This window comes from Acetivibrio mesophilus, assembly GCF_004102745.1.
Taxonomy (GTDB): Bacteria; Bacillota; Clostridia; order Acetivibrionales; family Acetivibrionaceae; genus Hungateiclostridium; species Hungateiclostridium mesophilum.
This window is the reverse complement of the sequence record NZ_RLII01000003.1, coordinates 1-57,671: the sequence shown is the minus strand read 5'-3', so window position 1 is coordinate 57,671 and position 57,671 is coordinate 1. Positions and strand designations below refer to the sequence as shown.

The following is a 57,671-nucleotide window of genomic DNA, read 5'->3' as shown; positions in this document are numbered from 1 at the left end:
TGACTGTTTCCCACCACCAAATGAGTTGGTATGTATACAGGTGCCAAAGGTATTTGACCAAGTAGCACTGAGAGATTGTGTTACAAGAACAATATGCTTGAAAAAGGGTGGTGACCACTGCCATTCTGTTTACGCTTTTGAAGGCGCAACCGATTTTGATATCGTTGAAGTGAAGGTAATATCAAAGACTGACTCTTTGACAAGACCCGGTTATAAAAAGCTGAAACTATTTGTGAAGATAAGGTACAAAATACACTATTCTGACGGTTCTGAGCAGCTTTGCCAGACCGATGAAGCATCATTTAACATCACGATAAATGAAATTTACTGCCCAAGCTGTGTTGCACAGGTTGGAGTAATCAAATCAACTGAAAACTTCTGGGAAGGTTCTATGAAGACCAAGGACCCCGATGGAACTATGATAAAGGTTGAGGCTTTGGCTGAAGCTTTTAATGACATGATTAATCCTAATACCGGAGTCCTTACACTTGATATAGGGGTATTCTTTATAGTTAAATGCGAGTGTGTTGTACAGCTTCTTATTCCTGCTTACGGATATTGCCCGGTTCCTCCAGAACAGGCCAACCCGGCAGTACAGAACTGCAAGACGTTCAATGATAAGACAAAGACACCTTTCCCAACAAAGTTTTTCCCAGATCAGAAGTGGAATCCGTTGGATCAAAGAAGTGAATAAGCTATAAAACGCGCAGAACTGCATAAAGCTGCAGTTCTGTGTGTTTTTGTTAGCCTCTTGGAGTGAAATGAAAGAGGCAAAAGAAAAGGGACTCTGTGTCCCGAGCTTTTGTATTGTTGTGGAGTGATTGTATGGAATACTATTATGTTGGCCTAGAGTCAAGAACCCACGCCTTCCTTTTAGAGCACAGGATGAAGAGTGAGGGTATGAAAACCTGTGAAATAACTTACATGCCCAGAGATATAATGATAGATTTGTGCAATATAGGAGTGAGATTTAAGGAAAGTGAGCTGACTCAGGCAATAGGCTTGTTGAGACGTTTTAACCTGCAGGGGTTAAAACTATACAAAGAGGTTGCAAGTCCTGCAAAGTTTTATTATCATGAAATTCCGTATTAACTTTTAGAACCCCATTCTATAATTGGATGGGGTTCTAGAATTTTGCTATGGGATTCGGTTTTACACTTCTATATTTCTTCATCTATCTGCGTTTTCCTTATACCATAAGATAGTATCCCTTAATCCATCCTCAATCTTGAATTTGGTGTTCCAGTTCAGGTTGTTTTTTAGCTTGTAGCTGTTAAGAACACATCTTGTGTCCGGCAGAGAACTGTCACCGATTCTCTCAATTGTGCTGTCAGGCTTGCCCAGAAGGCGGAGAATCTTTTTTGCCATATCAAAGTCCGACATTTCATTGCCGGAGCTGATATTGTAGATTTCGCCTGTTTTGCCGTAAAATAATACTCTTATAAGGGCTACACAATGATCCAGCACATATATCCATTCCCGCACATTGGGGCTGTTTTGACAGACCGAAATGGGTTTATCCGAAAGTGCATTTATTATGCAGGTCGGAACGAAATTTCCAATATGCTGATAAGGTCCGTAGGTTGGGCAGCTCCGGGTTATTATAGCCGGGAAGCCGTAGGCTGATGCATAGGATTTTACCAGTATATCGGCAGCGGCTTTTGAAGCTGAGAATGGATTGTCCGGCGAGATTGGCGTATCCTCGCTGAAAAATACATCACTGTTCGGTGTGCTTCCATATACCTCATTTGTTGATACTTGAATAAAACGGTTGCCCTGGAATTTGTGTTTTCCCCAGAAATACCGGGCACTTTCAAGTAATGTCTGAGTACCGAGTACATGTGTTTGCATATAGTTTATCGGATTATTTATACAATTATCCGAATTCGATTCTGAGGCAAAATTGATTATATAGTCAGGTCTATGCCTTTTAATAACATAGTTTACAAGTTCATGGTTTGCGATACTGCCCTTTACAAAATGGTATCGAGGCGATCTTTCCAAATCCTTGAAGTTATCAAGGTTTGATGCATAGTTTAGATTATCCATGTTTACGATAATAAAATCTTTGTTTTTTCTAAGAAAGAACCGGATAAAGTTACTTCCTATAAAACCTGCCCCACCTGTGATAAGCATTACTCTCATAGAATCACTTCCCTTATCAAGAAAGTCGGATTTTTGCTTTTTGGCATCTAAAAAACTTATCTGGCTTCATTTTAAAAATCGCTTTCGGCAAAAAAATTCTCAATATCTTCTGCTATACTTTTGTCTGTTGTGTTTAGTTCTGTAGAAATATCTTCTGTGGAATTTTTTACTGTAGAATTCTTTTTTGTAATATTTTCTTCTGTCACATCATCCTGTACTTTCATCACTTTAGTAATTATCCTTGGCCCGAAGCTCTTGATTGGGTCTAGAACTTCATCGGCTACTCTCTGCCAGGTATACCTTGATAGGACAGTCTCAAAGGCTTTATGCCCAATTTCAAGAGCTGTATCGGGGTTGTTGAGAAGGTAGCATATGCATTCGGCAAAGGAGTCGGGATTATTGTAATCCTTTATTATAAGGCCATTGACATTGTGTTCAAATATCTCGGCATTTCCGCCCCGGTCGGTTGTAATAATGGGAAGGCCTGCAGCCATTGCCTCGTAGTGTACCCTTGCCAAGGGTTCATTCCATTGGGAGGCACACACAAATATGTCCCCAACATTATAATAGGCCGGGATTTCAGAGGGGGGAATAAAACCTGTAAAAACAACCGGACCGCTTAATTCTTCTGCCAGAGCCTTGCACTGTTTGGTAAAATCATCTTCTTCATTCTTACCGTACCATTTACTTCCGATTATCACCAGAGCAATGTCGTTAAAGCTTTCCATTACTTTTTTCATCGCGGAAAGAACTATATGGGTTCCTTTTTTCGGACTTAACCTGGTGACGTGGAGGATTACCCGTTTATCTTCTATTCCAAGCTTCTTTTTAAGAACATCTTTATTGCGAAGAGCATCAGGTGACCAGGTGGGGCTGTATTTTTCGGGATTAACTCCGGAGTAAACCACTCTTAATTTGCTTTCTGATATGGGATAAAGCTTCTTTATACCATCAGCTATGAATTTACTCACAGTGTTTATAAATTCCACTCTGTCTATGCACTCTATTGCTTTTTCCGGCGGTATCTTATCCGGCAAAAACATTTCGTTGTGAAGACTTAGGCTGAATCTCACAGAAGGAAGATTTTTACTTAAGTCCAACACCCACTTTGGACGGTTGAACACATGCACCAGGTCAAAGCTTTCGTCCAGATGATCCAGTATATTTCTTATATACCTTGCAGGATTGCTGGCCGGTACCCGGATATATTTTACATTATCAACGATCTCATTGTTGGAAAGACCGGGATAGCTCTTGCAGAAAACGGTTATTTCATGATGTTCTTTAATATATGGCAGTATCTCGCTTATATACAACTGAACTGCGCCTCCAGCAACTGGAGGTACAGGGAGTTTCTCAGTACATACTAAGGCAATCTTCATTTTATACCCCCCTTTTTAGTTTGGTGATTTGATATCTCGAAGCTTTTCCGTCAGCAAAGGTATCTTTGAGTTCTCCAGCCTTGCTATTTTTTCAATTTTTGATGGGCTTACGCTTTTGTCGTTTTTAAATATGTTTTTGACAAGACCGAAAAACCAATGGGGATATATGAGGTCAATATATATGAGCTCCTTATCGGCGGGGGAAAGGGGATTTATTTCGCTGTACCAATCGAGGATATTTTCTATTAGGTCCAAAGACCAGGAGCCTCTGTTTTCTGCCAGCTTGCCGATTATTTTCCTTAAATCCCGTCCAGGGTGATCCCAAGTTACTCCATCGAGGTCAATAACATAAACACCATTGTCTGTAAGAAGTGCATTTCCCTTGCCATAATCCTGATGGCACAGAACAATTGCTTCCGAATCGTTGGCTGTCAATTCGGTGTATCTTGAGGCATTTAAAAGCTCTATAGCCTGATGACCGATATCAACGATATCGTCAACGTATTTAAGGAAAGCATTTAAGTATCCCGAAGCAGGTTTTTCCCGGGATACTTCTTTCCAGGAGGAAAGCTTATCTGCCATGGATTTATATTGCTCGGGCCACTTGTTGAGCTTTGAAGAGACTCGAGCATCCTCCGGTGAAACATAGCCCTTTGATGCAATATGGAATTTGGCAAGGCCCTGCAAGGCTGCTTTTAGGTCATCGGGATTGCCGAAGGCCAAATCCCTGCCGTAAAGCCATTCGTATACAACGAATAGTTGGTCGTTGTAGGAATGAATAAGATTGCCTTTTTTATCCCGGATTATCCCGGGGACATTTCCGCCACAATTATATATAAAATCCTGTGCATTTACGGAAAAGCGGGCCTTGTCTAAGGTCTGCTTCAATCTTTTGAGGCACAGTTCACGGTCCTTTGTTTTTAGTCTCCATACGGTTTTTATGCTTGCACTTTGAATCACATTGATGGTTTCGGGTTCAATTTCATACTCCTTTAATACATTACTTGCAAGCTCATAAAGATCTATATTCTGATTATTGGTAATATCGTTCAAGCAGCTCAGTCCTTCCTTTGATAAATCTCTTCATTGACAATGGACTCGAAGTTTTCCAGAATAGGTGTGATGGTCTTTTCAAAAGTGGCCATCTCAGTTATCCTTTTTTGATACTTCTCAAAGCTCCATTCCTTGTCTCTTTTGTAGTAAAATTTATTCATGGCTCCTAAAAACAGATGGGGAAACATAATGTCAAGTTTGACAACGACCCATTCGGAATAAGTCAGTGGATTCTCCGATTGGTAAAATCTTATCAATTTTTTGAAAGTCTCCAAATCCCAGCTTCCGTTCTTTTTCATAATTTTATTAAGGAGCTTTCTGATATCTCGTGCCGGGATATCTATGGTAAGGGAATCAGTGTCCAGAACAAAAATTTTGCCCGAAGGGTTTTTTAACAGATTTCCGGCTGCAAAATCCTGATGGCAAAGTCCGCCACTAGTTTCTACTTTTTTCACCCATTCTTGATACTCCTTGCCCTTTAAGCCTTCAATAGCTTGTTTTGCCCTTTCATAAAAGGCAGGGAATTCTTCAATAATTATTTTTCCTATCTTGTCGTTTTCAGTTTTATCAAGCTCTGCTTGATAGAACTTGTTCATGTCTTCCAGCTGATTTGTGTATTGTTCAATCCATTTTCCAAGATGGATTTTTGGTTTTGTATCTTCCAAAGGAGAAAATCCAACTGATGCGGCATGAAATCTGGCAAGTTCTTTAACAATTGCCTTAAATTCTTCCGGTGAATTGTACGAAGGGCTTTTGCCTTCAATTGCTTCGTACAGAACATAGCAAGTTCCGTTAATATTCACATAGTCTTTTCCATCCCTTGTTTTATATACGGCGGGAATATTCATTCCATTTTTTCTTAGGTGCTCGGCAGCACTCAATATATATTTAAAAGTATCCTCGGAATTGGATATTTTTTTTAGAATCCTGTATCCATCTGGGGTCTCTATCCACCAAACGCCCTTTTTATCCTTATAGCTCTCATTTTTTGTTGAGATGACCTTTATATCATATTGGGCAAGGACATCATCGAGAGGCTCATATTTTATAGAAGACATGTTCTTAAGCATCCTCCTTTAAAAAGAAAATAGACTCGGTTGCAAATAAAGCTCCGAGATCGATAAAATTGATGGAAAGAGGGGAAAACCCCCTTTCCAGACAAAAAGCAGGATTAATCCACATCAAGTTCTATTTCTTCTTCTTCAGTCTCAGTTCCAAAATCCCAAGAAACCTTGAGTGTGAGAGCAGCACTTTCTTCATCTTCACTGTATTTGATCTTGTAATCAACATTGCGGTCAGCAGGTATGCCTACATTTTTGCCTTCTACTGCCAATTTGCCTGAGAACAGATCAGGAACAACTTTTTTCACAAAATCAGCAAAATCACTCTTTGAACCGAAAAAATCCTCTTGATACTTCATAAAATAAGACTCCCTTCATTATTGATATATTAATTTTGCTTCTTATACATAATATTCACTTGGTAATTTTATGTTACCCACATTATTATTTTTTTGAAAATTAATGCCTTTATCGGAAGTTAATTAATGGAAGTAAAAGAAAAAGTCTTTTTAAAAGACTTTTTGAGCTGAATCACCTTTTATTGAGGTTTCTAAGATATTCTTCAGTAATTGCTGAAAATCCGGATCCGGGCATTACCGGTCTATTGCTGATTTCCCTGTTTTCTTCAGACTGCATTTTGGAGGAATCTCTTTTTAGCAGCTCCAGCTCTGTTTTAATATTTGAAAGCTCTGATTGGGAGATTCGGCTTCTGCCGGATTCTTCAGATTCAATCTGGGATTCCAGCATAAGAATTTGGTTTTCTAAGTTTTCAACCCTTTCGTTGAGTTTACTGATTGCTTGGTTGATTTCATTAATATTCTCCGTAATGCTATCGTTAATGCTTTTGAAGGTATCCAGTATCAATTTCTTGCTGTCTTTGGCATTGATATCATTTTTTGCATCACTGCTGCTTTGGACTTCCGGTGAATTATTTGTTTCGGTTTGTCTTTGAGGAGCAGGATACCTGTTTATGTACATTCTACGATTGTTGAACATCATATGGCAATACCTCCTTCCTTCATAATATTAAACAGCAAAGGAAATTGTTCCATAAATGGGCCAGAACCTAAACATATAAGAAAAAGCAGGGGCTACCCCTGCTTTTAAAGCTATAGCGATAAAAAATCAGCTGTTTCTAGAAGCTTCGGAATGAAAGGGGAGATGCAGCTTTTATTTGGATACATCAAAAGAGTAGTTGGCTCCACAGTTATTGTCCCAGTTGTTTGCACAGTCCTTGAAGCAGATGTTTAGGGTATCGGCTTCAACAACAGGTATTGTTGCTTCAAATCCCATGGAAGTCCTTATCATAGGGTAGTCATAAACATGGCTCCAACTGCTGTCGAAGCCTACGTGGGCATATACATGGGATGCACCGCTTTTGGAAAGAAGGCCGTCGTACATTATTGTTAAATTCTCTCCAACGGAAGGAGTTGACGGCTTTATTGTGATACCGTTGGACATATAATCATTATTTGCTTTAGAAGCTCTTGGCATAACTATTCCTCCATTCATAATAAACATCGTGTTTTTTGTTAATAATTTCTGACAGGTGATGTTGATAAATTCATAACCTGTAGGAGTTTTTTATTATTTGATAAATAGCACGAAAAAATACTGGTATTTAAAGTTGAAGCAACTAATGTGTAATATTTTGCGGTCTAAAGAGCATAATAAAAAGACCCATTAAATACTTGAAAATAAAAAACAAAAAATAACAAACCTGATTAAAATTAAAATGAATTAAACTTGGGGGTTTTACAAAAGCTTTAAGTATGAGACCGAGTTTTATTTATTATCAGGGATTAATATAGTTTCTAAAAGTTTACGCAAGAAATCTATGAAAGGATGAATAGAATGAAAGCAGTTATCATGGCGGGAGGGGAAGGTACCAGACTTAGACCTCTTACGTGCAATAGACCAAAACCAATGGTACCTATTGTAAACAAACCTGTTATGGAACATATTATTGAGTTGCTGAAAAACTATGAACTTAAGGATATTGCTGTTACGTTGCAGTATTTACCGGATATGATAAAGGATTATTTTGGGGATGGAAAGGATTTTGGAATAAATTTAAGATATTATGTTGAAGATAAGCCGATGGGAACAGCGGGAAGTGTAAAAAACGCCGAAGAGTTTTTGGATGATACATTCCTCGTAATAAGCGGAGATGCCCTTACGGATATCGACCTGGGAAAAGCAATAGACTATCATTACAGCAAAGGATCAGTTGCTACGCTAGTATTAAAGAAGGTGGATATACCTTTAGAATACGGCGTAGTTGTAACCGATGAGAATGGCAGAATAACAAGGTTTCTGGAAAAACCCAGTTGGGGAGAAGTATTCAGTGATACTGTAAACACCGGCATTTATATACTGTCTCCTGAGGTTTTAAAATATTTTAATAAAAATGAAATGTTTGACTTTAGCAAGGATTTGTTTCCGATACTTTTAAGGGAAAATAGACCTATGTACGGATATATAACCGATGAATACTGGTGTGACATAGGCGATCTTATGGCTTATAGTCAAGCTCATATGGACGTGTTGGACGGCAAAGTAAGAATAAACATACCGGGCAACAGGATAAGGGACAGGGTATGGGTAGGAGAAGGAAGCGTTATAGAGGAAAACGCTGTAATAGAGGAGCCCTGTGTGATTGGAGCAAATACCCGAATAAAGAAGGATTCTGTTGTAGGAAGCTATTCTGTTTTGGGGGATAATAATATTATAGGTGAGAGAAGCGGAATTAAGAGAAGCATTCTTTGGAAGAATAACATACTTGACAGTAATGCTCAGTTGAGGGGAACAGTGATTTGCAATAAGGTTAATATCAAAGAAGGAGCTTCAACCTTTGAAAATTCCGTTATCGGAGATGATACTCAAATAGGTACAAATGCGGTAATAAAGCCTAGTATAAAAATATGGCCCAATAAGATTGTGGAGGGCGGGACTGAGGTAAATTCAAACCTTGTATGGGGGTCAAAGTTCGTTCGTTCCATATTTGGCTTTAGAGGAGTTGCAGGGGAAATAAATGTGGATATCACACCGGAGTATGCTTCAAAGCTTGGTGCTGCCTATGGAGCTATTTTTAAAGGTAAGGGAAAAATTGGGGTAAGCTCTGATGACTCTAGTGCAGCGAAGATGCTTAAGATATCCTTTATGTCAGGATTGCTTTCCGCAGGACTTAAGGTTCTCGACTTTGGGGTTCTTCATTTGCCGGTTTCCAGATCTGCAGTACGGTTTTATGGAGCAGATGGAGGGATTCATATCGGTACATCAAGCAAAAATTTTGGAAGACTCAATGTAGAATTTCTGGACAAGAACGGAAGCAATATAGAAAGAGCCGTGGAGAGAAAAATTGAAAATGCTTTTCAGAGGGAAGATTTTAGCAGATGCGAGGGAGAGGCAATTGAGAATATTGAAGTAATACCGGATTATACCAGATACTATTTGAGAAATATAATAAACAACACCCGGGCAAAAGAGTTGGGATATCGTATAGCGCTGAATTCTCCATCTCAGTTTATTCTTGATACGGTAACGGATTTGCTTGAAAGCCTTGGTTGTACCGTGGAAAAAACCGATCTGGGTCTAAAGAATGCAAAAACAATGAGGAATGGGAATGACTCTCATGAGATGACCTATTTTACCAGCATGACAAGGAGTGGAAATTATGATCTGGGCGTGTCAATTGAAGATACTTCTGAAAAAATGATGCTGGTAGACAATAATGGACGGATTATATCGGATGATATGTTTACGGCCCTTATTTCATTAATTATGTTTAAAACCGTCGAGGGTGGGACTGTGGTTGTGCCGATTTCTACCAGCTCAGTTGTGGATAAATTGGCTGAGCAAAACAACGGCAAGGTAATACGAACCAAGACGTCTCCTCAAGATCTTATGAACAAGATACTGGGAAATGAAATAAAGGAAAATGTATATGAACAGTTTACCCTGCATTTTGATGCAATTGCCGGACTGGTAAAAATTCTGGATTTCATGAAATCGGAAAACTACACCCTTTCGGATCTTGTGGATATGATACCGGATTTTTATGTAAGCGAAAAAGAAGTTGAATGCTCATGGAATGCAAAAGGCAAGGTGATAAGGCAGATTATTCAGGAAAATGATAATGAAAGCATTGAAACCCTTGAAGGAGTAAAGATATTTAAGGATGGAGGCTGGGTATTGGTCCTGCCTGATGCTGAGCAGCCGATATTTAAGATTAAAAGCGAGAGCTATTCTGCTGAATTTGCGGAAGAACTTACGAATTTCTACGTGAACAAAGTAAAGGAAATAAGCCAAAGATAACTCAAAAAATCCAACAACAGTTTTTATCCAAAAAAAGTGGGGCTTTGATGCCCCTTTAAGATTAATTTCAATTCAATGTCGACGATTATCAATCCCCAAATATAGGGTCATAATCCTCTTCTACAAAAGGTTCAAAATAAAAGTCAATATACATGAGATTATCCTCTGAGTCCTTACTGGAGGAAAATGCAGCTCTGAATTCAAATTCCGGCTCATTAATCCTGTCCCTTGCATCCTTGTCAAAGGGAATATTTTTTGCAAGATAAATATTGTGTTCTTCGAGTTTATTTACTACCCAATTAAACTCATTCATATCATCAACATCCATGCATGGGATGCTGCCTTTTCTCATTTCCGCAACCATATCCTTAATTTCTCCTGTTTGGTACCTTATCTGATAGAACATAAAATCCGCCCTCCGCTTACTATATTAAAGTCTAACATTTATTATATACCACAAATAATAGTAGAGAAGCAAAAGTTAAAAAAATTTATGCACTGTGAAGTAGATTAAATTGTATCTAAAAATTAATCTCCATAGTTTGAAGAAAGGGTGTCAAAGTCAAAATTTCCGGTTGTGGCAGAAGATTCCTTGGGAATAAACGTTTTAAATCCGTCTTCGTAGTCTTTCACTGCATCGAGAAAAGCTTCATCTTTTGCTCTTTTGAGGCAGCAGAATATTATGTGATCCATGTAATCATCAAAATATGAGGTGATAAGGTAATATTTTACGCGGGTATCTGTAAGGCCTCTAAAAAAGTTTCTTGCCGGTGTTAGCCCTATGTCCATAACAAAGCTTAAGTCTTTGGCTGCGATGTCATAGTTTGCACTGGAGCGGAGTATATTCATATTTCCAGCGTCCGTACCGGGTAGCGTTTCGATTCCCAATTTTTCTAGCTCCTCCATTAATATTGCTCTGCAAAGGTAATGATTGGTACTCTCATGACTCATTTTTTTGTATTTGATCATGTATGTTTCTTCTCTAAAGTCTATATTTGTTCTGGTTAAGTATGCCTCTTCTTGCAAAAGCAGCTTATTATCTATCAGGAACTTAAGAAAGTTCACATCTCTTTCTCCTCCGCTTGAGGCCTTAGCATTATCCAGAACATTGTCGAAGGATACACTAATATCTCTAAAACTCAGCTTTTCCGCAAGCAAGCTGCAAAGCATAAAATCCACCTCCAAGATATTAAGATTGATATTTGCAATTGCTCAATCTGATTTATTTAGTATAACCAGAGTTCAATTATAATAACACCTATTTGGATTTTAGATTCAATGTTATACATAACAAGAAATTTATATATTGGTACTTGAAATAGTGTATTTTTAATGTAGAATTAGATTATCGGATATTTTTCATGAAATGTAGAATAGTTTTACTTTACTACGAAGAAAAGGAAGCTGGGTTATGAACAAAAATGATAAAAGCTATATTTTAGCAATTTTATTCATGGTTTTTGGAATACTTTTATCAGTCCAGTTTAGAAGTGTTTTGAACTCTAAGAAGAATAAGCCTTCTATTGCTTATCAGATTGAGAACCTCCAGAATGAAATAAATACTGAAAAGGTTATAGGGAGTAAACTTAGAGAAGAAATCGACCAAAACATAAAAAAGCAGGATGAATACATTAAGATGTTTATGGAAAGAAAAAATGACAACGAACTTGCCGGAGAGTGGGAAAGTTTGAAGATTGCGGCAGGACTTACTGATGTATTGGGCAATGGAGTGATTGTATATATGGCAGATGCGTCCCAGCAGATGGGGGGAAGAATTGAGAATTATGTTGTGCATGACGTTGAAATAGTGGAGGTTTTAAATGAGCTGAAGAATGCAGGAGCGCAGGCTATATCGGTTAATAATGAGAGAATAATATCTACAAGTGAAATAATTTGTGCCGGACCTACGGTGCGTATAAACAGAAACAGGTATCCGGTTCCTTACGAAATAAAGGCTATAGGCAATCCAAAAAAGTTGTACGAAGCACTGGTAAACAGCCCTATCGCCAACAATTTCCAAATGTTTGACAAAAAGTTTGAAGTTCGGATAGCCAAAGATATAGTAATACCAAAGTATAGCGGAGATATTAATAATTTAGTTGACGGTCTGGAGGTAGTTGAATAATGAGGTTTTCAAGAAATATATCTATTACCATAATATGTATTATTCTGGGTATCATGCTGTCTTGGCAGTATAAGAGCATTGAAAGCAACAAAAAGGTGTCGGCCAGTCAGACGAAAAACTTATACGATCTGCAGAAGGAACTGTTGGAAGAAAAAAAGAATAATGAGAATTTACGAGCCAGAAATCAGGAATTGGCAGCCCAGGTGTCGGAGTATATTGATGCAGCGGGAAACAATAAGAAGATTGAAGACGGTATAAGAGAGCAGCTCACAAGGGCAAGGATGCTTGCCGGTTTGGTTGATGTTGAAGGTCCCGGCATAGAGATAACTTTAGACGATGGAGACCTCGATTATGAGACTGTCTATGATATTGATTTGCTGAAGCTTATTAACGAGCTTAGGGCAGCGGAAGCACAGGCTATATCAATAAATGGCGAACGTATTGTGGCCATGACGGAAATCAGATATACAGATCCCTATATGGTTATAAACGGAAGACAGATATATCCTCCTTATATTATAAAGGCCATTGCGGAGCCCGAAAAGCTCGACTATGCGCTAAATATGCTGGGAGGAATAATAGAGATTTTTCGAGACAGCTTTGGGTACAAAATCAGCGTGAACAAAGTGGATAGGATTACAATACCAAAGGTCAGAGATGACGGATCGGTGTTAAAATACAACTTGCTTAATCCATTGTGATTTGAAAAGCCTGCCTATAAAAATTCAATAAATTTTCTTTGAAATAAAGAACAGGTTATTTTTTTAATGAATCCTATATATAAATATTGTAGGCCTTAAATTTTGTACTATATTTTCAAGTACACTATTTAAGGCCTCGACTGTTTTTATAGGGAGGCTTGTACAATGAAAAAAGGAGTAATTGCTATATCGATTGCTGCAGTTTTACTTTTGACAATTAGCTTTTTGGCAGGAAGAGGAGAGGAAAAATTGGAACTTCCGGATATGGGCGGAGTATACTCGGTGAGCCTGGATAATCTGGATTTCAGTATGGAGGTTACCGGCATGTTAAGCGACGGGCTGATAGACGAGGTACCTTATGAAGAATATGAGGATGTATTTGCAGAAGTGCTTCCTGTCAGCGGATACAACAACAAGGTTCTTCGCTGGGGTATAGCAAGAAGGGGATACGATAAAATACCGGACGCAGATCCCGGGACACCGGAGCTTTTATCAAAATATGGAGCTGCTTATCTGGGCGATACATCCCAAAAGGTGATATACCTTACTTTTGACGAAGGATATGAAAATGGATATACTCCAAAGATTCTTGATGTTTTGAGGGATAACAATGTGAAAGCTGTATTCTTCATAACAGGACCTTACCTAAATGAGCATCAGGACCTGGTGAGGAGAATGGTGGAAGAAGGTCATGTGGTAGGAAATCATACGATACATCACCCCAGTCTTCCGAGCCTTCAGGATAAAGAACTGGAGGAGGAAATCTTAGGACTTGACAGAGCCTTTCATGAAAAATTCGGTATCAATATGAAATTTTTAAGACCACCAAAAGGTGAATACAGTGAAAGAACCCTTGCCATAACGCAGAAATTGGGCTATACCAACCTATTCTGGAGTTTCGCTTATGATGATTGGCACAGGGACAAAATAAGAGGGCCGCAATATGCTTACAATAAGGTTATGGATAATCTCCACAATGGTGCTGTGTTGCTTTTGCATGCGGTGTCAAAGGATAATGCCGATGCCCTTGATATGATCATTAAAGGAGCGAGGGAGAAGGGATTTGAGTTTGGGGATGTAAATGACCTTGTGCCTAACAACTCAAATTAAATTTGAGGGATTTGGGCATCGGAATTAATACATTCCTTAAAGCATAAATTTAATACTGGTGAAAAATGTGTTTTGAAGGAGAAGATTTATGCCCGAAAAAAGAACGAAATCAGCCAAAAAACGCAAGGAAGAGGAGCAGAAAATAAATCTTAAGGAGAAAATGGCAGAATTACTGGAACTCCCGAAGGAGATTGTATTGGATCTGCCTAAAATAACAATGTTTGGCAATAAAAATCTGATTGTAGAAAACTATAAGGGAATTATTGAATATGACAATAACAGAATAAGGGTAAATACCGGGAAAGGAATTATAAGGGTTGCGGGGGATAGCTTGGTTATTAAGGAAATTACATCCGAGGATCTTATGATAGATGGAGAAATTCTTTCCTTGGAATTTTTAAAGTAGCTCGGGGGAATATAAATGTTGTTATTTAGGTTATGGAATTATATAAGAGGATATGTTATTATATTTATTGAAGGATATTTCCTAGAGAAATTTGTAAATATATGTACTAGAAGGCAAATTCTACTATGGGATATCAAAAGAAATAAGAATAGCAAAATGACACTAAAAATCAGTATCCAAGGTTTTAAAAGGCTACGGCCCATTGCAAAAAAGACAGGTTGCAGAGTAAAAATACTAAATAAAAGAGGTTTGCCTTTTTTGCTAAACAGGTACCGGCGCAGGAAAACTTTTTTACTTGGTGCAGCGGTGTTTATTGTGCTATTTTATATAATGACATCCTTTGTTTGGAGTATTGAGGTTATTGGAAATGAGAAAATTGAAACGGACATTATTCTAAAAAGCCTTACGCAGCAAGGAGTTAAGCCCGGAGTATTCAAATACAAGATAAACCCCGAGGAAATTGCAAATACTATAATTTTGGACATAGACGGGCTTTCTTATGTAAATGTGCTGCTAAAGGGGACAAAAATAAAAGTAGAAGTTGCTGAAGGTGTTAAGCGTCCTCCGATTATACCTTTGAACGAGCCTTGCGATATTGTGGCAAAAAAAGATGGTGTGATTAAGTCGATTGTTGTCAAGGCTGGTCAGGCACAAGTCAAGGAGGGAGAGACCGTTAGGAAAGGGCAGCTTCTTGTATCGGGAAGTATACCTATAAAGGGGGCGGAAGACAGCCCGAGAAAAGTGCATGCAATGGGAGAGGTGCTTGCCAGGACATGGTATGAGGGCGAGCATCCGGTGGAACTTAAAGTTGTTGAGAAAGTAAGGACTGGAAGGAAAAAGGACAATCTAACTTTAGTTCTGTTTTCGAAAGAGATTGAATTATTTCATAAAGAGGCAAGTTTTAGTGATTTTGAAAAGGTGGAAATTAAAAAAAGTCTTTCAATAGGTGAAGAACTTGTTTTGCCCTTCGGGCTCACCATTGAAAGGTATTATGAAAATGATTCGGTTGAGGCCGATGTTTCCTTTGAAGATGCAAAGGAGAATGCTGCAAACATTGCATATAAGAAAGCTGCAAGAAATATTCCGGAAGGTGCCGAGGTGGTTAATAGAAGAATTGAATTTATTGAGAATGAAAACGGCGAATTTGTAGCGGATGTTATTATAGAATGTTTGGAGGATATTGGAGTTGCAAAAGAGAATGGAGGAGAATGATTGGAAAGTCTTGTAGAAGTATCTTTGGAGTTTGACAGAATAGAACATGCTATGAACCTTTTTGGGAATTTTGACGAAAATATAAATATAATTGAGGATGCTTTTAATGTAAAGATTATTTCAAGAGATAACGAAATAAGAGTTGTTGGTTATAGTGACGGAGTGTATAAAGCTCAGACGGTTCTTCAGAGGCTTATCAGCATGGCGGCGCAGGGAGATATTATATCCAAGCAGAATGTGAGTTATTTAGTTCAGTTGGCCGATGAAAACCAGTTGGATAAGGTTAAAGGTTTTTTGGCGGATTGCATTTGCCTTACCGCAAGAGGCCGACAGATAAAATCAAAGACCCATGGACAGAAAATATATGTAGATGCAATAAAAGAAAATGATATAGTATTTGGAATAGGCCCGGCAGGTACGGGGAAGACCTTTCTTGCTGTGGCTATGGCAGTTACTGCTTTTAGAAACAAGGAAGTAAACCGGATAGTCCTTACAAGGCCGGCAGTTGAAGCGGGGGAAAAACTGGGATTTCTGCCGGGAGATTTGCAAAACAAGGTTGATCCGTATTTGCGGCCGCTCTATGACGCCCTTTATGAAATGATGGGAGCTGACACCTATCACAAATACCTTGAAAAGGGTATGATAGAGGTTGCACCCCTTGCATACATGAGAGGTAGGACGTTGGATGATTCGTTCATTATACTTGATGAGGCCCAAAATACCACCCCGGAGCAAATGAAGATGTTTCTTACACGAATAGGCTTTGGATCAAAGGCTGTTATTACCGGGGATATTACCCAGATAGACCTTCCGGGGGACAAAAAATCGGGGCTAAAAGAGGTCATGAAGGTATTAAAGGATGTAAAGGGTATCTCTTTTGTTCAATTGTCCGACAGGGATGTGGTAAGGCACGAGTTGGTTCAGAGGATTATCCAAGCATATGAAAGATATGATAAGGGCAAGAAGGAACACAATTAAAAGGATTTATGCAGCTTCTTAATTGGAGGAGAGCAATTATTATGACAAAAGACAAGAATAGAAGCAATAACGGCAGTAAAAAAATATTTTTTAAGAATAAGCGCATTCAGAGAATTTTTATTGCTGTTGTGACAATTATTCTTGCATTTCTTATGGTCTTAAACGGTGCGACTCCGAGAAAATACAGAGTTTTATTAGGAGCAGTATCGGGATATGACATCCTTTCTCCGAGAGATATAGTAAATACTATAAAGACTGAGGAGAATGCAAGAAAGGCAGCTTCGGAAGTTTTGCCGGTTATAAAGGAAATACCGAATGCACCTATAGAAGTAATAAATAGCATTGATAAGTTGTTTTTGCTGATTAATGAAGCCCAAAAGTCCTATGAGTCGGGGATTTCCTCAATTGACGCATACTCTGGCAGCCGCCGATATGAAGAACTTTCTTCAAATGTGTTTAATGAGACAAAGGCGGTATTTGTGGAGGGCATTGGTGAGCTTGGTATTAAACTTGAGGATGCCCAGATTGATTATCTTATATCAAAGGCAAATGAAGAAGATATAAAGAGTTTTGAGGTTTTGATTCGCAGTCATGTCAGTGACATAATGAGGAAGGATATAACTGAGGACAATCTCAAAGAGATGGTAAATGAGCTGAAGGACGGCATTTTTAACAGTGAAATCAAATATGAGCTGAAAAATGTTGCCCTTTCAGTTTCGGATTTTATACTAAAGCCCAATAGGGCTATTGATAATGAACTTACAAAGACAAAGAGAACTGCGGCCTATAACGATCCCGGGAATGTTGAGACAATTAAAAAGGGGCAGAGGATTTTAAGTGCCGGTGATATAGTAACAGAGGACAAGCTTAGAGTGCTGGAAGATCTGAATCTTCTTGAGACAAAGAGCAGGTTCGATTTTTCTTTTGCAGGAGGAATACTGGTTATACTCCTTCTTTTGTCCTTGCTGCTGATTTTGTATATGCACAACTTCTGCAAAAAAGTATATTACAACAGAAGCGATTTAATATTGCTGTCCGTTGTTATTCTCATGATGCTTTTTATCGCAAGATGGGTTCATGAGTATTCCCCTTTGATTATACCTATATTCATAGCTACAATGCTTATTTCTATTTTGCTTGATTTAAGGCTTGCCATCGTAGTTAATGTTGTTTTGACCATGGCAATATCCTTAATGATAAACTACGATTTTAAGTTTATCTATATGGCTCTTATATCCGGGACCTTTTCTGCCTTCATAGTATCAAAGGCAAATCAAAGAAATCGGCTCTCTCTGGCTGGAACTGTTGTTTCGGTAATTAATGTGCTTTTAGTGGCTGCCATAGATATTATATATAAGAGCGGCTGGGAAACGGTACTTAGGGAATGCACCTTGGTGTTTGTAAACGGAATAATGTCAATGGTAATTACAATTGGATTGTTACCGTTTCTTGAAAGTACGTTTAACATAATTACACCCCTAAGGCTATTAGAGTTTGCCAATCCCAATCAGCCACTATTAAAAAGGCTGCTTATGGAAGCACCGGGAACATATCATCACAGTCTTATGGTGGGCAACCTTGCGGAGGCCGGTACCGAAGCTATCGGAGGAAATGCCCTGCTTGCAAGAGTTGGAGCTTATTTTCACGATATCGGAAAGCTTAAAAGGCCCAACTTCTTTATTGAGAATCAAATGAACGGTAATCCCCATGACAAGATGACTGCAAACTTAAGTGCTCTTGTTATTACCTCGCATATCCATGATGGCAACGAAATGGCAAAAAAACACAAAATACCCCTTCCTATAAGGGATATAATTTTGCAGCATCATGGAACCACTCTTGTGGCATATTTTTATCATAAGGCAAAAATGGCTGAAAAATCCGAGAATGTTGAAGAGGAAAATTTCAGATACGATGGGATAAAACCCACAACAAAAGAGGCTGCAGTGGTTATGATGGCAGACTCTGTTGAGGCTGCTGTAAGGTCTATGACCGACAAAACGGAAGGAAAGATTGAGGGACTTATTAGAAAGATAATCAAGGACAAACTGGATGATGGACAGCTTGACCATTGTAGTCTTACACTAAAGGACCTTGATAATATAGCAAAGGCGTTTATGAAAGTCTTTAGCGGGGTCTTTCACGCGAGAGAAGAGTATCCGGAGGTTAGGAGAAAGGCAGACGCTATTGAGGACATTCATAGTGAAGATATGTCTGAACGGGAAAATCTGGCATCACAGTCTTTGGAATAAGTATTTGTAAAGAAAAATTTGGAAAGACTCTTGAAGAAAAGGTGTAAAAGAGTAGGAGAAGCTAAAGGAGAAAATATATGGAAATATTCATTGAAAATATACAGGATAAGATTGAAGTTTCAGATGAAATTCTTGAGCTTATGGAAAAGGCCGTAAAAACATGTCTTGAACATGAAAAGTTTGAACATCCCTACGAAATAAGTATAATTCTTATGGACAATGAAAAAATAAGAGAGGTCAACACTGAACAAAGAAATATTGACAAACCCACGGATGTTTTGTCTTTTCCTATTGTAGATATGTATGAAGGAGTGGTAAAATCAAGTCAGGGCGATTTTGATATGGACGAAGGACGAATTATTCTGGGAGATATATTGATTTCGCTGGAAAAGGCAAAAGAGCAATCCATAGAATATGGGCATTCCTTTGAAAGGGAGTTAATATTTCTGCTAACCCACGGTGTTTTCCACCTTTTAGGTTATGACCACGACAGAGCGGAAAGGGAGAAAAAAATGTTTGACAAGCAGGATACCATCCTTAAAATCTTAAACCTGGAGAGGCATAAATAGGCTATAAAAATAGAAATATTGTTTTGAATTTTGGTAATTAGTTTATAAGATATAGCCGATAAAATTAAAACCGGGATTAATATGAAAATCGAAATGAATATTTTAAATATATATTTTGGGGGCGGAAAAATGGATGACAGAAAGCTTCTCACTATAGCCGAAAATATTAAAGAGAACTCATATTCCCCATATTCAAATTTCAGGGTTGGTGCTGCTGTTCTTACCGAAAGCGGTAAAACTTTCGCAGGAGTGAATGTGGAAAATGCAAGCTTTGGTGCCACTATCTGTGCGGAGAGAACAGCTGTTTTTAAGGCGGTATCGGAGGGTGAACGAAAAATAATGGCTGTTGCCATATCGAGTGACAGCGATGATTACACTTTTCCTTGTGGTATATGCAGGCAGGTGCTTGCTGAATTCGGTGCTGATGATACCAGAGTAATATGCGGCAATAGAAATGGCGAATTCAAGGTATTTAGGCTTGGAGAGCTTTTGCCGAATGCTTTTTTAAAGTTTTAATTATTTTGACCGGAGGTTTTGCATATGGCTTTTAAATCAGGCTTTGTCTCCATAGTGGGCAGGCCCAATGTAGGTAAGTCGACTTTGTTGAACAAGTTTACTGGAGAAAAAATTGCAATTATGTCAGACAAGCCCCAGACAACCAGAAACTCAATAAGGGCAATAGATACAGGAGATGATTACCAAATAATATATATTGATACTCCCGGTATACATAAACCAAAAACAAAACTGGGAGATTATATGGTCAATATCGCAAAAGATTCCTTAAATGAGGTTGATCTGGTGTTGTTTTTGGTTGAAGTAACTGATACGGAGCCGGGTCCGGGAGATTTATTTATTATAGAGCAGCTTAAGAAGGTAAGGACGCCTGTATTCTGCTTGATAAATAAAATTGACCTTGTGGAAAAAGACCTTATACTACCTGCGATATCAGCCTATAAGGAACTTATGGATTTTTCTCAGATTATTCCTATTTCTGCTCTTGAAGATGAAAGTGTGGAAATTGTAAAAAAAGAAATCAAGAAGATCTTGCCGGAGGGTCCCAAATATTTTCCCGAGGATATGATAACCGACCAGCCTGAAAAAGTAATAGCTGCAGAGCTGATAAGAGAGAAGATTCTTGAGCTTTTGAGCGATGAAGTGCCTCATGGTGTAGGTGTAGAGGTTATAATGTTTAGGAAAAGGGAAGACAAGGATATTTTAGATATTCAGGCCAATATCTACTGCGAAAAGGGTAGCCATAAAGGGATCGTTATTGGCAAATCAGGAAAGATGCTAAAGAGCATAGGTAGCCTCTCAAGAATAGAGATAGAAAGACTTTTTGGTACAAAGGTATTTTTGGAGCTCTGGGTTAAAGTAAAACCGGATTGGCGAAATAATGAGTTTATGCTAAAGATGTTAGGGTATAATAAATAGACGCCTGAAACTCTTGTGTAAAACAGCCTTAAAGCTGTTACATAACTGTAGTTCCCGGGTAAAAGAGCATATGATAAATTTTCAAGTATACAATTAAATTTTTAGTGTAACCTAATTATTATTAAGAAATAATAAGGGGGAATGCATTTATGTTAAAAGAGTTTGCGTGGAAGGCTTTTGAAAGTACCGGAGATATCACAACATATATGTTTTTGAAGGAGATAGAAGCAAAAACCAAAGCTGCAAATGAGACTGAGTTAGCAAGGGATGAGGTTGCAAGTACTCATCATTAAAGGGATAGGACAGGCATGAGCTACTTAAAAACTACAGGAATAGTTATAAAAGAAGTTAATACCGGAGAAGCTGACAGGATAGTAACGATATTTTCTAAAAACAAGGGCAAGATATCTGCTTCGGCAAAAGGCGCAAGGAGACCGAAAAGTCACTTGGTTGCAGGGACGCAGTTATTGTGCTATAGCGAGTTTGTGCTTTTCAAAGGTAAGGATATGTATTCAGTTACTAGCTGTGATGTCATTGAGCCTTTCTATGACATCCGAAGCGATCTTGAGAGATTGACATATGCTGCCCACATGATGGAAATGGTAAATGATGTCATTTTTGAAAATCAGCCTGCAACCAGGTTGTTGCAGCTTTTTTTAAATTCATTGTATATGCTTACAAAGACGGATAAGTCACCGCTGCAAATCGTAAGAATATTTGAGTTCAGACTCCTTTCAATAATTGGATATGCGCCATGGGTAAGCGGGTGCACAGAGTGCGGCAGCACTCTTTTTGACAGTATGTATTTCAGCTTCTTAAAGTGTGGCTTTTTATGTGGCGGTTGTCTGGCAAAGGATAAAGGAGCAATAAGGATTTCCGAAGGTGCTGCAAAAGCACTGAACTATATAGTGTACAGTAAAATGAACAATTTATTCAGTTTTGAGGTATCGGAGAATGTACTGGATGAACTTGGCAGAGTGTCGCGAAGATATATGAGGGACAGACTGGAGAAGAATTACAACAAGTTAGATTTTATCAAGAATATTAATGGTGTAAAGTGCTAAAAAAAAGGGCGGTATAAGGAAATATTTTATGACCTATTTCCTTTAATATATTTTAAAGAGTATAAACAGAACTTTTAATGGCAGCCTGGCAATCATAGTTTTAAAACATTAGCTTAAAACGTTAGACCCAAGGCTTTGCGTCATCACCTTTCAGTGATTTTGCCCTGTTTCATAAGTCACAGTTTATATCTCCTTATACCTATTTCGGGAGGAAATATTGAATTATATATTTATTATAACACAGTAATTTAAAAAAATAAAGAGGTTACTTAGTATTTTATTATGATTTTCTTATAAAATATTACTATTAATAAAAAATTAAATAATATACTGTAATTTGAAAGTAATTAATGATATAATTAAAGCGTGTAGATTTTTCTATTAGTGTTTTTCCCAGATGTTTTGATAGTTTTGGTAAACTGTGGAGCATAACATTCTAAACGATTTTATTTCTTTAGATCAATACTTGGGGCAAGAATGGACGTAAACCGATATATATCATAAGTCTGAAATTGGAATATTTATTTTTGCATGTAGTTATTATTGATATTTGTAATTCAACTCGGAAGGAGTGGAGATATGACAAAGTATAACCTGGATGGGGGTACTGGACTATTTAATGTCTTAGGAATCGGAAATCATACAAAAGTCATTAAGCTTGGCTCTGGAGTTGACATAAAGCATTTTAAAATGTTTGAGTACATAAACGCCGAAGTTATTGAAAAAAATGACGATACCATAAAGGTGGAAGCAAAGGATAGTGTAAAGGAGACCCTTTTCTTCCCCGGCGATCACCTTGTCATAAACTATTCCAACACCAATGAGCTTTATGTGATGGACGGAAGTATTGACCATGTCTATAATATAGATCCTCTGATTATTAATGTCCGGATAAACAAAGCTGAAAAATTAAAGGATTTGAGGAAGCACGAGAGGTTTTATGTTAGTCTTATGGCAAATATCAGGGTATGCGGCTCCTCTAAGCTTGTTTTTGCAGTTGTGAAAAACATGAGCTCCGGCGGTATAAAGATTAATTGCAATGATCAGCTTACAATGGAAGATGTACTTGAGGTGGAAGTTATACTTGACAGGACGAACAAGCTTGTTTTCAGTGGAGCAGTAGTAAGGAAAAACAAGCTGGGCGACTATTATGAATACGGTGTTGAAATAAGGGGTATATCGGAGACCAATCTAAAGTGCCTTTATCACTACTTAAAATGGCTCGATTCTGATTATAGATAATTTTTTTAAGAGGAATTAGTCTTTCTGGATTTACGGAAGGACTTTTTTTATATGCAGTTTTTTTAATATTTCCTTTAAAATTGCATATTTTATTGGTTAAACTATATATTGTATGTTAGAATATTCTAAAGTGTAAGTCTTAGCTTGGCTTATGGAATACAAGTAAATAATGAGGAGACTATAAGAAAGGAATAAAAATGGATAGGGAAATTTATCTTGACAACAGTGCTACTACAAAGCCATATGATGAGGTTATTGAGTTTGTGAATCATATAAGCAGTAATGTTTACGGCAATCCCTCTTCTCTTCATATAAAAGGAATTGAAGCCGAAAGAATGGTAAAAAATGCGAGAGGGATTATTGCAAAATCTTTGGGAGTATCAAGGGATGAGATTTATTTTACATCCGGCGGAACCGAAGCCAATAATCTTGCTGTGGCAGGATACCTTTATGCAAATCCTCGCAAGGGAAAGCATATTATGACAACAAAGATCGAGCATCCCTCGGTTATGGAGGTTTTTAATAATCTATCCCAATGTGGATATGATGTTGATTTTATAGATGTTGACAAAAACGGTGTAGTGCTTGTTGATGATATAAGGGAAAAAATAAATGAAGAGACTGCTTTGATAAGCGTGATTTACATTAATAATGAGACGGGTGCAGTTCAGCCCATTAATGAGATTGCAAAGATTAAGAACAGTATAAACAGGGATATAGTACTGCATGTTGATGCAGTTCAGGCCTATGGAAAAATAAAAATTGCTCCCCAAAAAGAGGGTATTGATATTTTGACCATGAGCTCTCATAAGATTCACGGACCAAAGGGTGTTGGTGCTTTATACGCTAAACGGGACATAAAATTAAAACCGATTATCTTTGGCGGAGGGCAGGAGAGCCAACTGAGATCCGGTACCGAAAATGTTTCGGGAATCTGCGGTTTTGGGGCAGCGGTTGATATAACCTTTAGGAGCATAGAAGAAAGTGCGGTGCATTGCGAGAATTTAAAAAATATGCTTTTAGACATGCTGAAAAAAGAAGTTGAGGATGCGGTCATAATATCTCCCGAAGGGTCATCACCTTATATCCTGAATGTATCTTTTCCCAATGTCCGTGCCGAGGTACTGCTGCACCATTTGGAAACAAAGAATATATTTGTGTCGACAGGGGCGGCCTGCTCTTCTAGAAAGCAGGTTCTAAGCCATGTGCTAAGGGCAATGGGAATCAAGCCTGAAATAATTGAGGGAGCGATTAGATTCAGTTTTTCGGCCTTTAATACACAAGAGGATATAATAAGGACAGTGGAGGCTATAAAAGATATTTTGCCGAAAATAAGAATAAAGCGTGGAGGAAGAAGATGAAGAAGGTAATTTTGGTAAGATATGGAGAAATTCTTTTGAAAGGTTTGAACAGGCCAGTATTTGAGAACAAGCTTATCAGCAATATAAAAAGGGCCATTCATAAGTTGGGCAAGGTGTCTATCATCAAATCCCAAGCGAGGATATATATTGAGCCCGAGGAAGAAAATTATGATTTTGATGAGGCCCTGAGCCTGCTATCAAAGGTTTTCGGAATTGTTTCCGTAAGTCCGGTTTGGAAGATAGATTCGAGTTTTGAAAGCATAAAAGAGTATTCATTAAGAATGGTAAAGGACCTTATAAAACGAGAAGGCTATAAAACCTTTAAAGTTGAGACAAAGAGGGGAAATAAGCGATTTCCTATGGATTCACCCGAAATAAGCAGGGAATTGGGAGGACACATTTTAAGCAATGTTCCCGAACTTAGTGTTGATGTGAAAAAGCCTGATTTCATTTTGTATGTGGAAGTAAGAGAGTTCACATATATTTACTCGGAGATAATACCGGCAGTTTGTGGAATGCCCATTGGCAGCAATGGAAAGTCAATGCTTTTGCTGTCGGGAGGTATTGACAGCCCGGTGGCCGGTTGGATGATAGCAAAAAGAGGTGTAGAGATAGAGGCAGTGCATTTTTACAGCTATCCTTACACCAGTGAGAGAGCAAAGGAAAAGGTTATTGAACTGGCAAAAATTCTTGCTTCATATTGCTACAAAATTAATCTTCATATTGTTCCCTTTACTGATATTCAGCTGGAGATAAATGAGAAGTGTCCCCACGAAGAATTGACAATAATCATGAGAAGAGTGATGATGCAAATAGCAGAAATGATTGCCAAAAAAACCGGGGCTCTAGCCTTGGTTACCGGAGAGAGTGTCGGACAGGTTGCAAGCCAGACAATAGAAAGCCTTGCAGTTACAAATGCTGTGGTAAGTCTCCCGGTTTTTAGGCCCCTGATAGGTATGGATAAAAACGAGGTTATAGATATTGCTAGAAAAATCGGCACCTTTGAAACATCGATTTTGCCTTATGAAGATTGCTGCACGGTTTTTGTCGCAAAACACCCTTCCACAAAGCCAAAGCTTGACAAAATATTGCTTTCCGAAAGCAAGCTGGACATTGAAGAATTGATAAATAAAGCTGTGGAAAATACTGAGGTTTTGACAATAACCAAGGATTAAAGTATAAATTGAAAAAATAAAATTAAATATGTATGTAATATTATATTAATAAGCAACAATATCTATATAGTGGGATGGTCAATTGAGTTTAAAAATAATCAATGGACATAGAAGGTATGGATATGTTGCTTAAATTTTTATCAGAAAGCAAATATAAAGTTTTGATCATTGTGGCAAGCGTTTTATTGCTAATAATTGCAGCTGTTTCAATCCGAATTGTGATAATCTTAAACAGGGACACCTTTTACGATGGCGTTGCCATTGAAGGAATTGATGTCTCGGGGCTTAGTATTGAACAGGCAAGGGAGCTTGTAGAAGAAAGGCTTACGAAGATTGTTTATGGGAACAGTCTTTTGCTAAATCATGAAGAAATGTCATGGAAGATTCGACTTTCGGATATCTCCTATAGCTTTCTTGTGGATGAGGCAATAGAAAGAGCCTATTCAATCGGAAGAGAGGGTAGCGTTTTAAAAAGACTTGGAACTATAAGAGACTTGAAGTCTAATAAAAAGAATGTGCTTGCCGAAATCGTCTTTTCGAAATCTCGACTTGAGGAATATATTACCAGTATCAAAAAGCAAGTCGACGAAAATGAAAAGAATGCGACGGTAACATATAAAAATGGCAATATTATATTTGATAAAGAGAATATTGGCCGATTTATGGATGTTGACAAAAATGTCAATTTGTTAGAAAATAGATTATTAAGAAGAGATTTCTCATCTGTAGAACTTGAAGTCAAAAAGGTTTACCCAAAAATTATGTACAAGGATATTTCCCATATTGAGGAGGTTATTTCCTCTTTTTCTACTGTTTTCAATTCATCTAATGTTAATAGAAGTCATAATATTCGACTTGCATGCGAAAGAATCAATAATAAAATATTGCTTCCTGGAGAGGTATTTTCGATGGACGCTTCTTTGGGGACAAGAACAAAAGAAAATGGATATAAAGATGCACCTGTCATAGTTAAAGGCCGTTTGATCGAAGGGGTCGGAGGTGGTGTGTGTCAGGTTACAACGACGCTGTACGTTGCGGTACTCAAGGCAAAGCTCGATGTAGTTGAGAGGGTGAAGCATTCAATGCCCTTAGGGTATGTGGAACCCGGTCAGGATGCAACAATATCGGAAGGATATATTGACTTCAAATTCAAGAATAGCTCTGACCGTGCCTGCCTTATAAGTGCGTCGGTTGTTGGCAACAAAATAATTATTAAACTGATTGGAGCAAAAAGCATTTCAAATCATGATGTAAGGCTGAAATCTGTTGTTAAAGAGCGTATGTCTCCTCCGGCGGATGAGATAATTGTGGATAACGAGTTGCCTGCGGGAACAGTGGAAATTGAAAGAGAATCGGTGCAAGGATTGAAAGTGGAGGTCTACAGGGAAACCTATGAAAATAATAAACTAATTGAAAGTGAAAAAATATCCGAAGATATTTACAAACCGATACAAGGCCGCAAAAGAATAGGACCAAGTGACAAGAGCAATACAGAAGGCCGGGATTAAACCATATAAAAAAGAGGGATGCATTAATGCTTGATTCATTGTATAACAAAAGTGTAGTATGTCCTGTATGTCAGCAAAAAATTGAGGTTACAAAGGTAAAATCAAAGGATTGTGTTGTTGCCTCCAGGGATTCGGATTTTTGCGTTTATTACCAAAGTGTAAATCCGATTTTTTATGATGTGTGGGTCTGTGAATACTGTGGTTATGCAGCGCAGCAAGAAAGATTTGAGAATATTTCACTGATTGATGCAAAGAGAATAAAAGAAAATATTTCGAAATATTGGAAAACTAGAAGCTTCTGTGGGGAAAGGGATATTGAAAAAGCCATAGAAGCTTTTAAACTTGCCCTTTATAACCTTTGCAAGACCAGTGCAAAACCGATTGAATACGCAAAAGTATGCTTAAGAATAGCATGGCTCTATAGAATAAAAAAGGATGAGCGGGAGATAAAATTCTTAAAGCACGCTTTGAGGTACTACTGTGAAACCTATGAAAATGAACCATTTCCAGTAGGAAAGCTTGATCAATATACATGTATGTATATGATTGCAGAGCTTAACCGGCGTGTGGGTAATTATGATGATGCGATAGTCTGGTTCAGCAAGATAATAAGTTCTCCTGAGGCTAGATCAAATAAAGTGCTGATCGATAATACCAGGGAGCAGTTTCATTTGGCAAAGGAAGCAAAAGAAGGAAAGGAAAAAGCATAAGAGTTTCATTTTTGCTAAATTAATTCTTTATATTTATTTGCAACTATGATATAGTAATATAAACATACATAAATTTTTTACGTGGAATTAGCCTGGGTAAAGTGTACAACCTTTAGTACTAATATACAGGTTAACTTGGCGATGGAGTTGCAGCGGAGGTAAATATGGACATAGGTAAAGTTCCGAACAGTGTATTAACGGAGCTAATAATAAATAAGATTAAGGCAAATAGAAAAGAGATACTTATAAGGCCAAAGATAGGGGAGGATTGCTGTGCTGTAGATTTCGGCAAGGATGTTTGTGTCCTGTCCTCCGATCCTATTACAGGGGCGATTAGTGAGGTCGGCCGTCTTGCTGTGCACGTATCCTGCAATGATGTTGCTTCGTGCGGGGCCGAGCCGTTAGGTCTTCTTATGACAATTCTCGCACCGGACGGCACGAAAGAAAAGGATATTGAAAATGTGATGACCCAGATAATCAATACTGCCAATTCTTTAAATGTTGATATTATTGGGGGTCATACGGAGATAACTGCTGCCGTAAACAGGATGGTAATAATCAGTACTGCCGTAGGAAAGGTATTAAAGGACAAGCTGGTTACTACATCGGGGGCAAAGCCCGGAGACGATATTATTGTTACCAAGGCTGCGGGTATTGAAGGGACAGCTATTATAGCCCATGACAGAGAAAAAGAACTGGTGGACATAATTGGAACGGAAGTGGTGGAAAGGGCTAAAGCCTTTATCGATGATGTAAGTGTACTTAAGGAAGGAATTATAGCAGGATTATTCGGTGTAAATTCTATGCACGACGTGACCGAGGGCGGCATACTAGGAGCTGTCTGGGAGGTGACGGAGGCTTCGGAAACCGGAGCGGTGGTATATAAAAGCAAAGTCCCCGTCAAAGATGAGACGCAGAAAATCTGCAAAGTGTATGGAATTGATCCTTTGAAGCTCATATCAAGCGGCTGCATGATAATAACCTGTAAAAATGGCCGGGAACTTGTAAAAGAGCTTGAGAATAATGGCATAGAGGCAGCTATCATAGGGGAGATAACTGCTGGCTTGGAAAAAAAGCTGGTTTATGAAAATAATGAGGCTATTGATATTTGTGAACCGGGCTCAGATGAGTTGTACAAAGTTTGACTGGGTGATGCACAAAAGCAATAGAATATAATTATATAACATCTTAAAATAGTGCTTTTTGGTGAAGTAATAAAGTTGCTAAGAGATAATGAAAAATCAACTTACTATTCTCATATTATGAAAACACTATCAAATCAAATTTTTTCGTTATCTCAGAGTATGAAATTATATTCTAATCGTACCTAATTTGCCGAGAAGGCGGAAAGGAGGCATTATGAGCTATTGGGTTGGAGTTGTAAGAGAAGAAAGAACCCTAGCTAGATACTATTTTACGATTCATACACAGGAGGGACAGTTGGTTATGGAGTCAGATTCGTATAAGAGTCGTCGAAGTGCTACTAAGGGTATTTTGACTTTGAAAAGTGCTCTTGCTGACAAAAAAGGTTCGGTACTGGTATACGAGACAAATAATCGGTATTATTTTAGCGTGTATGCTCGGAATGGAATACTGCTAGCAAGTAGTGTAGGATTTGCCAGTCGTGAGCAATGCGAGGAGGAAATCGAAACGGTCAAGCAATTGTTTCAAAAAAGGGGGATCTCCCTAGATAATCGGAAATCAACAAGTGCAAAAAGTATACCACTGGATTCGAAGGTGATTGATTCACTATACAGCTTAGATGCCAATAAACGCGAATCGGATAGAAATGGCTTTAGGCAATGGGAAAACGAAGAATTCTGGTTTAATAAAAATGATGGAATTAAAAGCAATTTCTTTGCAAGACTAATGGAGTTTGACAAATAAAAAAACTTAATAAATGGGGGTGGAAATATGAAATCAAAAGGGCATATATTGTCAGCAAATCTGCTTCGAGATGAGTTGATAAAAAATAATGGGTACCTTTTACTTGAAGAGTACGAGGGTGGAAAGAAGGTAAAAAAGAGCTACAAAATACCGGATATGTTTTATAGAGCTATAAAAAATTGCCCTACATATTTTCGTGGTGGTTCAGTAGGGCCGGATTTCTTTCCCGATATTTTTGAAGGGCAGAGTTGGATACATCCGAAAAATTCCGGCAAATGGCTGTCCTATATGCAAGAGAAGCTTTTAACCTACTCCCCGGGGGATAGCGAGTTTAATGAGGCCTTGGCTTTTTATCTTGGATATATGATACATTATGCGGGCGATATGTTTACTCATGATTATGTAAATGATTATGCTGGCGGTCCTTTCCCTGAAATCTCCAACATCATAGATTCGGTTGATGATTGGAGAAAAGTCAGTCTTAATAATCCCATATTCGAAAAAATTAGAATTATCATTATACATCTTGCAATAGAAACTTATCTAGATAATTTGATAGGCTATGACAATCCTAAGGATGATTTCCGTATTGATATCCCTATAAGCTTCCTTCGTACCTGCTTTGCAACGCGTGGTGCGATAGAGGAAACAAATGTATTGAAGATGGAAAATGGTGCAAAGCTGGAAGAAATAAATAAATTCAACTTTTTAGGTCGTTTTGTATACTACTATGAGCGGTTGCTTGAAAAAAATGCAGAAGGGGGATCGGTATCTCTCAGTGATATCACTGAAAGAGAAGAATATATAGAGAAGTGGTTGAAGATTTGGGGCGAATTTACGCAGAGAATGATCGACAAAGGTCTATCAACTGCATGGTCTGACTATAAAGCGGATTTTATTAATTTGCTAGCAAATTATTTGTGCAATGCGGAAGGTGATAGAAATGCATGGGAATTTGCTTCTTCAGTGGTAGATGCAATTTCTGGTCTTGATATATCAATTCCTATCTTTGATGAGATAGGTGAATTGGTTGAAGAGTGTATCGAGGACAAAATACTTCTTCCCTACGTTCGTCCCATTGCGGCATATATAACCCGCAGAGAACCAAAATATATAGATGACTATGATGAGGCCATTGAAAGCATTAAAGACCATTTTATTCATCCTGCAAAGCTTTTCCTTTCGTTGGGTTTGAATGATCTTCAGAAAACATTGGAGAAGGAGTGGAACAAGTTCTGGAGAAAGAAGGATTGCTTTGATCAGCCGTTTCCAGTATTTAAGCGGTGCTTGAACATGGGAAAACTATGCCTTCTCGGAACTGACAACATTAACAAGATTATTGACAGGTATTATGAGGAGCGAAAGGAAGGCCAGGATGAATACAAGAAAGATGAGATTAGGCTTCAGGAACACACCTTACAGTGGTCATTACATGAGATTAAGATTGTTGCTACAACTGCAAAGACATCAGACGCAGGTACTAAAAGCAAGATATTCTTTGGTTTAAAAACAAGAAGTAATAAGACAGAAACAGCAGATAAGGGCTATGAAGTACAACTGAACAGGAGAAAGGATGGGCTGGAAAAGCCGGGTGGTTGTGAGCATGTGGATTATATTTTGCCATCGGTGGTACCTATATCAAGTATAGAGGCTTTTACGCTTCGTCTTGCAGGCAATGATCAATGGATAGCAGAGAATATATATGTAATTGATGTAAGAACCGGTATTATGCTTGCAAAAGCATCCAATATTAAACTGTCTGTTGGAAAAACCATTAAAATAGGTATATTAGGTCATCTTGAGGATGCATACTGCCAATTACAGGATGGATCTACTAGAATAAATACCATATCGGGGCTTATGGTTACTATCAGAACTAGTAGTGACTTCGGTTCGGGAACGGACGGAGATGTTATATTTAAAATGGAGACAACTCATAGAAATGTGGAACAGTTGCTCGATAAAGAATCTTACAATGATTTTGAAATGGGAGATCTCGACACATATTACTTTCAAATTCGCAACCCTGTAGATTATAATGAAATTAAGAATTTTTACATAAAAAAAGAAGGGGGAAGCGATTGGAAGCCTGCATATATAACTGTATGCGATAGTAGAACCGGAATATGTATGGCTCATCAGAAATTTAACCGAAATATTACATCAAAATGGAGTCTTATCCCTTTTGATAGAACCCTCATGGATAATTTCTTAAAATCGGAAAGTAACTCAGGCATCCGCTACCTTCAGGTAGTGATCAAAACAAGTAATGATTTGTGGTCCGGAACCGATGACAATGTGTATATGGAGATAAAATTTGATGACAGTGATCCTTCGAACCCGTATAGCAACGACAAATACAAGGCTTATCTTAATACGGCTTGGCACAATGATTTTGAAAGGGGAGATATTGATACTTTCAATGTTGATCTGCGTATTTGCGTTAAAAAGTCTTCCATCAAATCCTTCGAATTTTTTAAAAAAGGAAGCGACGATTGGAAGGTAGAATGGATAAAAATAAGTGATTCAGCGGGAGGAGAAGTTCTTTGTTATGAGGAAAATATTGACCGGAAGCTGAAGTCATCAGAAGATCGCATTGTTATCTCAAGTGGTTATTGGAATAAAAAGTAAATATATAGATTTGATATACACAGCTAAATCATGATGAAAAATTAATCTGAAAGTAAATTTTGAATATTTTTTGAAATTAACTGGAATAGGCTGGAAATTGAGGTCTATTCCAGCTTTTGTTTTGTCTAGCAGACTAGAATACTATATGATATGTTTAAATAAAACATAAGAGGTAATATTCATGCATTAGCCGTGACTTGTCAAAAATAATTGTTGACATAGTAGGTAATTATTAATATAATTTTATTGGTTAAGTGAATAATGCGGATGATTGTCATGGGAGAGTCATTGGAGGCGTTTCAATGCACCGAAGGAGTCATACTTTCAGGTTTGTGACCATGGCCGGACGCACCTCTGGAGAGACCGTAAAGGCGCCGAAGGGGCAAATGAAGAGTTCTGCATGGAACTTTCAGAAATCTCTCAGGCAAAAGGACAGAGAAGTGTTTTTATTTTTTATGGCTTATATAGTTTAGTACTCGCTTTCTGCCAGTCTTTTCGGAGGTCAAATCCTTTGGATTTGACTTTTTTCTAGTACTTTAGTTCATACTAACCGGAATATTATGTTCCCTTTATAAATAGGAGGTTTTTTATGTATAGCTTGAAAGAAATATCAAAAATTGATCCTGAGGTTGCAAAAGCAATCGAATTGGAGATTAATCGTCAGAGAAATAAGATAGAACTTATTGCATCTGAAAATTTCGTCAGTAAAGCGGTAATAGAAGCAATGGGTACGCCGCTGACCAATAAATATGCTGAAGGATACCCGGGAAAAAGGTATTACGGCGGCTGCGAGTATGTTGACATTGTTGAAAATCTTGCTATTGAACGGGCAAAAAAAATATTCGGTGCTGAACATGCAAATGTACAGCCTCATTCAGGGGCTCAGGCAAACATGGCTGTGTTTTTTGCATTGCTAAATCCCGGTGATACTGTTCTTGGAATGAACCTTTCCCATGGTGGACATTTGAGTCATGGAAGCCCTGTCAATATGTCAGGAAAGTATTATAATGTTGTATCCTATGGAGTAAGTCAGGAAGATTGTCGGATAGACTATGATGAAGTGAGAAGAATTGCAAAGGAACACAAGCCCAAACTTATTGTGGCAGGTGCCAGTGCATACCCAAGGGTAATAGATTTTAAAGCTTTTAGAGATATTGCAGATGAAGTTGGCGCGTATTTGATGGTGGATATTGCGCATATAGCCGGACTTGTTGCAGCAGGACTCCATCCAAATCCTGTTCCTCATGCGCATTTTGTTACTACTACCACTCACAAGACTTTAAGAGGTCCAAGAGGCGGAATGATATTGTGCAGCAATGAGTATGCGAAAATGATCGATAAGGCTGTTTTCCCAGGAATACAGGGTGGTCCGTTGATGCATGTTATTGCAGCAAAAGCGGTAAGTTTCGGAGAAATATTGACCGATGAATTCAAACAATATCAGAATCAGATAGTAAAAAATGCAAGCACTCTTGCCAACTCTTTGATGGAAAAAGGTGTTGACCTTGTATCTGGAGGAACGGACAATCATCTTATGCTGGTTGATTTAAGGAATAAGGGTCTTACAGGCAAGTACGTTCAAAATATTCTTGATGAGGTTTACATTACCGTTAATAAAAATGGAATTCCTTTTGATCCTGAAAGTCCGTTTGTAACCAGCGGTATCAGGATTGGTACACCAGCTGTTACGGCAAGGGGAATGAAGGAAGAGGATATGGTTGAGATAGCAGATCTTATTAATCTCACTATTACGGATTATGAGAATTCAAAAGAGGCGGTTAAGGAAAGGGTTAAGATTCTATGTGAAAAATACCCTTTGTATGAATAAAGCCATACTAATAAGAAGGCACCGGGGAAAATCGCCGGTGTCTTTTTTTCAGACAAAAGGAATGTTTTTACGTACTATATAACGTATTATAATAATAAGCTATTGGTTTATTACAATGATAAACATTAGGGAGGGGATCTTCTATGAAGAAAATGTATCTTTCAAATTCAGATAAAGTTGTTGGCGGAGTTTGCGGAGGAATAGCCGAATATTTTGAGATTGATTCAACTCTTATAAGGCTTATTACGGTAATAGCCACTGTTTTGACAGGATTTGTTGCCGGTATTATTATTTATATTGTTGCAATGCTTATAGTGCCCAAAAGGTCGTTCTTTTAAAGGCAATAGTATAGGGATTGCTATTGCGCAAACTAAGTTTTGAGACTATAGAGGCTATAAATCAGTCTCTATAGTCTCTTGAATTTTTATATCCTTCCAAGGATATGGGCCAATAAGAAATATTTTATTTTCCCCATGCTGCTTCGTGTTTTTGAAACTGTGGGTTCATAAAACTCTAATACATTAGACATGTCTGTTTCAGTTACTTCATTCTGGCTGTATCTGGCTTTTACGAATATAGTAGCAACATCAATAAATCTTTTCGGTGAAAAATACCCATAATCGTCGAGCCTTTTGGCGTATTCAAGGGGGGTCTCTCCTGGACGCACAGGCATGTATTGGTATAGAAGGTGATTTAGGTATATTTCGTATAATTTGATTACTGCTTCTTTGGGCGGCATATTTAAGATAGACTTAAGTTTGTGTTTTCTTCTAATTTTATTGATGCCGACGATAATCAGAATAAGGAAAACTAAGAGCCCAATTACAATGGCTATAATTAAGAGGGTGTTGAAAAATGGATTTTGGCTTTCGACAGGTTGGGGAACCATGTCGGGCTTGTTGCCGTCATCATTATTCTGATTTTGAAGACCGGTAGTTGCTTGGGGATTCATTCCGCTTGTGTTGTGTCTGAATCCGCCGAAGCTGTAAAACGAATCCTGATGATAGACAGGGGTTGGTTCAAAAGCAACCCATCCGAATCCCTCAAAGTAAATCTCCGGCCAGGCATGAGCCTGTTGATTTGTAATCTCGTAAACACCTTCATTTGATTTGGTGGGAAGAACAAATCCCTCAACATAGCGGGCCGGAAGTCCTATACTGCGTGCAAGGATAACCATGGAAGAGGCAAAATACACACAATAGCCCTCTTTTTTCTCAAACAAAAAGTAATCCACAAAATCCCTGTCAGCTGGTGTGTCTCCCGGAGTCAGTGTATAGCTGTAGTTTGCTGAAAGATATTTCTCAATTGCTTTTGCCCTATCAAAATTATTGGTTTCACTGTCGGTTATTGAAACAGCAAGGTCTTTTACTCTTTGAGGAAGCTCATAAGGCACCTTCAGATAAGTGTTGTAAATATATCCAGAATTAGAGTTTAAAGATTTTAGCTGATCCAGTTTTTTTAGATATTCTGAATCATTAAATTCGCTAAGGCTCATTAGGATATAGAAATTCAGATTTTCCCCACCAAAAATGCTGTCCAGATTATATTCATCTATTAAAACACTAACTAGGTATTCATTTAATAGGTCTATTAAAGTCCTATTGTCTGGCGTATTCCTTATTATATTTTTTACTGAAAATTCAACTGAATATCTATTCAATATCTCATGATCCGAATTGTACGCACTTTCTGCTTCGTCCAACAGATCCTTTAAATATCTATTATAGAAATATTCATAGGCTTCATCGGTCAGTGCGTTTAGCTCAATGCCGTACAGGCCGCGAGTACTTTGCCTTAGAAGGTTGTTGAAGCTTTCGCTGGCTGTATTCAGACTATAGCTGTCAAAGGAATAGGTGAAGTTCTTATTTAGAAATTTATTGGAGGTAAATATGCCTTCTTGGTCTATTATTACTTCGTCAGCTATGTTGGATGGAAAGTAAAAGTTCTCTGATTTAAGTGGTACAAAAAGAGATTTGGTTCTTATATTTTCATACTTTACTTTTACATTATGCTTTGAAATAATGTCGGGAATAATTTCATCAGTCTCCGAGAACTTGAATATATTGTTGTCTGGGTCTATTCTGTCAGCAAGAAAAGGCAAGCCCGTTTTCATTTCTGTAATATCAAGACTCATTTTGCTCAAACTGCTTAGAGAACTATTGATTAATTCCGTACTGGTCCAAGTGCTTCCCGAGTATAAATCACATGCGCGTCCTCTTAAGTAAATGCTGCGATCGGTCGTGACATCCATTATCTCTATATTATTGGGTACTATATTTCCGCCTAAATTATCGTCATTTCCAAACCCCGAAGAATAAAAGGAAAAGTAATCTGCGTCAAAGCCCTTGGCGTTTCTGCTGTTTACCCCTAATCCTATACGGTTGTAAAAGTTGTTTATCTTATCGTCCATCCATTTCCATTCAATAGGCTTTGATCTTACAGGTATTGAATTTGTCAGAAAGACAATCAGAACGCATAAGGGTACGATTCCGAGTATAAAACCTGAAGGGCTGGCAAAATCATTATTTGAGCTTTCTAAGCACTTTTTTTTGTATATATGCATGAAGTAGTAGGCAAGTATTGATACAACGAAGGTGTAAAAGGATATATAGGCAGAAGCCATGAAGAAATCCAGCATCCACTGGGATACGTAAATTATGATTCCGACCAAAGCAATAATTATAAAGTTGAATTTATTCATAGTAAAGATAAATACAAACAGGCTCAAAGTCAGAGCGAGGACGATGGTGATGAAAAAAGGATAGTAGTTGCCCGGAAGTATAGCCTCGTCGTTAATATATTTAATAAGCCAGCCAAAGGGTTGGATAATATATTCCAAATCTCCTTTGACAGCTAAGAATATAGTTCCCGCTGCCAGAGAAGATATTGCAAGCGGTACGGAAATTTTTGAGACAGACCTGTTTATAAACAGTATCGAGCATATAAAAAGAATAATAGTTACAAGCCCCAAGATATGTAAATACGAATAAGGAAAACTAAGGGTTGTAGTAAGGGGATAAACCAGGCTAAAACTCATTAGAACTGCCAGGACAAAACCGGCAAAATAATCGAGAAATCTTTTTGAATCCATATTCTATATCGCCTCACTTTAAGCAAAAATGTTTATCTGTGTTCCAGGACATTTTTTATGTCATCTTCCGTTTTTATTCTATAAACCATAACGCCAATTTCCAAAAGCTCATTTAAGATGTTATTTACTTCAGAAGAAACGTTATTTGCAATGCACTCTGGACATACATACACCACATTGATATCATAACCTATAAGCTTCGTTTTGAAAATCTCATCATAGAGCTCATAATTTAAATTGGACGTAAAAAGAAGTAGGGAAGTCCTTTGCAATATGTTGTTTCTTACATAGATATTAAGTACATCTTTTATACTCATATCATTTTCAAATTTGATACCGGACAAAATATTGTAGATTCCTTCAAATTGTAAAGCATTTTTGGCCTCGATGTCGTTAAAGCCCTTTTTATAATATATAAGATTTATCGGTATCCAGTTGCTAAGGCAGTAATTAATTACAGCTATAGAAGCTTCTATAAGCATATCTTCAATTACAGAGTTCTGCTCAAAGGTATAGCTGTTTTTGTTAAGATCTAGCATAATCACGGAGCTTACTTGAGATGAACCTTCAAAGTTTTTAACAAGAAGTTCATTCATCTTTGAAGAAAGCTTCCAGTGTATTCTCTTCATACTGTCACCATATATATACTTCCTTATATCCGAAAAGGTCATGGTGTTCTCAAGCCGATTGTTTGATAGGGCATGAGACTCAGATAAATAGTCTGTCTTAAGCTTTAAGCTGTCGAGTTTGACCAAACGAGGATACACTGTAACACTTTTTGTTGAAACGGGTTCATGAACAAACTTCACAATACCCAGGAAGTCTTCTAATTCTATGCTCTTTACTCCAATAAGAAAATCTCCTCGGTATTTGCAACAAAGCTTATGGCTGAAGGTTTTCTTCTTAAAAGGAAGAAGAGAAAAGCATCTTGCCTCAAACTGGTTTGCGAAAATTGTATCGTTGTTGTAAAAATTAACTTTAATATATGGGTAGAGAAAAAAGTCCTCATTATTTATGCTGAAAGTATAGTTTATTACCTCGCCCTTTACCACATTCCGTTTATCAATCTCTTGGATATATTTGAATCTAACAAAAGCAATAGATGTTATGGCTATGGAGATAAACGGCAACAAGAAAACAGTATAAAACAGCATGTAAGGAATTTTGCCACCATAAAAATATATAAATAGCAAAGAAAGAACATATAAAATTGAATATAAAATCCTATTTTTTACCATATTTATCCACCGTTGGAACGCTAACAGATTTAATTATAGTATTAATTATTTCCTCACAGGATATTTTTTTGAGTCTTGCTTCCTGCTTTAGTATAATCCTGTGGGAAAGCACAGGTATGGACATCAGTTTGACATCCTCGGGAATTACAAAATTCCTTTCATTATACATAGCCCATGCTTGAGAAGCTCTATATAACGAAAGGGAACCTCTTGGACTTGAACCTAGGCTTATATCGGAATGGGACCTGGTTCGGCTTACTATTTCAACTATGTAATTGTTAATAGATTTGTCAACATAGACCTTTCTGACCTCATTTTGAATATTTAATATATTGCTACTGTCAGCTACAGGTTCTAAGGATTCTAGAGGGTTTTGCTCCTGGAATCTTGATAGTATCTCCGATTCTTCAGATTTCTGAGGATAGCCTATTGAAACTTTCATAAAAAACCTATCCAGCTGGGCTTCGGGAAGGGGATAGGTGCCGAGATATTCTACGGGGTTCTGAGTTGCCAGTACCATGAAAGGTTTAGGAAGGCTGTATGTTACACCATCAACAGTTACCTGCTTTTCTTCCATCGCTTCAAGAAGACTCGCCTGGGTCTTTGGAGAGGTTCTGTTAATTTCATCTGCAAGTATTATATGACTCATAATGCTTCCGGGATGATATTCGAATTTACCCTCCTTTTGATTATACATGGTAAACCCTGTGATGTCTGAAGGAAGAATATCCGGTGTAAATTGTATCCTTTTAAATGATGCGTTTACGGACCTTGCGAGAGAGGATACGATGCTGGTTTTGCCGACCCCGGGGACATCTTCAATCAATACATGGCCATCGCAGATAAGAGATAGCAGTATAAGTTCGATGGATTTCCTTTTTCCAACAATAACTTTTTCAATATTTGACACAATTTTATTTAGAATTTCAAGTGAACTGCTCATGATTTTTCCCCCTATACATAATTCTCATTTTAATTAAAATGGGTTCTATACCAAAAAATTATATGCAATTTTTCATTTCATTCCAAGAGGCTAAATAAAAGCTCTCCTTTTCATAAAAGAAAAGGAGAACATATCAAATGTCAAGGGTATTTATTATTTCTTTTAGAGTATTTCCTGACTTTCTAAGAAGTTGAATCTCTTCTTCACGCAAAGGAACTTTTAATATTTCTTCGATCCCGTTCATGCCAACTATTGTCGGTACACTGAGACATACATCACTAAGACCGTATTGACCGTCAAGCAGACTGGAAACTGTAAGTATTGAGTTTTCGTTTCTAACAATAGCTTCAACGATTCTTCTCACGGCGAGGGCTACAGCATAGTAGGTTGCGCCCTTGTTGCTGATAATCTCATAAGCTGCGTTTTTAACACTTTCATATATTTTATGCCGTGAAATCTGTTCCTCACACTGATGACAATCATCACAGTAGCTATCCATAGGAATTCCCGCGATATTTGCAAGACTCCAGGCAGGAACTTCGGTGTCACCGTGCTCGCCGATAATATAGGCATGGACATTTCGGGCATCCACTTTTGCATGCTCACTTAAGAGATAACGGAATCGAGCGGTATCTAAGACTGTTCCGGAGCCTATGACTTTGTTTTTGGGGAAACCGGATATTTTGTAAGTTACATAGGTCAAAATATCAACCGGATTTGTCACCACCAGAAGAATACAGTCATTATTGTATTTTATGACTTCGTTTACAATGGTTTTGAATACTGCGGTATTCTTTTTAACAAGATCGATTCTCGTTTCACCTTCTTTTTGGTTGGCGCCGGCAGCAATAATCACTATATCTGATCCGACACAGTCCTTATACTCGCCACGATAAATGTCTACGGGTCTTACAAAAGGCATACCGTGGTTTAGATCCATAACTTCGCCGTCGGCCTTCTTTGTGTTTATATCTATCAACACAATTTCAGATATTAGCCCGCTAAGCATCAATGTATAAGCGGTTGTGGAACCGACAAATCCTGCGCCGATAACAGTAACTTTCTTAATCACTTTGTTGTTCATATTTTCCCTCCTTAATGAATATTTGTTTAGTACCAAGAATATTATACCCCACGTAGGGATGTAAATCATTAAATTTTTAAAGATTGCATATTGTGAAAGTATTGAATTCTGCAAAGAGTATATAGGTATGTTGTGCGCTATTAAAATATTTGATTCAAAGTTGTTTGTTACTTTTATTTTACTACACTAATTGATATAATAAGTTACAAAAAGTTTAAATTTAAGGGGTTTTTCTATGAATGCAGAAATATTAGCGGTTGGAACCGAGCTTTTGATGGGACAGATAGTAAATACCAATGCTCAATATATATCCAGAAAGCTAAACGATATTGGTGTGAATGTGTATTATCACAGTGTGGTGGGAGATAATCCCGGCCGCCTTAAAGATAGTCTTCTAACAGCATTAAACAGGTGTGATCTTGTTGTTATGACCGGAGGACTAGGCCCGACTCAGGATGACCTTACAAAGGAGACTGTTTCGTTAGTTTTGGGCAAAAAGCTTGTTTTACATGAGGAGAGCCTTGAACGGATTAGCGCTTTTTTTAGCAGGATAAACCGGAAGATGACGGACAATAATGCCAAGCAGGCATATCTGCCGGAAGACTGTATAGTGGTTAGAAATAATAACGGCACAGCCCCGGGCTGTATTATTGAAAACAATGGAAAAATTGTGGTGATGCTTCCCGGTCCTCCATCGGAGATGATGCCGATGTTTAATGATACTGTTATTCCTTACCTTGAGCAAAAATCCGGATACAAGATAGTATCAAAATTTCTAAGGGTATTTGGAATAGGGGAATCACAGCTTGAAGAGTTGATGTTGGATTTAATCGACAGTCAGGAGAAGGTCACCATAGCAACTTATGCAAAGGATGGACAGGTAACTGTAAGGCTTACTTCGAAATCCAGGACAGAAGAAGAGGGGCTCAATGAAATACTTCCTTTCCAGAATGAGATAGCTTCAAGGCTGAAGGACGCATTGTACAGTACGGAAGATGAGGAACTAGAGTATGTAGCATCGAAAATGCTTCTAGACAACAACATTACAATATCAACGGCCGAGTCCTGCACCGGTGGGCTAATTTCCGCAACGCTCACCGATATGCCTGGAATATCAAAGGTTTTTATGAGAGGTATTATATCCTATAGCAATGAATCTAAGATGGAAAACCTCGGGGTTCGACCTGAGACTTTGGATAAATTCGGTGCCGTCAGCAGTCAAACTGCGGCCGAGATGGCTGAAGGTGTCAGGAAAATGGCATCGACAGATATTGGACTATCGGTTACGGGTATTGCAGGTCCTGAGGGAGGCACTGACGAGAAGCCGATAGGCTTGGTCTATATTGCCCTTGCCCATAATTCGGGGACAGAAATAAGGGAGCTGAGATTGGCCGGAAACAGGAGTAGAATAAGAAACATGACAGTACTCAACGCTTTTGATATGATAAGAAAGTATGTAATGGGTCTGAAAGGATAGGAACCTTACGCTAAAATAAAAAAGAACAAATGAAGAATCCGGGGGGATACACGATTTGGGAAAGAATAAAAAACTTACCGGTGCTGCTCTTATCGTAATGTCATCTATTGTAGTAAGCAGAATCACCGGTTTTATAAGAGAAATGCTTGTACCGAACCTAATAGGGGTTAATGAAGCGGGGGATGCTTATACTATTGCCTTCAGAATCACTGGTCTAATGTATGATATGCTGGTTGGAGGGGCAGTATCTGCAGCCCTTATTCCTATTTTGTCCGGTTATATTGCCCGAGATGATGAAGAGACGGGATGGAAAGTGGTAGGCACTTTCATAAATGTTGTTATTGTTGCTATGATCATGATGTGCTTTTTGGGAATCTTTTTTGCACCTCAACTGGTTTCGCTGATTGCTGTTGGGTTTGAAAGTGATGCTCAAAAACAGCTCACCGTTGACCTGTTAAGGATACTTTTTCCTTCGGTTGCGTTTCTTATGATGGCGGGACTTTGCAACGGAGTTTTGAACTCTTATAACAGGTTTGCCGCTGCAGCATATGGACCGTCACTTTATAATATTGGGAGTGCTGTGAGCATAATTGTATTTTCCAATAGCAAATGGGGAGTCAGGGGCGTTGCCTTTGGGGTAATGATAAGCGCGCTGATTTATTTTCTGTTTCAGTTGTCTTTTGCGATAAAGAATCTCAAACATTACAGATTTAAATTTTATTTAAAGCATCAGGGATCAAAGAAGCTGTTCAAGCTTGCCATACCTTCCTTGATATCTTCGGCCACTGTGCAGATAAATGCGGTTATTACCGGTACCTTTGCAACGTTGTTTGGAGTTGGTGGGGCAACAGCACTGAATATCGGGGACAGAACCTGGCAGCTTCCCTATGGTGTGTTTGCCCAAGGTATGGGTATTGCTATGTTGCCTTCGCTATCTTCAAACATTGCGATGGGAGAGGTGGACGAGTATAAGAACACTCTTATGAAGGGGATAAAAACAGTACTGTTTTTTACCATACCATCGGGTATCGGATTTATTGTATTGAGAGAGCCGATAATCAGAACCATATTTAAATTTACAAATCGATTTGATGAGGGAGCCGTCAGTGTTGCTGGAAATGTTCTGATGTTTTTTTCCATTGCCCTATTGAGCCAGTCCATTGTTACTATAATAAACAGGGCTTTTTATGCGCTTAATGATACTCTTACTCCTCTTTTGATTGGGGGAAGTACTATAATAATTAATATACTTTTGAGTATTACCTTTTATAAAGCGACTAATCTGGGGGTGGCAGGAATGGCACTGGCTTATTCCCTTGCTAGCGCATTAAATGCTTTTCTTCTTTTGACCATCCTCAATATGAAAATGAAAGGGATTTATCTGGACAGGCTTTTGAAATTTCTTTTGAAGGTTATTCCTTCGGCGCTGATAATGGGTGCGGTTCTTTTTATAACAAACACTTATATTGCAGTAGATACGAGCTCTAAGGTTATGCAACTTTCAAATCTGCTCTTTCAAATAGCCGCAGGAACGCTGGTGTATTTTATTGCTGTGCTTATGCTCCGGGTGGAGGAGGCAATATATTTTAAGGATATGGTGGTGTCAAAGCTTAATAAAATAGTCAGAAAATAGGATAAATTGTGTGTAAAATAATTCAAAAGTTATTGACTATATGATTTCATTAATGTATAATAATTAAGAACACATGTTCGACATATAGGAGGATGATTAGATGATTGAGAAGAAAAAGGCTCTTGAGATGGTTTTAGGACAAATAGAAAAGCAATTTGGTAAAGGAGCAGTTATGAAGTTGGGTGAGAACACCCATATGAATATAGAGACCATTCCTACCGGTGCTTTGGGTCTTGATGTAGCACTGGGAGTCGGAGGGGTGCCAAGGGGAAGAATAGTTGAAATATTTGGTCCTGAATCATCAGGTAAGACGACAGTTGCTTTGCATATTGTTGCTGAGGCGCAAAAAGCAGGCGGTGAAGCAGCCTTTATAGATGCCGAGCATGCTTTGGATCCAGTGTACGCAAAGAACCTGGGAGTCAACATAGATAATCTTATTGTTTCACAGCCGGATACTGGAGAGCAGGCTTTGGAAATTGCAGAGGCCCTTGTAAGAAGCGGAGCTATTGATGTTATTGTAATTGACTCAGTTGCGGCTTTAGTGCCCAAAGCTGAAATAGACGGTGAAATGGGAGATGCTCATGTCGGTCTTCAAGCAAGACTTATGTCCCAGGCATTAAGAAAGCTTTCCGGTGTTATTAACAAATCCAAGACGACGGCAATATTTATAAACCAGTTGAGAGAAAAAGTAGGGATTATGTTCGGTAATCCTGAAACTACACCGGGAGGACGAGCTCTCAAATTCTATTCTTCGGTCAGACTTGATGTCAGAAGGATAGAGTCCATCAAACAGGGTAATGAGATAATTGGAAACAGGACAAAGGTTAAGGTTGTAAAAAACAAAGTTGCTCCTCCTTTTAAAGAAGCGGAGTTTGATATTATTTACGGTCAGGGTATTTCAAAGGAAGGCAATATTCTGGATGTTGCAGTGAATCTTGATATTGTGAGTAAAAGTGGTGCATGGTTCTCCTACAACGGGCAAAAGATTGGACAGGGTAGGGAGAATTCAAAGCAGTTCCTTAGAGAAAACACTGAAATTCTAAACGAAATAGAATCAAAGATCAGAGAAAACTATAATCAGGCATTTCTGATGAGTATCGATGCCCATGTTGCAAAAGATGATGATGAAATAGATTTGGAAGATGAGGAATAGTGCAAAATTAATAAGCGTACAGGCGATATAACTTGAGCTTATTGTTTTTAGGGTGCATATCATATGATATGCACCTATATTTAGCATCTTCTAAGTCTGCACATTCTTTTTGGCAACATATATAGATTTTATGAAGTACTTTATTGTATAATTAAAATAAAGCAAGGATATTTTTCATTCTTCAGGAAAAGACTGTTTTGGTGATTGGTATGATAATTACTTCTGTAGAAAAGGATAATAAGAACCGGGGAATGCTTTCTGTTTTCGTAGACGAAGAGTATGCTTTTTCAATACCCGAAGAAGACTATCTTCGTTTATGTCTTTATGACAAAAAAGAGTTGTCAAGTGACGAAATTGAAGAAATCAAGAATACTATTACTCAAAAAAGTGCAAAGTATAAAGCAATTAAATATCTATCTTATAAATATATGACGGAGGCGGAGCTGTCGGCGAAGCTTCGAAACGACGGGTACGATGAGCATGTAATTTTAGATGTAGTAAACGAGTTGAAATCCATGGGATATATTAACGATATGATATTTGCACAGAAGTATGTCTATGATAGGATAAAGCTAAAACCCAAAGGCAAAAAGATGTTGAAAATGGAGCTTAGCAAAAAAGGAGTATCCAATGAAATTTCAGATCAGGTTTTGGGGGAACTGGATTTTGATGAAGATGTTGTGATAGAGAGATTAATAAGAAAGAAATTTGGGAAGTATGATATGAAAGAACCTAAAATTGAAAGAAAGATATACTCTTTTTTGTTGCACAGAGGGTTTGATTTTGAAGATATAAAAGGGGTTTTACGAAGGATAACAGATTCCGATTAAACTAACATTTCTAAATTAACATTATTTATTATCTTGGGAAGAAATATTTCTATTAAATATTATTACAAATCTGAAAAATCACTTTATTTTTCAAATAAAACATGATATATTACATGATATGGGATTCGACTTGAGATATAACTATAAATTGCACCTAGGTTCGAAAAGTGCATTTAATTCGATATTTTTCCTATATATTTTGCAATAAGCATTTTGCATTGGTTTTGAATATTGCAGAATATACACATTGATTCTTGTGTTGACAAAAAAATATTATTTTATAGAAAGGTGAGGAGAAAATGAAAAAGATCAGTGTGTTGTTGTGTATTATGTTATTGTTAACAGGCATTTTTGGCGTGGCCGGAATATGCGCCGCTGCCGAAGGTACCTTTGGAGGTTATTCCTGGGTGGATCCAAAGGACTTTAAGGGTACAACAGGAGTAAAAGTAGCAGATGACAGCCTTGAGGTTAGCTTTCAAAATATTAACTACTCAGATTATGCAGCAGGAACAGCAACTACCGTAGCGGGAGAACAAGCAGTGCCGTTGAATGAAGATTGGACAGATTATGAGGCAATAAACTTTACGGTGAAAAATCCAAACACAGCAGAGATTCAAATCGGCGTGGGAATATGTACCGGACCAAAATGGTATTGGCATGAATCTCCTACAATTTCTGTACCGGCAGGTAGGTCAAAAGAAGTGTCTGTGAGTCTCAAGGATGCTGTGTGGAAAACGGAGGCTAGCAACTGGATGAATATTTCCAATATTTCCGATGTTGACGATGTTAAGAAAATTGTTATTAAGATTATGGGCAATCAAGTAACGGGTAAAGTTATCTTTACAGACTGGAGTATTGGAGAACCTACTTCAGGCAATACATACAATCCAAATCCATCACCTATCCCGGCACCGGGACAGTTTAAAATACAGGACGGTCACCTGTTTGATGCAAACGGATATCCTTTTGTAATGAGAGGTGTAAACCATGCCCATACATGGTTTAAAACAGAACTTGAGACTACTATTCCGGCCCTTGCAAAAGCAGGCTGCAATGCTGTCAGAATAGTTCTCTCAAACGGTACCAAATGGCAAAAGGATGATATATCTTCTGTTAGGAGAATTCTCGAACTGTGCGAGCAATACAAAATGGTTGCGGTATTGGAAGTTCATGATGGCCTTGGAGTGGATCAGGAACAGCCTCTGCTTGATTCAGCAAAATATTTTGTTGAAATAAAGGACGCTCTGATAGGCAAGGAAGACAGAGTAATTATCAACATTGCCAACGAATGGTTTGGAAGCTGGGGAGGCCAGGCATGGGCCGATGGTTATAAAAAGGCTATTCCTATAATCAGAAATGCAGGCCTTACTCATACAATAATGGTAGACAGTGCCGGATGGGGACAGTATCCTCAATCAATCCATGATTATGGAAAGGATGTATTTGAGGCAGATCCACTAAAAAACACAATGTTTTCAATACACTTCTATGAGTACTCCGGTGGAAATGCAGCTATGGTAAAGAGCAATATTGACGGAGTAATCAATCAGGGATTGGCCCTTTGCATCGGTGAGTTTGGGTGGAAGCATACAGACGGAGATGTTGATGAAGCTACTATTATGAGTTATTGTCAGGAGAAGAATGTGGGTTGGCTTGCATGGTCATGGAAGGGTAACGGAGGAGGTGTCGAATACCTCGATCTTTCATATGACTGGGCTGGAACAAGTCTGACAGAGTGGGGGGATATTGTTGTAAATGGTCCAAACGGATTAAAAGAGACTTCGAAGCTTTGTACGGTATTTACCGGTCAAGGGCCTGTAGATCCTACTCCAAAACCGACTCCGACCTATGGAACAAAAGGTGACCTTAATGGTGATGGGAAGATCAATTCGACAGATTTAACTTATTTGAAGAGATATATTCTAAAGATTATTACGGACTTGCCTATCGAAGATGATTATGTGGCAGACCTTAACAATGATGGAAAGATCAATTCATCGGACCTTACACTGTTAAAAAGGTATCTTCTGCAGATTATAACCGAATTCTAATTTAAAAAATAATTAAATGCTGCAATAATTTATGAATTAATAAACGGTGATGATTACATATTGTGATCATCATCGTTTTTGCTTAGCCTCGTAGAGTGAAATGAAAGAGTCAAAAGCGAAGGAACAATTGAATAAATAATCAACATGAAAAGGTAGGAAAATAAGAAGGAGTAATTTATAATGATAAGTAGGATCAATGAATTGAAAGGAGAACAAGGGATTGATTATAAAAACACTAAGCAGAGTATTGATTGAAAGAGAAAACTATATTCCTGCTATGGACACAAATGGAGATGTCATTGTAAGTGAAAATATGGCATTGCTTCAGAAATACGGTCCTGAAGGCTATGTCATTGTAGAGCTTATAAACGGGGATTTTATGACACCGGAGCAAATTAAAAGAGGGCTTGAAATGAACAGAATAAGGCAGGAGCAAATAAAAGAGGGATCCAACAGCTATTCTTTTAAAGTTTTTTTCTTTTCATCGGATTTGCCCAAGGAAAAACTTGAGATTTTGTCATCAGAGGAATATAACAAAGGATTGAATGGAAGCTATTTATGCTGTATGAGTGTAAATATTGAAAAGAAAGAACTTGTCAAATACTATAGTTTTCCCCGTACAGCCTATGGTATTGATAATGAAATCAAATATTTGCTCAACAAGGGCTTTGACAGTGATTACGGCAATATTGATTACAAGGAATTGATAGATAAAAAGCAAAATGAATACAGAATTGATATAAAAACCCAAAAGCCACGGATAACCTATGTTCTCATTGCGATTAATATTGTTGTTTGGCTTTTGTTGGAAATATATGCTAGAACTAGAGGAGTCAATTCGTCCAGCCTGCTCATATATTTTGGAGCAAAGGAAAATACTCATATAATGCTGGGAGAATACTGGAGATTTTTAACTCCTGTGTTTTTGCACAATGGTATTACCCATCTTCTGGTGAATTCTTATTCTCTTTATATTTTAGGAACTACAGTTGAAAAATTGATGGGTAGAGGCAGGTTTTTGTTTATATATATTATTTCCGGGCTAATGGGGAGTATAGTTAGCTTTATGTTCTCATTAGCACCGTCGGTAGGGGCATCGGGGGCAATATTTGGTTTGCTGGGTACATTGATTTATTATGGAATTGAGCATCCGGCATTGTTTAAAAGGGGTTTTGGAAAAAGTATATTAATAACCCTTGTAATTAATATTGTGTACGGTTTTTCAATCCCTCAAATTGATAATTTCGGACATTTTGGAGGATTGATAGGTGGCTTCTTGGCCTCAGGGATTGTCGGGACACCCTACGCTAGGAGATCTTGGAGGAAAAGAGCAGCATTTACAGCGGTTGCTGCTGCAATTGTGTCACTATCGCTTTATTACGGATTTACCAATAGTCAGAACCAATCACTAAAAAAATTGGAATTGATGGATCGCTTTTTAGAAGAGGGAAACTGGGCTGAGAGCGAAAATTTGGGGGAGGAAATAATTAAAATCGGTCCGAAGAACAAAACTATATTATCTAATGCTCTGTGGAATTTATCTGCTACTGAAGCGAGCCAGGGGAAATATAATGAAGCGGTGGAACATGCTCAAATGCTGGTAGATGTGGAGCCTGCGAACGGACATTACCTTCTTGGAATGCTGTATATGGATATTGGAAATATTGAAATGGCGGAAAAAGAGTTGCAAGAAGCAGTAAAAATCGAACCGAGATTAAGGAATAAGGTGGATAGTATTTTGAATACAATTAAGGAGAAATAAAATTGTACTTTTGTACTATTATTTATGTAATATATTTAATGCTATGTGACGATTTATATAGTATAATTAAATTGGTTATATTATGTAATGCAATATTTTAATTAATTTTTTGGTTGGTGCTTTTTAACATAGCAAATTCTTGAATCTGCAAATGTTAAAAATGCCGGTAGGGAGGGAAAAATGGAAAGTATATTTAGTGAAGAAATTCGCACTGTGGGCTTTACAGAGGCGTTCTGCAACAATTCTCTATGTAGAAGTATTAACGAATTAGACAATATTACCGATGCTGACGAGTACTTGAAAAATCTAGAGAATATTGTGCATATGATAATGGAAGAGATAAAGCAGGTTAACAGCGAAACAAGGCATTTATTTGGAAAGCCCGGAGATACTGACCCTTGGATTTTAAATGAAAACATAAGGCTTAAGATGTACAAAATGGTACAGAAACTGGGAGACTTTCTTCCTGCAAATGAAGATGTAAGGATAAAAAAAGAAACTACAGCAGAACCGGTTAATACATATATTGGAATACTAAAGCTGAAGATATGCATGACAATTATCCAGATTTTTGCTACATCTTTCAAGTCTGTACTACCGATGAAAAGTGAATATTCCAGATTTCAATCTAATTTGACATATATATTTAATACGGCGCTGGAAATAGACAATGAACTGGGCAAGGCTTTAGATAGCAACAGAGTAAAGAACTTTATACAGAATTAGATAGGGATAATTATGTGGCAAAGAAACACAGACACCTAAAGAAACGGGTGTCTGTTTTTTTGTGGGAGAGCCTTTCTTTAATAAAAATATAAATATCTTTTGATTTTTTACCGATTATATTTTAACGGGTTTTATTACTCTGCAACGTTTGGTATGATAATATGAATAAATTGCCATACTCACTAATATCGATTGTAAGAATTATATTGAATGAGGCTGATAAATATGGTATAATAAATAATGTAATTTTGTAAATGTTTGTAATCTAAAATGACACTTCTTATATTTGGTTGTTTTTCAATTATAACCCTGCTTGATACTGCTGACAATCAATTTGGTTTCGATTAGTTATTTATATGTTGCTTCATTGTTTTTTACTATCCTGAAAAGGAGGAAAAGGTGTGAAAAACGTAACGATTAAGTTGTTGTTATTGACACTTTTGGCTTTGTTGGGCGTTGTATTTCTTGCCGGATGTAATAAACAGCCTGCAAATGCAGAGGAAAATACAGAACCCCAAGTGAGCAATACCCCTGGGCGAGAGTTCGACTTAGGTGGTTACACCATTAAGATTGCTCAATGGTGGGATGGAAACCCAAAGGATAGAAAGGCTATAGAGCGTTATAAGGCGGCAGAAGAGAAATATAATTGTAAAATTCAATATGTAACTATTGCATGGGACCAGATTGTGAGCAAATACATTTCATCAGTACTATCAGGAGAGCCGATAGCTGATATTGCTTTGTTTGAAATGACTATGGCACTTCCTGTGTTTGCTGAGTCAGATCTTATAATTCCCGTGGATGACTACTTTGACTTTAATGACCCTAAATGGCCACCTATAATTAAGCAGACAGGAAGGTATGCAGGAAAGCAATACGGATTTAGTAACGCTTCTTGGAATTTGTCGGGTATTTACTACAATAAGGAATTGTTCAATAGGCTGGGATTGCCTGACCCATATGAACTTCAAGAGAATGGGGAGTGGACATGGGAAAAGTTCCTTGAGATAGCACAAAAAGCAACCAGAGATGAGGATGGAGACGGCCAAAATGAAACGTGGGGATTGGCAATTCAAGCTCACAACTTGTATTCCCCTCTTATTTTGTCGAATGATGCCAATATAATAAATATTGATGATAACGGGAAGGCGAGTTTTGCTCTTGATGAACCAAATGCCATTGAAGCCCTTCAGTTTTTTGGAGATTTGTATAATAAGTATAAGGTTGTAGTTCCTGCTACCAATGAAACTGATTGGTATGAAGCTCCTCAAAGATTTTCCGAAGGTAATATTGCCATGTTTTTCGGACAGAGCTGGGACGGAGAGGATTTCAAGACTGCAATGAAGGAAGAGTGTGGCTTTGTATTTATGCCGAAGGGACCTAAAGCATCCGATTACGTTGTTCCTGTTCTGCAGGAAAGCAAGATATTTGTAATGCCAAAACATGCTAAGTATCCTGAGGTGGCAGCAAAGGTTTTTGAGGAAATATACTTATTTAATAATGACTTGGTAGGGTTTGAGTACTGGATTGGTTCATTTCTGAATAGTGATGAAGGAAAAAAGACAGCCAGGCAGATGCTTAACAAGGGAAAGGTATCGATGCATCAGGGATATCCTACATTTGATGGTATGCTTTTTGAAAACATAGCCGGTGAAATTATAACAAGAAAAGTTCCGGCAGATATTTTTATTAAAAACTTTAAGGATAAGGCTCAGAGGGCTATTGATTCTGAGTATGAATGATAAATTGATACAAGGCTGATGTAAGAAAACTTGGTACTTCCACCTTAATCACGTAGGAGGCAATTATTATGAGTTTCAGTAAGCGTTTAAAAGATTGGTTTAAAGGAAGTATGGCATTTTGCAAAAAAATAATTAAAGGTATGGTGCCAAGACTAAAGAGTGCCCTTGAGTCTTGGCAAAAAATCAATAATATAGATAGTGAAAATGGGGATAAAAGTATAACTAATAGAGGGTTTTCTCATGTTAGGTTCGATAGAATACTTGATTTTTTAAGTGCGCCTCTTAGGAATATTAGAATACAGACCAGATTATTTGTCTCTTTCACTTCTATTGCCCTGGTACTTTTGATAGTTACCGGTTATCTATCCTATAGCAAATCCAGCGAGGCCATGAAGACGAAAATCAGTACTTATTCGATACAGATAACGAACCAACTCGGGGGCATATTGGATAGGGAAATGGATAAGTATGGGAAATTCCTTAATGATTTTTCTTCTGAGAAGTCCCATTTTCAAGATGTTTTAGTTAATGTGACAAAACCTGATGTAAATATATTTGACAGAAGAAAGATGATTAACGATGTGGAAATCTATATGTCTCAGATGGTAGGTGCTCTAGGTAGTAATATTGAATTAATGAAAGTTGTAGTTAATGATGAAATTGAGGCGATGTACGGCAATAACAATATAATTGCATCCAAGGATATGGATAAAATTATTGAAGATATTGAAGGCTCAAAGGAGATTAATAATTTCAGATTTTATATTACGGAAGATGAACAGGGTGAAAGGAAATGCTACCCAATGATTACTAAAAAAATCATATCCGTGAGAACAGGAAAAAAGCTAGGATATATTATTTTTGTGCTGAAAGAGGATTTTTTATTTAATCAATACAAAGAAGTTGACCTAGGAGAAGAAACCGGAATTTTTATAGTGAATGCTGAAGGTGTTGTGGTATCAAGTAGTAATAAAGAAATAGATATAGGTGTAAGATTTGAAGATGAGGAATTCATTAATAATTTGACAATAAGCAAAGATAAAGAAATGTATTCTTTCCCGGCAACGATAAACGATGAAAACTGCCTGATTACGTTCACTTACCTGGAACAGTATGGATTGTATCTGGCTAGTAATATTCCATACTCATATCTTAATAAGGAATCGAACAATCTTTTAGCAACGATAATTATTGTCTTTATAGTCTGTTTCTTAATTACTGTTTTGCTGTCACTCATAATAACCCGAAGTATTTCAGCCCCTTTGCAAAAGCTCGTGGGATTAATGAAGAAAAACAGGGACGGCTGTCTTACTGTTGATGATACCGACAATAACAAGGATGAGATCAGTGTTGTTATAAACAACTTTAATGATATGATTGAGAACCTAAGGAAGGTAGTGCTAAAAGGCAATGAATCATCAATGCATGTTTTAGGCAGTTCCCAAAAGATAAAGTTGTCGGCAAACAGGTCGAGGGGTCTTACATCGGAGATTGCTTCCACAATGGAGGAGATAGCTCGGGGATCAGCAAAGCAGGCAGAGGACATTTCTAATGCTGTTGATTGCATGGATAAACTGTATGACGGAGTAAAGGAGGTTGAAGGCAAAACTACCCTTGTATCCGATATTGCGAATAATACCCATATGCTGAGTGAAACCGCCCTTGTAGTTGTTGAAGAACTAAAAAATAAATCTATTGAGACAAAAGAGGTAACAAACAAGATAATTTATGATATCACGTCCCTTAATAACGACATGAAGGAAATAAAGAAGATTATAAAGATGATTCTGGATATATCCGGGCAAACAAAACTGCTTGCATTAAATGCTACTATTGAAGCAGCCAGAGCAGGGGAAGCAGGAAAAGGATTTGCTGTGGTGGCTTCCGAAGTAAAAAAGCTCGCAAATCGTACAAAGGATGCATCAAATATAATAAACAATATATTGAATACAATACAGCGAAAGACCGAGTCCACAGTGGATTATGCCAACAGCACCAGTCATATAATAGGTCAGCAGTTGGAGTCGGTAATCCAGACAGATAATGCATTTAAGACCATACGAGAGGGAATGGCGGATATCTCCAATCAAATTAATAATGTGGATAATTCGGTAAAGGATATTGCATCATTAAATGAAATGGTAAAGAATGCATTGACAAGTATTTCGGTCTTGTCTGAGGAGGCAGCCGCAACGTCACAGAATGTATCTTCAAATTCTCGGGAACAGCTGATGGGTGCCGAAGAACTCTTAGAGTATGCAGATCAGCTAAACAAAATGGCCCAAGAGCTTAATGAAACTATGTCAATATTTAAGATTGATACGCATCAGTAATTTTACCTTAGTAAAGTTTGGTAAGGTTGTTGTTATTTTCTAAGGTTTATAAATTATTAATAGATTGTTCATAAGTTTTTAATAACTATCAGGTAATATTTATATAAAGGGAAAACCTTTTATATAAATTTAATATTCTATACTGGAGCCATAACAGGCTCTTTTTTGTGTTTGCCGTGATTGGCAGAGTTTTTTTGAAGGATGCTTTATAAATAAAAGCTCGGAACATCGAGTCCCTTTGCTTTTGCCTCTTTCATTTCATTCTAAGAGGCCAAAACAGAAAAATGAGTAGCAATAAGCTACTCATTTTTAAATCTTGAGACTCTATTTGGTGCGAGGAAAGGGATTTGAACCCTCACAACCTTGCGGCCACTAGAACCTGAATCTAGCGCGTCTGCCAGTTCCGCCATCCTCGCATTTACAAGTGCAATAAATATTTTACATTATAAATCATAATAATGCAAGTAGAAATTTTTATATTTTCGATAAAATAAAAAAAAGTCTAGGCATAGGCTGAAAAATGTGGTAATATTGTAACTATCGAATACAGTAAATTGTTCCAATGTAATAATAAAAAATTACTGTACTTTCTCAATCCAAAACAGGACATGTAGATTTAAGATTCTGTACCCGGTTCTGTTATGAGCTTTGTTGCGAAATTAACTTATGGTTGTCCAGACTTTTATGCTATTTATGCAATATATAATAAGAATATGAATCCGAATAATTGGTTATTATGGGGAGGGCATTTTAATGAGAAGCTTAAGTCTTGTAAACGACAGGGGTTTGAAGCGCATTTTAGACATAATGGAACAGTGTTCGGAAAGAGTCGATGTAAAACTAATGAGTATTGTTTTGTATGGGGCCAGAGCAAAAGGGGACAATACCTCGCAAAGTGTATATGAATTCCTAATCTTATCAAATAATGAGACATCCCTCGATAAATTTATATTGTTCAATGAAACTGTCAAGCTGGAGCTTCTAAGAGAGAAGTATCTAAATGTCAATGTTCTGACGTACACTCCGGAAATATTTGAGGAAATACTATACAAGGATGAAATGGTGGGAACATTTTTGTATATGATATGCCGTGAGAATATCATTCTTTATGATAGATACGGCACTTTTATGTCTATACGGGAAAGAATGTCAAATAATAAGATGAAAAGTGAAGAGATGTTCCTGAGGCAGTGTATAGAGTTTTCTAAAAAAATCGGATCGGAAAAGTGGGAAAGAAAATTTGACAAGACACTAATGCATTATAAGTACCGCAATAATCGAAGAAAACTATAATTATTTTATATTAAAAAATTAAATCAAGTATATTTTATTTATAATCTTATATGTGTTTACACCATATAATATACTTGAGATGAAAAATTGGAGGAAATGTTTTGAACAGCAAATTGAATGACTTTAAAAATAGAATAAGAAATAAAAAAGTTGCTGTGCTGGGTATAGGAATAAGCCATACTCCGTTAATTTCGTATCTGTACAATCTCGGAGCAGATATCACAGCTTTTGATAAATCGGATGAAACCAAGCTAAAGACGACATTGGAAGCATTTAAAGATATGGATATTAAATATAGTCTAGGTGAAGGCTATCTTGATAATTTGAGAGGCTTTGACCTGCTTTTTAGGACTCCAGGTATGCGGTATGATATTCCTCAGATTTTGGCTGCAAAGGAGGAAGGGACCGAGATAACCTCGGAGATGGAAGTCTTTTTTGAGCTTTGTCCGGCACAGATTTTTGCTGTGACTGGCAGTGATGGGAAGACCACAACCACTACGCTTATATATAATATGCTTAAGGAGCAGGGCTATAATTGCTGGCTGGGCGGAAATATAGGCATACCTTTATTAAGTAAAATTGATGAAATAAAGGATACGGACAAAGTTGTGTTGGAGCTAAGCAGCTTTCAACTGCATACCATGACAAAGAGTCCTCATATAGCAGTTGTAACAAATGTTTCGCCCAACCACTTGGACATACATAAATCCATGGATGAGTATGTGTTTGCCAAAAAGAATATTTTTACTCACCAGTCGGCGAGGGATAAGCTTGTATTGAATTTTGACAATGACATTACCCGGGGATTTGCAAATGAGGCCCAAGGGAAGGTAGTCTATTTCAGCAGGAAAAGTAATCTTGAGCAGGGTGCAATGTTAAGGGATGATATGCTGATTTATAAAGACGGTGAATCGGTGACTGAAATTGTAGAGGCTAATGATATTATTATTCCGGGAGTCCACAACATAGAGAATTTTCTTGCGGCTACTGCTGCAGTAGTAGATTATGTTGACAGTGATATTATCAAAAGGGTAGCAACGACCTTTACCGGTGTTGAACACAGGATTGAACTTGTAAGGGAGCTTAACGGTGTAAAATTTTATAATGACTCTATAGCAAGTAGCCCAACGAGAACGATTGCAGGGTTGAATTCCTTTAGAGATAAAGTGATTCTGATAGCTGGCGGTTATGATAAAAAAATACCCTATGATGACTTAGGGCCAGTAATTGCAGAAAAGGTGAAGTGCCTTGTCTTAATTGGGCAGACAGCTCCTAAGATTGAAAAAGCATTAAAGGATGAGACGGAAAGGACAGAAAAAGGCTCAGATATTCCTCTCTACAAATGCAGTTCCCTTGAGGAAGCTGTTCAAACGGCCTATAGCATTGCTTCTAGTGGGGATATAATAACTCTATCTCCGGCAAGTGCCAGCTTTGATATGTTTAAAAGTTTTGAGGAAAGAGGCAATAAGTTTAAGGAAATTGTTAATTCAATTAAGGCTTAGCAAGAATAAACAAATGCCAGAAAAGCCAAGGGCAGGATATAAGAAATGGTTAGAGCATATGCTCTAACCATTTTTGGTGGAGGGAGATGGATTCGAACCATCGAAGTCAGAGACAACAGATTTACAGTCTGCCCCCTTTGGCCACTCGGGAACCCCTCCATATATAATATTAATTTGAAAACTTACTTATAGTACTTGCTAAATAACCTAGCCAAATATTCTGGTGCCCAGAGCCGGAATCGAACCAGCGACACGAGGATTTTCAGTCCTCTGCTCTACCGACTGAGCTATCTGGGCGAAATATTTATTTGTGGTGGGCCTTCAGGGACTCGAACCCCGGACCAACCGGTTATGAGCCGGTTGCTCTAACCAACTGAGCTAAAGGCCCTTGCTAATCATTTCCATAAAATAATTTCCGACAAAAAGCAATGAAGTTAATATTCAGTAAAGCTTTTTTCGGCGGCAATGAATAGTATAATTGAAATCCCCAAATAAGTCAAGAGATTTTTTGCAAAAATAATATACTATAATTTTAGGTTCATTGTAAAATTAAATGCAACAGGGCAAAAAAAGTAGAACCACAGCGAGAAACCTAGTATGATATTTGTGTCCACAAAACACATACGGAGGTTATCGCTATGGCTCTTACTAAAGAGAATACC

The 57,671-nt window shown here is 37.7% G+C and carries 49 protein-coding genes, 4 tRNA genes and 3 riboswitches (1 of these 56 running past the window's edge); of the genes, 36 read left to right on the top strand and 17 right to left on the bottom strand.

The window, feature by feature from the left end; translation table 11 throughout:
- A protein-coding gene (locus tag EFD62_RS03995) for a hypothetical protein (RefSeq protein WP_069193407.1) crosses the window boundary here: on the top strand, nt 1-694 show its 3' portion. Its footprint begins 47 nt before the window's first position; only the last 694 of its 741 coding nucleotides appear in the window; the start codon falls outside the window, past its left edge; it ends in the stop codon at nt 692-694.
- 131 nt (nt 695-825) lie between these two features.
- Nucleotides 826-1,092, top strand: a complete 267-nt coding sequence (locus tag EFD62_RS03990) for a DUF3343 domain-containing protein (protein WP_069193408.1) — start codon at nt 826-828, stop codon at nt 1,090-1,092.
- A 78-nt stretch (nt 1,093-1,170) separates the two neighbouring features.
- Here EFD62_RS03990 and EFD62_RS03985 read toward each other — a convergent pair whose 3' ends face one another.
- From EFD62_RS03985 to EFD62_RS03955, 7 genes are all read right to left on the bottom strand, one after another.
- Complete coding sequence (locus EFD62_RS03985) at nt 1,171-2,145, bottom strand: dTDP-glucose 4,6-dehydratase (RefSeq protein ID WP_128705775.1); 975 nt, start codon at nt 2,143-2,145, stop codon at nt 1,171-1,173.
- 71 nt (nt 2,146-2,216) lie between these two features.
- Entirely contained in the window at nt 2,217-3,527 is a 1,311-nt protein-coding gene (locus EFD62_RS03980) for a glycosyltransferase family 4 protein (protein WP_128705774.1), read from the bottom strand.
- Nucleotides 3,528-3,542: 15 nt separating this feature from the next.
- A complete protein-coding gene (locus EFD62_RS03975) occupies nt 3,543-4,580 on the bottom strand; it encodes a CotS family spore coat protein (RefSeq protein ID WP_069193411.1) in 1,038 nt (345 codons plus the stop codon).
- A gap of 5 nt (nt 4,581-4,585) precedes the next feature.
- Nucleotides 4,586-5,638, bottom strand: a complete 1,053-nt coding sequence (locus EFD62_RS03970) for a CotS family spore coat protein (protein ID WP_069196230.1) — start codon at nt 5,636-5,638, stop codon at nt 4,586-4,588.
- 113 nt (nt 5,639-5,751) lie between these two features.
- Nucleotides 5,752-6,000, bottom strand: coding sequence for an amphi-Trp domain-containing protein (locus EFD62_RS03965; protein WP_069193412.1), 249 nt, complete (start codon nt 5,998-6,000; stop codon nt 5,752-5,754).
- Nucleotides 6,001-6,172: 172 nt separating this feature from the next.
- Nucleotides 6,173-6,640 (bottom strand): hypothetical protein, encoded by a 468-nt coding sequence (locus EFD62_RS03960; RefSeq protein WP_069193413.1) that lies wholly within the window; start codon nt 6,638-6,640, stop codon nt 6,173-6,175.
- A 171-nt stretch (nt 6,641-6,811) separates the two neighbouring features.
- A complete protein-coding gene (locus EFD62_RS03955; protein WP_069193414.1) occupies nt 6,812-7,135 on the bottom strand; it encodes a carbohydrate-binding protein in 324 nt (107 codons plus the stop codon).
- Nucleotides 7,136-7,495: 360 nt separating this feature from the next.
- Here EFD62_RS03955 and EFD62_RS03950 point away from each other — a divergent pair, with 360 nt between their 5' ends.
- The gene (locus EFD62_RS03950; RefSeq protein WP_069193415.1) at nt 7,496-9,958 is read left to right on the top strand and encodes a mannose-1-phosphate guanyltransferase; all 2,463 of its coding nucleotides are present in this window, start codon (nt 7,496-7,498) and stop codon (nt 9,956-9,958) included.
- An 88-nt stretch (nt 9,959-10,046) separates the two neighbouring features.
- On the opposite strand, the gene EFD62_RS03945 is transcribed toward EFD62_RS03950, so the two are convergent.
- Nucleotides 10,047-10,364 (bottom strand): hypothetical protein, encoded by a 318-nt coding sequence (locus tag EFD62_RS03945; protein ID WP_069193416.1) that lies wholly within the window; start codon nt 10,362-10,364, stop codon nt 10,047-10,049.
- Nucleotides 10,365-10,486: 122 nt separating this feature from the next.
- Entirely contained in the window at nt 10,487-11,128 is a 642-nt protein-coding gene (locus EFD62_RS03940) for a hypothetical protein (protein ID WP_128705773.1), read from the bottom strand.
- A gap of 241 nt (nt 11,129-11,369) precedes the next feature.
- Here EFD62_RS03940 and EFD62_RS03935 point away from each other — a divergent pair, with 241 nt between their 5' ends.
- The 22 genes from EFD62_RS03935 (at nt 11,370) to EFD62_RS03830 (ending at nt 34,489) form a co-directional block, all read left to right on the top strand.
- Nucleotides 11,370-12,083, top strand: coding sequence for a DUF881 domain-containing protein (locus EFD62_RS03935; protein WP_069193418.1), 714 nt, complete (start codon nt 11,370-11,372; stop codon nt 12,081-12,083).
- Entirely contained in the window at nt 12,083-12,784 is a 702-nt protein-coding gene (locus EFD62_RS03930; RefSeq protein ID WP_069193419.1) for a DUF881 domain-containing protein, read from the top strand. Before EFD62_RS03935 ends, EFD62_RS03930 begins: the two co-directional genes overlap by 1 nt.
- A gap of 165 nt (nt 12,785-12,949) precedes the next feature.
- On the top strand, nt 12,950-13,894 hold the full coding sequence (pdaA, locus tag EFD62_RS03925; RefSeq protein ID WP_128705772.1) for a delta-lactam-biosynthetic de-N-acetylase: 945 nt from the start codon (nt 12,950-12,952) through the stop codon (nt 13,892-13,894).
- An 88-nt stretch (nt 13,895-13,982) separates the two neighbouring features.
- Nucleotides 13,983-14,300 (top strand): sporulation protein YqfC, encoded by a 318-nt coding sequence (yqfC, locus tag EFD62_RS03920; RefSeq protein WP_069193421.1) that lies wholly within the window; start codon nt 13,983-13,985, stop codon nt 14,298-14,300.
- Between the two features lie 15 nt (nt 14,301-14,315).
- Entirely contained in the window at nt 14,316-15,512 is a 1,197-nt protein-coding gene (yqfD, locus tag EFD62_RS03915; protein WP_128705771.1) for a sporulation protein YqfD, read from the top strand.
- Nucleotides 15,513-16,490, top strand: coding sequence for a PhoH family protein (locus EFD62_RS03910; protein WP_083225088.1), 978 nt, complete (start codon nt 15,513-15,515; stop codon nt 16,488-16,490). It begins immediately after the preceding gene.
- A 41-nt stretch (nt 16,491-16,531) separates the two neighbouring features.
- Nucleotides 16,532-18,742: an HD family phosphohydrolase gene (locus tag EFD62_RS03905; RefSeq protein ID WP_128705770.1), complete on the top strand. Its 2,211-nt coding sequence runs from the start codon at nt 16,532-16,534 to the stop codon at nt 18,740-18,742.
- Nucleotides 18,743-18,819: 77 nt separating this feature from the next.
- Nucleotides 18,820-19,311, top strand: coding sequence for an rRNA maturation RNase YbeY (gene ybeY / locus EFD62_RS03900; protein WP_069193424.1), 492 nt, complete (start codon nt 18,820-18,822; stop codon nt 19,309-19,311).
- A gap of 129 nt (nt 19,312-19,440) precedes the next feature.
- Nucleotides 19,441-19,827 carry a cytidine deaminase gene (cdd, locus tag EFD62_RS03895; RefSeq protein WP_069193425.1) on the top strand — a complete coding sequence of 129 codons (387 nt, stop codon included), beginning with the start codon at nt 19,441-19,443 and terminating at the stop codon, nt 19,825-19,827.
- A 24-nt stretch (nt 19,828-19,851) separates the two neighbouring features.
- A complete protein-coding gene (era, locus tag EFD62_RS03890; protein ID WP_069193426.1) occupies nt 19,852-20,745 on the top strand; it encodes a GTPase Era in 894 nt (297 codons plus the stop codon).
- 149 nt (nt 20,746-20,894) lie between these two features.
- On the top strand, nt 20,895-21,038 hold the full coding sequence (locus EFD62_RS03885) for a YqzL family protein (protein ID WP_083225089.1): 144 nt from the start codon (nt 20,895-20,897) through the stop codon (nt 21,036-21,038).
- A 15-nt stretch (nt 21,039-21,053) separates the two neighbouring features.
- Complete coding sequence (gene recO, locus EFD62_RS03880; RefSeq protein WP_069193427.1) at nt 21,054-21,809, top strand: DNA repair protein RecO; 756 nt, start codon at nt 21,054-21,056, stop codon at nt 21,807-21,809.
- A 76-nt stretch (nt 21,810-21,885) separates the two neighbouring features.
- Nucleotides 21,886-21,983, bottom strand: a riboswitch (cyclic di-GMP riboswitch).
- Nucleotides 21,984-22,388: 405 nt separating this feature from the next.
- Complete coding sequence (locus EFD62_RS03875; RefSeq protein WP_069193428.1) at nt 22,389-23,051, top strand: PilZ domain-containing protein; 663 nt, start codon at nt 22,389-22,391, stop codon at nt 23,049-23,051.
- Between the two features lie 197 nt (nt 23,052-23,248).
- Nucleotides 23,249-24,412, top strand: coding sequence for a cysteine desulfurase family protein (locus EFD62_RS03870; protein WP_069193429.1), 1,164 nt, complete (start codon nt 23,249-23,251; stop codon nt 24,410-24,412).
- On the top strand, nt 24,409-25,587 hold the full coding sequence (gene thiI, locus EFD62_RS03865) for a tRNA uracil 4-sulfurtransferase ThiI (RefSeq protein WP_069193430.1): 1,179 nt from the start codon (nt 24,409-24,411) through the stop codon (nt 25,585-25,587). Before EFD62_RS03870 ends, thiI begins: the two co-directional genes overlap by 4 nt.
- Before the next feature lie 122 nt (nt 25,588-25,709).
- Nucleotides 25,710-27,095 (top strand): VanW family protein, encoded by a 1,386-nt coding sequence (locus EFD62_RS03860; protein WP_069196232.1) that lies wholly within the window; start codon nt 25,710-25,712, stop codon nt 27,093-27,095.
- A 26-nt stretch (nt 27,096-27,121) separates the two neighbouring features.
- Complete coding sequence (locus EFD62_RS03855) at nt 27,122-27,805, top strand: DUF2225 domain-containing protein (protein WP_069193431.1); 684 nt, start codon at nt 27,122-27,124, stop codon at nt 27,803-27,805.
- Nucleotides 27,806-27,969: 164 nt separating this feature from the next.
- Nucleotides 27,970-28,950 carry an AIR synthase family protein gene (locus EFD62_RS03850; protein WP_069193432.1) on the top strand — a complete coding sequence of 327 codons (981 nt, stop codon included), beginning with the start codon at nt 27,970-27,972 and terminating at the stop codon, nt 28,948-28,950.
- A 214-nt stretch (nt 28,951-29,164) separates the two neighbouring features.
- Nucleotides 29,165-29,692 carry a YegP family protein gene (locus tag EFD62_RS03845; protein ID WP_069193433.1) on the top strand — a complete coding sequence of 176 codons (528 nt, stop codon included), beginning with the start codon at nt 29,165-29,167 and terminating at the stop codon, nt 29,690-29,692.
- A 27-nt stretch (nt 29,693-29,719) separates the two neighbouring features.
- Entirely contained in the window at nt 29,720-32,323 is a 2,604-nt protein-coding gene (locus EFD62_RS03840; protein ID WP_069193434.1) for a PLAT/LH2 domain-containing protein, read from the top strand.
- A gap of 267 nt (nt 32,324-32,590) precedes the next feature.
- Nucleotides 32,591-32,672, top strand: a riboswitch (glycine riboswitch).
- A 3-nt stretch (nt 32,673-32,675) separates the two neighbouring features.
- A riboswitch (glycine riboswitch) is annotated at nt 32,676-32,761 on the top strand.
- Nucleotides 32,762-32,912: 151 nt separating this feature from the next.
- Nucleotides 32,913-34,151 carry a serine hydroxymethyltransferase gene (locus EFD62_RS03835; RefSeq protein ID WP_069193435.1) on the top strand — a complete coding sequence of 413 codons (1,239 nt, stop codon included), beginning with the start codon at nt 32,913-32,915 and terminating at the stop codon, nt 34,149-34,151.
- Nucleotides 34,152-34,294: 143 nt separating this feature from the next.
- A complete protein-coding gene (locus EFD62_RS03830; protein ID WP_069193436.1) occupies nt 34,295-34,489 on the top strand; it encodes a PspC domain-containing protein in 195 nt (64 codons plus the stop codon).
- 86 nt (nt 34,490-34,575) lie between these two features.
- On the opposite strand, the gene EFD62_RS03825 is transcribed toward EFD62_RS03830, so the two are convergent.
- The 4 genes from EFD62_RS03825 to EFD62_RS03810 form a co-directional block, all read right to left on the bottom strand.
- Nucleotides 34,576-37,242 carry a DUF4129 domain-containing transglutaminase family protein gene (locus tag EFD62_RS03825; RefSeq protein WP_128705769.1) on the bottom strand — a complete coding sequence of 889 codons (2,667 nt, stop codon included), beginning with the start codon at nt 37,240-37,242 and terminating at the stop codon, nt 34,576-34,578.
- Nucleotides 37,243-37,274: 32 nt separating this feature from the next.
- Complete coding sequence (locus tag EFD62_RS03820) at nt 37,275-38,396, bottom strand: DUF58 domain-containing protein (protein WP_235832560.1); 1,122 nt, start codon at nt 38,394-38,396, stop codon at nt 37,275-37,277.
- 70 nt (nt 38,397-38,466) lie between these two features.
- The gene (locus EFD62_RS03815; RefSeq protein ID WP_069193439.1) at nt 38,467-39,423 is read right to left on the bottom strand and encodes an AAA family ATPase; all 957 of its coding nucleotides are present in this window, start codon (nt 39,421-39,423) and stop codon (nt 38,467-38,469) included.
- 133 nt (nt 39,424-39,556) lie between these two features.
- On the bottom strand, nt 39,557-40,507 hold the full coding sequence (locus tag EFD62_RS03810; RefSeq protein ID WP_128705767.1) for an L-lactate dehydrogenase: 951 nt from the start codon (nt 40,505-40,507) through the stop codon (nt 39,557-39,559).
- A gap of 235 nt (nt 40,508-40,742) precedes the next feature.
- Here EFD62_RS03810 and EFD62_RS03805 point away from each other — a divergent pair, with 235 nt between their 5' ends.
- From EFD62_RS03805 to EFD62_RS03765, 9 genes are all read left to right on the top strand, one after another.
- Entirely contained in the window at nt 40,743-41,984 is a 1,242-nt protein-coding gene (locus EFD62_RS03805) for a competence/damage-inducible protein A (protein WP_128705766.1), read from the top strand.
- 55 nt (nt 41,985-42,039) lie between these two features.
- Entirely contained in the window at nt 42,040-43,617 is a 1,578-nt protein-coding gene (gene murJ, locus EFD62_RS03800) for a murein biosynthesis integral membrane protein MurJ (protein ID WP_069193442.1), read from the top strand.
- Between the two features lie 100 nt (nt 43,618-43,717).
- Nucleotides 43,718-44,770: a recombinase RecA gene (gene recA / locus EFD62_RS03795; protein WP_069193443.1), complete on the top strand. Its 1,053-nt coding sequence runs from the start codon at nt 43,718-43,720 to the stop codon at nt 44,768-44,770.
- Between the two features lie 209 nt (nt 44,771-44,979).
- Complete coding sequence (locus EFD62_RS03790; RefSeq protein WP_069193444.1) at nt 44,980-45,600, top strand: regulatory protein RecX; 621 nt, start codon at nt 44,980-44,982, stop codon at nt 45,598-45,600.
- Nucleotides 45,601-45,899: 299 nt separating this feature from the next.
- The gene (locus tag EFD62_RS03785; protein ID WP_069193445.1) at nt 45,900-47,651 is read left to right on the top strand and encodes a cellulase family glycosylhydrolase; all 1,752 of its coding nucleotides are present in this window, start codon (nt 45,900-45,902) and stop codon (nt 47,649-47,651) included.
- Nucleotides 47,652-47,871: 220 nt separating this feature from the next.
- Nucleotides 47,872-49,413: a rhomboid family protein gene (locus EFD62_RS03780; RefSeq protein WP_069193446.1), complete on the top strand. Its 1,542-nt coding sequence runs from the start codon at nt 47,872-47,874 to the stop codon at nt 49,411-49,413.
- A 180-nt stretch (nt 49,414-49,593) separates the two neighbouring features.
- Nucleotides 49,594-50,139: a hypothetical protein gene (locus EFD62_RS03775; RefSeq protein WP_128705765.1), complete on the top strand. Its 546-nt coding sequence runs from the start codon at nt 49,594-49,596 to the stop codon at nt 50,137-50,139.
- 401 nt (nt 50,140-50,540) lie between these two features.
- Entirely contained in the window at nt 50,541-51,881 is a 1,341-nt protein-coding gene (locus EFD62_RS03770) for an ABC transporter substrate-binding protein (protein ID WP_128705764.1), read from the top strand.
- A gap of 68 nt (nt 51,882-51,949) precedes the next feature.
- On the top strand, nt 51,950-54,214 hold the full coding sequence (locus EFD62_RS03765; RefSeq protein ID WP_069193450.1) for a methyl-accepting chemotaxis protein: 2,265 nt from the start codon (nt 51,950-51,952) through the stop codon (nt 54,212-54,214).
- Between the two features lie 329 nt (nt 54,215-54,543).
- Here EFD62_RS03765 and EFD62_RS03760 read toward each other — a convergent pair.
- A tRNA-Leu gene (locus tag EFD62_RS03760) sits at nt 54,544-54,630 on the bottom strand.
- Nucleotides 54,631-54,967: 337 nt separating this feature from the next.
- On the opposite strand from EFD62_RS03760, the gene EFD62_RS03755 reads away from it, so the two are divergent.
- Both EFD62_RS03755 and murD read left to right on the top strand, forming a co-directional pair.
- Nucleotides 54,968-55,507: a nucleotidyltransferase domain-containing protein gene (locus EFD62_RS03755; RefSeq protein WP_069193451.1), complete on the top strand. Its 540-nt coding sequence runs from the start codon at nt 54,968-54,970 to the stop codon at nt 55,505-55,507.
- A 101-nt stretch (nt 55,508-55,608) separates the two neighbouring features.
- Entirely contained in the window at nt 55,609-57,009 is a 1,401-nt protein-coding gene (gene murD, locus EFD62_RS03750; RefSeq protein ID WP_128705763.1) for a UDP-N-acetylmuramoyl-L-alanine--D-glutamate ligase, read from the top strand.
- Nucleotides 57,010-57,083: 74 nt separating this feature from the next.
- Here murD and EFD62_RS03745 read toward each other — a convergent pair.
- The 3 genes from EFD62_RS03745 to EFD62_RS03735 form a co-directional block, all read right to left on the bottom strand.
- Nucleotides 57,084-57,168, bottom strand: a tRNA-Tyr gene (locus tag EFD62_RS03745).
- 62 nt (nt 57,169-57,230) lie between these two features.
- A tRNA-Phe gene (locus EFD62_RS03740) sits at nt 57,231-57,306 on the bottom strand.
- Nucleotides 57,307-57,320: 14 nt separating this feature from the next.
- Nucleotides 57,321-57,397: transfer RNA gene (locus EFD62_RS03735), tRNA-Ile, on the bottom strand.
- Between the last annotated feature and the right edge of the window lie 274 nt (nt 57,398-57,671).

Bases quoted from the DNA above. Each gene is read 5' to 3' on its own strand.
- pdaA (WP_128705772.1), top strand. From the start codon at position 12,950: ATGAAAAAAGGAGTAATTGCTATATCGATTGCTGCAGTTTTACTTTTG.
- yqfD (WP_128705771.1), top strand. From the start codon at position 14,316: ATGTTGTTATTTAGGTTATGGAATTATATAAGAGGATATGTTATTATA.
- EFD62_RS03965 (WP_069193412.1), bottom strand. From the start codon at position 6,000: ATGAAGTATCAAGAGGATTTTTTCGGTTCAAAGAGTGATTTTGCTGAT.
- EFD62_RS03815 (WP_069193439.1), bottom strand. From the start codon at position 39,423: ATGAGCAGTTCACTTGAAATTCTAAATAAAATTGTGTCAAATATTGAA.
- thiI (WP_069193430.1), top strand. From the start codon at position 24,409: ATGAAGAAGGTAATTTTGGTAAGATATGGAGAAATTCTTTTGAAAGGT.
- EFD62_RS03860 (WP_069196232.1), top strand. From the start codon at position 25,710: ATGTTGCTTAAATTTTTATCAGAAAGCAAATATAAAGTTTTGATCATT.
- EFD62_RS03940 (WP_128705773.1), bottom strand. From the start codon at position 11,128: ATGCTTTGCAGCTTGCTTGCGGAAAAGCTGAGTTTTAGAGATATTAGT.
- EFD62_RS03950 (WP_069193415.1), top strand. From the start codon at position 7,496: ATGAAAGCAGTTATCATGGCGGGAGGGGAAGGTACCAGACTTAGACCT.
- EFD62_RS03980 (WP_128705774.1), bottom strand. From the start codon at position 3,527: ATGAAGATTGCCTTAGTATGTACTGAGAAACTCCCTGTACCTCCAGTT.
- recO (WP_069193427.1), top strand. From the start codon at position 21,054: ATGAGCTACTTAAAAACTACAGGAATAGTTATAAAAGAAGTTAATACC.
- EFD62_RS03935 (WP_069193418.1), top strand. From the start codon at position 11,370: ATGAACAAAAATGATAAAAGCTATATTTTAGCAATTTTATTCATGGTT.
- EFD62_RS03930 (WP_069193419.1), top strand. From the start codon at position 12,083: ATGAGGTTTTCAAGAAATATATCTATTACCATAATATGTATTATTCTG.
- EFD62_RS03845 (WP_069193433.1), top strand. From the start codon at position 29,165: ATGAGCTATTGGGTTGGAGTTGTAAGAGAAGAAAGAACCCTAGCTAGA.
- cdd (WP_069193425.1), top strand. From the start codon at position 19,441: ATGGATGACAGAAAGCTTCTCACTATAGCCGAAAATATTAAAGAGAAC.
- ybeY (WP_069193424.1), top strand. From the start codon at position 18,820: ATGGAAATATTCATTGAAAATATACAGGATAAGATTGAAGTTTCAGAT.
- EFD62_RS03870 (WP_069193429.1), top strand. From the start codon at position 23,249: ATGGATAGGGAAATTTATCTTGACAACAGTGCTACTACAAAGCCATAT.
- yqfC (WP_069193421.1), top strand. From the start codon at position 13,983: ATGCCCGAAAAAAGAACGAAATCAGCCAAAAAACGCAAGGAAGAGGAG.
- EFD62_RS03955 (WP_069193414.1), bottom strand. From the start codon at position 7,135: ATGCCAAGAGCTTCTAAAGCAAATAATGATTATATGTCCAACGGTATC.
- EFD62_RS03785 (WP_069193445.1), top strand. From the start codon at position 45,900: ATGAAAAAGATCAGTGTGTTGTTGTGTATTATGTTATTGTTAACAGGC.
- EFD62_RS03835 (WP_069193435.1), top strand. From the start codon at position 32,913: ATGTATAGCTTGAAAGAAATATCAAAAATTGATCCTGAGGTTGCAAAA.
- EFD62_RS03990 (WP_069193408.1), top strand. From the start codon at position 826: ATGGAATACTATTATGTTGGCCTAGAGTCAAGAACCCACGCCTTCCTT.
- EFD62_RS03985 (WP_128705775.1), bottom strand. From the start codon at position 2,145: ATGAGAGTAATGCTTATCACAGGTGGGGCAGGTTTTATAGGAAGTAAC.
- EFD62_RS03905 (WP_128705770.1), top strand. From the start codon at position 16,532: ATGACAAAAGACAAGAATAGAAGCAATAACGGCAGTAAAAAAATATTT.
- EFD62_RS03970 (WP_069196230.1), bottom strand. From the start codon at position 5,638: ATGTCTTCTATAAAATATGAGCCTCTCGATGATGTCCTTGCCCAATAT.
- era (WP_069193426.1), top strand. From the start codon at position 19,852: ATGGCTTTTAAATCAGGCTTTGTCTCCATAGTGGGCAGGCCCAATGTA.
- EFD62_RS03820 (WP_235832560.1), bottom strand. From the start codon at position 38,396: ATGCTGTTTTATACTGTTTTCTTGTTGCCGTTTATCTCCATAGCCATA.
- EFD62_RS03825 (WP_128705769.1), bottom strand. From the start codon at position 37,242: ATGGATTCAAAAAGATTTCTCGATTATTTTGCCGGTTTTGTCCTGGCA.
- EFD62_RS03830 (WP_069193436.1), top strand. From the start codon at position 34,295: ATGAAGAAAATGTATCTTTCAAATTCAGATAAAGTTGTTGGCGGAGTT.
- EFD62_RS03775 (WP_128705765.1), top strand. From the start codon at position 49,594: ATGGAAAGTATATTTAGTGAAGAAATTCGCACTGTGGGCTTTACAGAG.
- EFD62_RS03790 (WP_069193444.1), top strand. From the start codon at position 44,980: ATGATAATTACTTCTGTAGAAAAGGATAATAAGAACCGGGGAATGCTT.
- EFD62_RS03755 (WP_069193451.1), top strand. From the start codon at position 54,968: ATGAGAAGCTTAAGTCTTGTAAACGACAGGGGTTTGAAGCGCATTTTA.
- EFD62_RS03885 (WP_083225089.1), top strand. From the start codon at position 20,895: ATGTTAAAAGAGTTTGCGTGGAAGGCTTTTGAAAGTACCGGAGATATC.
- EFD62_RS03810 (WP_128705767.1), bottom strand. From the start codon at position 40,507: ATGAACAACAAAGTGATTAAGAAAGTTACTGTTATCGGCGCAGGATTT.
- EFD62_RS03805 (WP_128705766.1), top strand. From the start codon at position 40,743: ATGAATGCAGAAATATTAGCGGTTGGAACCGAGCTTTTGATGGGACAG.
- EFD62_RS03765 (WP_069193450.1), top strand. From the start codon at position 51,950: ATGAGTTTCAGTAAGCGTTTAAAAGATTGGTTTAAAGGAAGTATGGCA.
- EFD62_RS03850 (WP_069193432.1), top strand. From the start codon at position 27,970: ATGGACATAGGTAAAGTTCCGAACAGTGTATTAACGGAGCTAATAATA.
- recA (WP_069193443.1), top strand. From the start codon at position 43,718: ATGATTGAGAAGAAAAAGGCTCTTGAGATGGTTTTAGGACAAATAGAA.
- EFD62_RS03840 (WP_069193434.1), top strand. From the start codon at position 29,720: ATGAAATCAAAAGGGCATATATTGTCAGCAAATCTGCTTCGAGATGAG.
- EFD62_RS03855 (WP_069193431.1), top strand. From the start codon at position 27,122: ATGCTTGATTCATTGTATAACAAAAGTGTAGTATGTCCTGTATGTCAG.
- EFD62_RS03945 (WP_069193416.1), bottom strand. From the start codon at position 10,364: ATGTTCTATCAGATAAGGTACCAAACAGGAGAAATTAAGGATATGGTT.
- EFD62_RS03875 (WP_069193428.1), top strand. From the start codon at position 22,389: ATGACAAAGTATAACCTGGATGGGGGTACTGGACTATTTAATGTCTTA.
- EFD62_RS03960 (WP_069193413.1), bottom strand. From the start codon at position 6,640: ATGATGTTCAACAATCGTAGAATGTACATAAACAGGTATCCTGCTCCT.